Genomic DNA, 51,999 nt, shown 5'->3' on the forward strand with positions numbered 1-51,999 from the left:
CGACACCCTCAAGGCCCTGGTTTCGGTGGACACCGGTACCGGCACCGAGGCCGGCCTGACCGAGGTCGGCGCCGAGCTGGTCAAGCGCCTGAAGGCCCTTGGCGCCGATGTCACGACCCACCCGGCCACGCCCTCGGCGGGCAACAACATCGTCGGCACGTTCAAAGGCGACGGCAGCAAGGACTTCCTGCTGATGGTCCACTACGACACCGTGTTCGGCCCCGGTAGCGTGGCCAAACGCCCGTTTCGCATCGAAGGTGAGCGCGCCTACGGCCCCGGGGTAGCCGACGCCAAGGGTGGCGTGGCGATGATCCTGCACGCGGTGAAACTGCTGCAGGACCAGCAGTTCAAGGGCTACCGCACCCTGACCGTGCTGTTCAACCCGGACGAGGAAATGGGTTCGGCCGGCTCCAGGCAGATCATCGCGGAGCTGGCGCGCAAGCATGACTTCGTCTTCTCCTACGAGCCACCGGACAAGGACGCCGTGACCATCGCCACCAACGGCATCAACCGCCTCAAGCTAGAGGTCAAGGGCCGCGCCTCGCACGCAGGGTCAGCGCCCGAGGAAGGCCGCAACGCCCTCATCGAGCTGTCGCATCAACTGCTGCAGCTCAACGACCTGGGTGACAAGGGCAAGGGCACCACGGTCAACTGGACCCTGGCCAAGGCCGGCGAAAAAGCCAACATCATCCCGGCGCTGGCCACTGCCGAAGCCGACATGCGCTATAGCGACCTGAGCGAAACCGAGCGTGTGCAGGCCGATGCCCAGCGGATCATCAAAAAACAGCAAGTGGCCGATACCCAGGTCAGCCTGGTACTGGAAAAAGGCCGACCGCCACTGGCGAAGAACGCCGCCTCCGCGCAGTTGGCCCAGACGGCGCAGCAGCTGTACGCCAGGATCGAGCAGCAGCTGGAGCCGATCGCCATGCGCTTCGGTACCGACGCCGGCTACGCTTATGTGCCGGACAGTGCCAAGCCAGCGGTATTGGAGACGTTGGGCGTGGTCGGCGCCGGCTTGCACGGCGACGACGAGTACATGGAGCTGGCCAGCGTGGCGCCACGCCTGTACCTGACGGTGGCGATGATTCGCGAGCTGGCGAAGTAGCAGCGCACAGCCTGTGGGAACGGGTTTACCCGCGAAGCAAGCGACGCGGTGCCTGGCACCTGCTGCGCCGGTGTTCGCGGCTGCAGCCTCACACAGGGACCGCGCCAGATTGAGGGATCTGGGCAAGGCATTCGCACCCACGGTCACGCAACAAATCGCTCGCCAAGCGCCGCGCCCCGGTGCACCCTGACGCTCTCACGCAAACGGACCGGCACAACACATGGCGAAATGGCTAGACGGCGGCGGGCTCATGGGCGAGCGCATCCGCAATCACGATTGGACCTCCACGCCTCTCGGGCCGCTGGAGCACTGGCCCGATGTGCTCAAGACCACGGTCGCCCTGTGCCTGGCCTCGCACTTTCCCCAGGCCGTGCTCTGGGGCGATCAGCTGATCACCCTGCACAACGATGCCTTCTCGCCGATTCTTGGCGACAAGCCTCTGGCCCTGGGGCGCCCATTCAGCGAAGTGTGGGAAGAAGCCTGGAGCAACATCGCCCTTCTGGCCCAGCGCGCACTGGATGGCGAAGCGGTGTTCATCGAGGACTTCCCACTGCTGATCGAGCGCAGCGGCAGCCCGGAACGCGCCTACTTCACCTTCTGCTACAGCCCCATCCGCGACCATGACGGCAAGGTGGTGGGCATGGTCGACACGGTCACCGAGACCACCGCCAGCGTGGTCGCCAACCTGCGCCTGGGTTTTCTCGACAGCCTTGGCCGCGCGACAGCCAACGCCACCGCTCCCGAAGCCATCATGGCCACCACCACGCGCCTGCTCGGCGAACACCTGCAATTGTCGAGTTGCGCCTACGCCGTGATGGACCCCGACGAGGACGGCTTCACCATCTGCGGCGACTGGGTCGCCCCCGGTTCGCCACGGCTGGTCGGCCAGTACCGCCTGGCCGACTTCGGCAGCCTGGCCGTCAGCCAGTTGCGCACCGGCCAGCCGTTGGTGATCGACGACAATCTCACGCAACTGCCAGCGCACGAATCCGCGACGTTCCAACGCATCGGCATCACCGCTGCCCTGTGCATGCCACTGATCAAGGCCGGGCGCCTGACTGCCCTGATGGCCATCCACGACAAGCAGCCACGGATCTGGACCCACTACGAAAAGACCCTGATCCGCGAAGTCACCGAACGCTGTTGGGCGCATATCCAGCGAGTGCAATCCGACGCTGAGGTGCGCCAGGCCCTCGCGGCACTGGAAGCCTTGAACGCCACCCTCGAACAACGGGTGGAGCAGCGCACCAGCCAGTTGCTGCACACCGAGGCGGTGCTGCGCCAGACCCAGAAGCTCGAAGCCATCGGCCAGCTGACCGGTGGCGTGGCCCATGACTTCAACAACCTGCTGACCATCATCCGCTCCTCGCTCTACTTCCTGCAGCGCCCGGACCTCGACGAAGCCCGGCGCACCCGCTACTTCAAGACCGTGGTCGACACCGTCGAGCGTGGCGCCAAGCTGACCGGTCAACTGCTCGCCTTCGCCCGCCGCCAGGCACTGAGCCCACAGGTGTTCGACGCCACCGCCCGGCTCGCGGCCATGGCCGAAATGCTCGACACCGCCACCGGGGCGCGGCTGCAGGTCAGCCTGGAACTGCCAGCGCAGCCCTGCCATGTGCACGCCGACCTTGGCCAGCTGGAAACCGCGGTGATCAACCTGATGCTCAACGGCCGCGACGCCATGGCCGGCCAGGGCACCCTGTACCTGCGCCTGCAGACGCACCAGGCCATGCCCGGACTGCGGGGCCAGCCAGAACGGGCCGGGCCCTTCGCGGCGATCTCGGTGATCGACACCGGCATGGGCATCGCGCCCCATTTGCTGGAACGCATCTTCGATCCGTTCTTCACCACCAAGGCCGTTGGTCACGGTACTGGGCTGGGGCTATCGCAGGTCTTCGGTTTCGCCCAGCAGTCCGGGGGCGATGTCCAGGTGAGCAGCGTCGAAGGCCAGGGCACTACCTTCACCCTGTACCTGCCACAGGTATCGACAGCGCTGGCGCAGGCACCGGCCACCGATGCGCAGGCGGCAGCGCAGGGCGCATGCCGGCGCATCCTGGTGGTCGAGGACAATCCGGACGTTGGCGGCTTCATCGCACAGATCCTGCGTGACCACGGCTACCAGATCAGCTGGGCGGTGTGCGCCGAGGATGCCCTGGCCCAGATCGCCGTGGCGGCGACCCCGTTCGATGCGGTGTTTTCCGACGTGATGATGCCGGGAATGGGGGGCTTGGCCCTGGCCCGCGAGCTGCGCCAGAGCCAGCCACGGTTGCCGGTGATTCTCACCTCGGGCTACAGCGAAGCCATCGCCGAGCAAGGGCACCAGGGCTTTGCGTTCCTGGCCAAGCCCTACTCGGCCGAGCAGGTATGCCGGATGCTCGGCGAGGTGCTGGGCCCGGCTCGGGGGGTGGAGCCGTAGGGGCTTGCGGCAGGCGAGATCACAGCCGCCCGCCCAGCAGGCGCTCCAGGCTCCGCGCCAGTTCATCCTGGCGAAACGGCTTGCGCAGCACTTCGAAACCATGCAGTTCACGCGGGGCCAGGTTGGCATAGCCCGTGATGATCAGCACCGGCAGGGCCGGTAGCCGATCGCGCACCTGCTGGGCGAAACGCACTCCGGTCATTTCCGCCATCACATGGTCGGTCATCAATACATCCGGACGCAGCCCCTGGTCCAACAGCGCCAGCGCCTGTGTGGGATCGCCTGCCTCGCTCACCACATACCCCAGCTCGCTCAGTTGCAGTTGCGTGGCGTGACGCACCAGCGGCTCGTCATCCACCAACAGCACCCGCATCGCCCTGTCCGCCCGCGGCACGTCGACGGGCGCGCACACCGGGTCGGGGGCTTCGTCCTCGCAGACCGGCAACCACAAGGTCGCTTCGGTGCCCTGGCCGCTGAGTGAACGAATGGCAAAGCCGCCGCCCGACTGCAGCGCCAGGCCCTGCACCATCGGCAAGCCCAGCCCGGTACCACGGCCCACGCCCTTGGTCGAGTAGAACGGTTCGACGCAGTGCGCCAACACCTCGTCGCTCATGCCACAACCGGTATCGACCACCCGTAGCCAGACTTGCTGGACGACGTGCGTCCCCAACGGCCTGGGCGACGACTCGTCCCCCAGGCCCGCGGCGATGGTCAGCCGCCCACCGTCGCTCATGGCATCGCGCGCATTGACCACCAGGTTGAGCAAGGCCAGTTCCAGCTGGTGCGGATCGACCAGCACACCCGGCAAATCCGCGTCGATCTGCACCTGTATCGCAATGGTCGGCCCCAGGGAGCGGGCGATCAGCTCGCGCATCTCCTCGACCAGCAGGTCCAGCCTCACCAGCTGAGGCTTGAGGGTTTGCCGGCGGGCAAAGCTGAGCAGCCGACCGACCAGGTTGCGCGCCCGCTCCGCGGCCTGCAGGCCGCCGTCGATCAGGCGCTCGGCACGCTCGGGCTGGGGGTGGCGGCGCAACAGCTCCAGGGACGCGATGATCGGGGTCAGCATGTTGTTGAGGTCATGGGCGATGCCCCCGGTGAGCTGGCCGATCATCTCCATCTTGCGCGCTTCGTGCAGCTGCAGCAGCGAGGCCTCGCGCTGGGCGAGCATGCCGACCACACGCTCCTCCAACTGCTCGTTGAGCGCATGCAGGGCACGCTCCGCACGCGCATGGGTCACCGCCGCCCAGACCTGCTTGGCCGCCTCGTCGACCAGGTGGCACTCGCTCTCGTTGAACAGGTGCGGAGCGTGATAATGCACGGCGAGCATCGCCTCCAGCCGCCCTGCCCGGCGCACCGGCACATGCAGGGTGGCGCACAGCCCCACCAGGCGCGCCGGCACGTGCTCGCGCGCCACATAGTTGTGCTGCACCACCTGCCCCGCCTGCAACGCATGGTGAAGCCCGGAGCCGAATGCCGCGTAGCGGTTGAGCCCGGTCATCGTCGGCACGCCGCAGGTCCACTCCTGGCTGACACGATAACGCCGGCCATCACCCTGGTCCTCGCCGAAGCAGACCCGCGCCGCGCCCAGCTCCTCGCCCAGCCGGCGGATCGCATGCGCTTCTATGCGCTCGGCCTCGCCCACGCCGGGCAGCGCCTGGCGCAACTCCAGCAGGAAGTCCTGGCGGCGCTGGAAGCGCACCCGCTCGGTGGTGTCGCTGACGATGCACAGCACCCCGCCGATCGAACCATCGGCCTCACGCACGGCGGAGTAGGACACATCGAAATAGGAGGTCTCGCCCAGGCCATGGCGCTCGATGTAGAACGGCCGGTCCTTCGCCGAAAAGGTCTCGCCGGTCTCGCGTACCCCGCGCAACAGCGGCTCCAGGTCATCCCACAGCTCGCTCCAGCTTTCCTGGCAGGGTCGCCCCAGCGCCTTGGGATGCTTGTTGCCGATGGTCGGGCGGTAGGCGTCGTTGTACAGCGCGATGTATTGCGCGCCCCAGAACAGCACGATCTGCGCCTGGGCCGCGAGCAAGGTGGTCATCACCGCCTTCAGCCCCGGCGACCAATCGTCGGGCTGGCCCAGGGGCGAATCGCGCCAGTCCATGCCCTGCAGCAGGCGGCTGATATCGCCGCCGCCCTGCAGGAAGCCCAGCGGTGGTTTCAGCTTGACGGTGCTGCTCTCCTGGCGCGCTTTCATGTCTCGGTAATCCCGGGCACGTTGTCTTTCCCATGTGGGTAAGAAGCCCCGCGCGGGCAAAACGTTCCATCGGATTACCGTCGACGATCAGCGGCGTCCTTCGGCGAGCATGCGTACCGCCAGCGCGGCCAGCACCGTGCCCATCAACCAGCGCTGCAACTGCTGCCACAGCGGGCGCCCGGCGAGGAAAACGGCGATGGAGCCGGCCATCACCGCGATCAGCGCGTTGACCGTGACGCTGATGGCAATCTGCGTGCTGCCCAGCACCAGCGACTGGGCCAGCACGCTGCCGTGGCCGGGCTCGATGAACTGCGGCATCAGCGACAGGTACATCACCGCGATCTTGGGGTTCAGCAGGTTGGTGAGAAAGCCCATCATGAACAGCCGGCGCGGGCTGTCGGCAGGCAGGTCGCGGACCTGGAACGGCGAACGTCCACCCGGTTTGAGCGCCTGCCAGGCCAGGTACAGCAGGTACAGCGCGCCGCCGATGCGCAAGGCGTCATAGGCGTACGGCACCGCCATCACCAGGGCGGTGATGCCCAGCGCGGCGCACAGCATATAGAAGACGAAACCCAGGGCCACGCCGCCCAGGGAGATCAACCCGGCCGCCCGGCCCTGGCAGATCGAGCGGGAGATCAGATAGACCATGTTCGGGCCGGGCGTCAGGACCATGCCCAGGCTGATCAGGGCGAAAGCCAGGAGGTTGGAAGTCTCGGGCATCATGCACATCCTTGTGGTGGTAGGTTGGCGAAGTGTATCCGCACATGTGCCCGACTTGAAACGCTTCCCCCGGACCGTTAACCTTCACGCGCTGCTGTAAGTCCAGCAGCCGGGTTTGGTAGCCCGCGATCAATCAAGGCGCACAAGCGCCCGCTTCGCGATTCGGTTGGCGCTTTTTATGTGCCCGCTGTTTCGTTCAATGGCGGCTGTGCGTAGGGCGCCTTCGTGCGCGCCGGTTTCCTTGATTCCCGGTCTACCAACCTGCGTACAGCCGTCACCATTCGTTTGGTAGCGATTTGTGGCGGCTCCATTGAATCAAGGAGCGACACAATGACAAAAGCCTTACCCGATCCCCCGACCCGCGCCACCACGGCCCCATCCAGCTTCGGCAACTGCGAGTGCAGTCATCCCTCGTTGTTCGCGGTTCGCGAAGGCGTCGACCTCGAAGATGCCTTGGTGCATCTGTCCACGCTGCTCAAGGGCGCGTTCGCCACCAACCTCAAGGCCATGGAACTGGCAAACGGCACGTGCCGGGACCTGCTGCTGGGCAACGACCATGGGCTCGATGCCGCCAAGGCAGTGGTCGAGGCCTTGCTCGACGGCGTGGAAATGCAGCAGGCGGCGAAGCCGCGGATGCGTTCGGCCTGAACGTGCTCGCTCCCACAGGACGAGGCATGACTTGCGGCAAGCGCGGCCACTGTGGGAGCGGGTTTACCCGCGAAGAGACCAGCACAGGCTAAAGCTTGCGCGCCTCCAGAATCAGGTTGAACGGTGTCTGCGTCGCCCGCCGGAACCGCCCGAACCCAGCCTCTTCGAACACCGCCCGCAAGCGCGCCTCGCCCGCCTGGGCGCCCAACCCCAGGCCTACTTCCTGCGACAGTGAGTTGGGTGTGCAGATGAAGGTCGAGGCCGCATAGAACAGCCGCCCGACCGGATTGATATTGGCATCGAGGGTATCTTCGGCGAACGGCTCCACCAGCATCACCGTGCCATCGTCCTTGAGCGCCTGGTACGCATGGCGCGCCGCCCCCACCGGGTCACCCATGTCGTGCAGGCAGTCGAAGAAGCACACCAGGTCAAGGTCACGGCCGGGGTAGTCCTTGGCCGTGGCCTGCACGAAGCTGACCCGATCAGCCACACCGGCCTCGCGAGCACGCTCGGTGGCGGTGAGGATGGACGGTGCGTGGTAGTCGTAGCCAACGAAGCGCGAGGCGGGAAACGCCTGGGCCATGACAATCGTCGAGGCGCCGTGGCCGCACCCGACATCGGCCACCTGGGCGCCGGCCTGCAGCTTGGCCACCACCCCCTCCAGCGCCGGTAGCCAGTCAGCCACCAGGAAGGTGCGATAGCCCGGCCTGAAGAAGCGCTCGGTGCCACTGAACATGCACGGATGATGCTCGCCCCATGCCAGGCCGCCATCGCCGCGCATGGCCGCCAGCAGCTTGTCCTTGTCATGGAACAGCGCCGCCACCACCGCCGCGCCTCCGGCCATGTAGGCCGGCGACTCTTCCAGCGCCAATGTCATGGCCTGTTCCTGGGGCAAGGTGAACTGCCCCTCGTGATGCGCCAGGTAGCCCGCCGCCGCCTGGCCATTGAGCCATTCGCGTACCAGCCGGGGCTGGCAACCAGTGCGCTCGGCCAGCATCTCGGGGGTGACCGGCTGGCTGTCGGCCATGGCCCGGTAGAACCCGAGTTCATCCCCGAGGATGACATTGGCCAGCGTCGCCGCCGCCCCCATGTCACCGACCAGCTTGCCCATGAAAGCCTGAAGCCGTGCCTCGTCCATGACCTGCCCTCCTCTGCCAGAAGGCCACCGTCGACGACGTCTGGCCCGGAAGGCGGTGGTCGGGTGGATGATCGAGTCGTTGCGTGGAACCGGCCCAGGCTTTAAGTCTAGACCCGCCTGCGCTATCTTCGCCGCGCTGCCGACAGCCCCGCCAATACCGGACGGCCGCACGCGCGCAGCGAAGGAAATTGCCAGCATGCTCTCCAGCCGTACCCTCGTCCTGATTCTGGGCGCCGCCTTCATCATCCTCGACCAGTGGGTGAAACTGATCGCCCTCGTCGCCCTGAACAGCCACAGCTATGTCTTCGGCAACCAGAGCGTCTGGCTCGATCTGGCCCTGAGCCTGAACCCCGGCGCGTTTCTCAGCCTTGGCGCCGGGCTGGCACCGGGCCTCAAGCAGCTGATCTTCGTGGTCGCGGTGGGCGTGGTGTGCTGCTGGGCGGTGGTTTGGGCACTGCGACACTGGCAGCGTACGCCGGTCAGAGCCGGCGCGGCTTACTTCATTGCCATGGGTGGCCTGTCCAACCTGATCGATCGCGTGTTGCGCGATGGCCACGTGGTCGACTACCTCGTTCTCAACCTCGGGCCGCTGCATACCGGGGTGTTCAACCTCGCCGATATCGCGATCATGGCCGGGGCCCTGATACTGGCGCTGGGCGTCCTGAAGAAACCGAATGACGCCTGAACGCCTCCTCGGCAAGCAAAATCGGGCGCCAGGCCGCGCCCTCTGCCGATCAGCCTAGGAAATTTCCCTCCCTCGACACAGCCCAATCCGAAAGCAGCCCAGGTTAGCCTCAGGCCACCTCAGTTTTCCGGCATTCGAGGGCTGCACATGGACGAATGGAACCTGGCCGAGCTCGCAGGACTCAAGCAGGCCACACGCGGGCAGATCGCCCTGGACATCAAGCAGAAGAACGACACCCTGGCCCATCGGCTGGCCATCGCCGAGATCGATGAATGCGCCATCGCCGCACACGAGGCCTGGCACCCGAATCACTATGACTTCGGCTGGGAGCGCGTACTGAAGTGGAAGACGCGCCCCGCCAATGCCCGCGCACTCGACATCGCCCTGTGGCAGGGTGACCAGCTGGCCGGGATGTGCTGGGCTTCGCCCCAGGCCAGCAAAGAGAAGATCATGGTGCTCTACCTGCAACGCAACCCCGACGACAAGCTGCAGACCAAGGGCTATGTCGCGCCACTGTGCCTGAGTGGCGTGCGCTATTACGCCTGGATGCTGGGGTTGCAGTGGGTGGTGATCCGCAATCCCCTGCCCCAGGCTCGGGCCGCTTACGAACGGGACGGCTTCCGGCAGGTCAAGGGCATCGGCCTTGCTTACGATCTGGCCCGTGGCTATGCTTCGCTCACTCAGGAGGGTTCTCGAAATGATGAATGATTCCAGCACTTTCGATGCAAACGTGGCCTATTTCAAAGCCGTTGCCGAGCAGAAGCTGGCCCGTTTTCGCGCCTCGGCGCAGTACGACAGCTTCCTGAGCGACGACGCCATCGATGCCTTCGCCAAGGTCGAGGGCTCTGCCTACGCAGGTCGCCCGCGCACGTCGCGCAAACCGCCTGCCGCCTGATCGCGCAAGCCCCTGGCCCTCGTCACTGCCCCTGCAACGCTCGCCGGGCCTCCAGCCGCTCCAGCAACGCCTTGGCCAGCGCCTTGTCGGAGAACGGGTTCTGCCCGGTGATCAGCTCGCGATCGACCACCACATGGGGCTGCCAGGCCTCGGCATAGCTCATATCCCCACCCGCACCCGCCATGGCCTTGGCCGGGTAGAACTGCAGCCGTTGATCCTTGAGCGAGCCTTCGAACACCTGCTCCTCCGGGTCGGAGAATATGGTCATGCGGTAACCCTGGTAGCTCCAGTCGCTCGCCGCCGGGGTTTCGCCGCGGGCCAGCGCGGCCCGATAGGCCACAGGATCACGCTGCGCGGACAGCAGCGTGATCGGCCCATGGCAGATAGCCGCAGTGGGCTTGCCAGCCTGATGGAAGTGCCGCAACAAGGTGCCGACATCCGGGTTGTTGGCCAGATCGATCAGGGGCGCATGCCCACCGGGGATGAAGATGCCGGCAAATCGACCCAGGTCGCCCGCCAGCACCTCCTTCACCGACAGCGTGTCGCCAATGCCCGGCAGCCCTTCGACGAGCTCGCGGATACGCTGCATTTCAGTGGCATCGCCGCCGAAATACATCGGGTCGACCGAGCGCTCGTCGACACTCGGCGCGTTGCCCTTGGGCGTCACCAGCACCAGTTGGTAGCCAGCCTTGAGCAACTGGTCGGCAGGCACGCCGAACTCATTGAGGTAGTAACCCGTGGGATACGGCCTGCCATCCTTGAGCTGCAACTGGTTCTCGCTGGACAGCAGCACCAGCACTTCACCCTTGGCGGCAGCCGCGGCATGGCCGGTCAGCAGCGCGCCGGCCAGCGCCAGCGCGACGGGAGCGATCTTGTTCATGGCAATCTCCTGGTCAATTGAAGGGGGCGATGTCCAGCGGGTGGGCGAGCCGCACCTGAGTCGGCGCGGCCAGCCATTCGCCCGTGGCGGCGCGATACGCCTGGTAGTGGGGGCTATTGCGGTGGGCCTCGACGGCGGCCTCGTCGACGTAGAGCTCGAACAGCTCGAAGGCCAGGATCGTCCCCTCGCGACTGAACAGGTCATAGCGCAGGTTGCCGGGCTCGGCGCGGGTGCGTGCGACCATCTGGTGCAGCGCCCGCTCGACGGCTTCACGGTGCTCGGGGCGCGGTTGGATGGTGGCGAAAATGGCAATGGTCATGGGCGTCTCCGTAACAGGTTGGCCCATGCTAGCCATCACGCTAAGATTCGATAATTCGAAAGCACTTATTTCTACGATCCAATTTATGAATATCGGTAACAAGGACCTCAACCTGCTGCACCTGTTCCAGGTGCTCTACGAAGAGCGCAATGCCTCACGCGCCGCCGAGCGCCTGACCCTCAGCCAGCCCGCGCTGAGCCACAAGCTCAACAAGCTGCGTCACCAGTTCGGCGACCCGCTGTTCGTGCGTGCCCCTCGCGGCCTCACGCCAACGCCCAGGGCCCACGAACTGGCGCCCCAGGTGCAGAGGCTGGTCGAACAGTTGCAGGACTTCTACAGCCGCTGCGATGGCGAGGACTTTCTCGCCCGCCCGGCGCAGTTGCACCTGTACAGCACCGACTACCTGGAGCAGACCCTGTTGCCCAGGCTGCTGCCGATCCTGCGCAGTCAGGCACCGAACCTGACACTGGTCACCCACAACACCCGCGGCGAACTGCCTCGCGAGGCTCTGGAGAAAGGCACCTGCGACCTGGCCATCGCCGGCTTCTACAGCGGCCTGCCCGACACCTTCCATCAGCAGCGCCTGCTCGGCGAGGACTTCGTGGTGCTGGCCGCCGCCGACCATCCCCATCTGCGCGATGGCCTGACGCTCGAAGCCTTCCTGGCCTGCGAACACCTGCTGACCACGCTCACCGGCGACCTCGACGGTCGCGTTGACCGCGCCTTGCGCGCCCTCGGCCGGCAACGCCGGGTAATCGCCGGTCTCTCCAGCTTCATCGCCCCCACGCGCCTGATACACGGCACCGACTTGCTGCTGACCTGCCTGCGCTCGCTGGCCGAGGACGCCGTCGAACGCGACCCGGCCCTGCGCCTCCATGCCTTGCCCCTGGAGCTGCCGCGTGTCGAGGTGATGCAGATCTGGCACGAACGCACCCACGCCGACCCGCTGCGCCGCTGGTTTCGCCAGCAGGTCCGGGAAGTGGCGGCGCAGGTCACTGCACCAGCTGGTTGATCTCGATGATCGGCATCAGCACCGCCATGACGATCAGCAGCACCACGCCGCCCATGACCACGATCATCAGCGGCTCGAGCAGCGCGGTCATGCCCATGGCCCGGCGCTCGATGTCCTTGGCCAGGCTGTCGGCGGCGCGGTCGAGCATCGGCGGCAGGTTGCCGGTCTTCTCGCCGCTGGCGATCAGGTGGATGAGCAGCGGCGGAAAGACCTTCTCCACCGCCAGCGCCGACGCCAGTCCGGCGCCCTCGCGCACCCGCGCGGTGGCCTCGCTGACGCATTGGTCGAGGCGGTCGTTGCCCAGGGTCTGGCGCGCCGCTTCCAGCGCGCGCAACAGCGGCACCCCGGCGCTGCCCAGGATAGCCAGGGTCGAGGCAAAGCGCGCGGTGTTCAGGCCAAGCACGAAGCGCCCGAACAAAGGCAAGCGCAGTACCTGTGCATGCCAGGCCAGGCGCGCCGTCGGCGCGCGCAGGTAGATCCGCCAGCTCCAGAACATTCCAGCCAGCGCCGCGAAGCACAGCACGCCCCACTCGCGCACGAAGTCGCTGGCCGCGAGCATGGCCAAGGTCAGCCCCGGCAGGTCCTGGCGTGCCTGGGTGAAGGCGCTGACCACCTGTGGCACCACGTAGCTGAGCAGGAAGATGACGATGCCCACCGACACCAGGCCGACCACCCCTGGGTAGATGAATGCCGTGAGGATCTTGCCACGCAGGGTATTGCGGTCCTCGATGTAGTCGGCCAGGCGCTCCATCACCTGGGCCAGGTCACCGGACTCCTCGCCCGCCGCCACCAGCGCCCGATAGATGTCGGGAAAGTCACGCGGGCGCTCGGCCAGCGCATCGGCCAGGCGCATGCCGCTGCGCACATCGCCGCGCACCGCGCCCAGCACCTGGGCGACATGCTTGCGCTCGGCCTGCTCCAGGGTCGCGCCCAGCGCCGCCTCCAGCGGCAGACCGGCGGCCAGCAGGCTGGCCAGCTGGCGCGTGGCCCAGGCCAGGTCGCCATCGGACAGTTTCGGGCTGAACAGGCCGGCGCCCTGCCCGGCCACCTGGGCCTCGACCTCCAGCGCGGTCAGGCCCAGGGCACGCAACTGGGCCATCACCGCGCCTGGGCTGTCGGCTTCGAGCAGGCCATTGACGATGCGCCCCTGGGCGTCGGCGGCTTCATAGCGATAGCGGTTCATCAGGCGTCCCGTGTCACGCGCAGGATTTCCTCGAGGCAGGTACTGCCGTTGTCGACCCAGCGCTGGCCGTCCTCGCGCATGCTGCGCATGCCATTGCGCCGGGCGGCGGCGCGCAAGGCTTGCTCGTCGGCGCCCTGATGCACCAGGCCGCGCACCTCGTCATCCACGCAGAACAGCTCGTGGATGCCGGTGCGGCCGCTGTAGCCGCAGTGGTTGCAGTGCGCGCAACCCACCGCCCGGTACTGCCCTGGCGCGGCCGGGTCGGGTTCGCGGCAGTGCATGCACAAGCGCCGCACCAGGCGCTGGGCCAGCACCCCGAGCAGCGCCGAGGCCAGCAGGAACGGCTCGACGCCCATGTCGACCAGGCGGTTGACCGCCGACACCGCGTCGTTTGTGTGCAGGGTGGCCAGCACCAGGTGCCCGGTCAGCGAAGCCTGCACGGCAATCTGCGCGGTCTCCAGGTCGCGGATCTCGCCGATCATGATCACGTCCGGGTCCTGGCGCAGGATCGCGCGCAGCGCGACGGCGAAGCTCATGTCGATGCGCGCGTTGACCTGGATCTGGCTGATCCCCGGCAGGTCGTACTCCACCGGGTCCTCGACGGTGAGAATATTGCTCACGCTGGCGTCCAGCCGCGCCAGGGCAGCATACAGGCTGGTGGTCTTGCCCGAGCCGGTAGGCCCGGTGACCAGCACGATGCCGTGGGGTTGGCGAATCAACTGGTCGAGCCGCGCCAGCAGCGTCGCATCCATGCCCAGGGCCTCCAGGCGCAGGCGCCCGGCCTGCTTGTCGAGCAAGCGCATCACCACCCGCTCGCCATGGCCGGTGGGCACCGTCGAGACGCGAATGTCGATGGGCCGTCCGGCCACGCGCAGGGCGATACGGCCATCCTGGGGCAGGCGCTTCTCGGCGATATCCAGCTGCGCCATGATCTTGATCCGCGACACCAGCGCGCCATGCAGCGCCTTGCGTGGCGAGACCACGTCGCGCAGGGTGCCGTCCACCCGATAGCGCACCAGGCAATGGCTCTCGAACGGCTCGATGTGGATATCGCTGGCCTGGTCACGCGCGGCCTGGGTGAGCAAGGCGTTGATCATGCGGATCACCGGGGCGTCGTCCTGGGCTTCGAGCAGGTCGGTGACTTCCGGAATGTCCTGCAGCAGGCGATCGAGATCGACCTCGTTCTCGGCCGCGCCCACCACCGCCGCGGCACTGCCGGTATCGGCGTAGGCACTGACCAGCAAGGCGTCCATTCGCGCCTCGTCGAGTGCCTCGATGCGCACCTGGCCATGTCGCCGGCGCACTTCGGCCAGCGCCCAGGCCGGGCTCGACGGGCAACGCGAAAGGACCGTGCCGTCCTCGCCTGCCTCCTGCAGTACCAGGCGCTGGGCCTTGGCCCAGGCATAGGGCAGGCGACTCACCGGGCGGCCTCGTCGATCGGCACCGCGCGCATCGACGCCCGAGGCGTGCCCAGCAGCGCAGGCTGGACGCGGCCCTGACCGGGCACGCCCTGCTCGACCGGCGGCAGCAACGGCATGTCCATGTCCGGCAAGGCCCAGGAGTGCTCGGGCTTGAGGCTGCCCTGGGCACGGCGAATGAAGTCGTAGCGGTTGAGGGTGATGCTGCGCCCGACGGCCGCATCGCGCACGATGTACGGTCGCAGGAACACCATCAGGTTGGTCTTGGTGCTGGAGCGCCGCTCGCTGCGAAACAGCGCGCCGACCCCTGGCAGACCGGACAGCCATGGGATGCCTTCGTTGCTCTGGGTGTAGCCGTCCTGCAGCAGGCCGCCCAGCACCATGATCTGGCCGTCGTCGAGCAGGATGCTGGTGTCGATCGCGCGCTTGTTGGTCACCGTGCCGGCGGCGCTGGAAGCGCGCTGGTCGACGCTGCTGACCTCCTGGTAGACATCGAGCTTGACCGTGCCGCCCTCGGAAATCTGTGGGCGCACGTTCAGGCGCAGGCCCACCTCTTCGCGCTGGATGGTCTGGAACGGGTTGTTGCTGTTGCCACCGCCATCGGTGACGTACTGGCCGCTGACGAAGGGGATGGTCTGGCCGACGAAGATGCTCGCCGCCTCGTTGTCCAGTGTCAGCAGGTTGGGCGTCGACAGCACATTGCTGCCGCCCTTGCTCTTGAGCGCGCGGGCCAGCACCTTGAGATCGAGCACCTCGCCGATGCCCGGAATCTTCACCGTGCCATCGACCACCCCCACCGACAGCCCAGGCGGTAGCACGTCGATGCTGCTCGGCCCCTTGACCAGCCCGCTGCCTCCCAGGTTGGCGCCACCGAACACGCCGTTCTTGCCCAGGTTGCCGGCCTGCCACTGGATACCGAATTCGTTGGCGTCATCCTCCCCCACTTCGACGATCAGGCTCTCGACCACCACCTGGGCACGGCGCTGGTCGAGCAGGTCGATGACCTCGCGCAGGCTGCGATACAACGGCTCGGGCGCGGAGATCAGCAAGGTATTGGTGGTCTTGTCGGCCTGGATGGTCGCGCCGCCTGCGGAGAATGCCGTGCCCTGGTCGTTCTGCGACGGGTTGCTGGCGTAGCCATTGGGCGTACCGCCAGCTCCCAGGCCGTTGCTTCGGTTCGCATTGGCAGTGCTGTTGTTGCCCTGGGTGTTCGTTTGGCCGGCGGTGTTAGCGCCGGTGCCACTGCCGCTGGCGAGCATGCCACCACCGCTGAGTTTCGAGCGGGTGTCGTCGCTGCCGGCGCTGTCGCTCTCGCCGGTCAACAGCCCGCGCAGGCTCTGTGCCAGCTTGTCGGCCTGGGCGTTGCGCAGGTACACCACATGCAGGTTGCCGCCACTGTTCTGGGCGTTGTCGAGCTTGTAGATGAGGTCGCGGGCGAGCTGGGTGCGCTCGGGGCTGCCGGAGCGAATCACCACGCTGTTCGAACGCGGATCGCCAAGCACGCTGATTTTCTGCGTCGGGTCGCTACCCTGGCTGTCGAGCAGCTCGTTGACCATGCTGGCGATATCGCTGGCGATGCCGTTCTGGACCGCCACCACATCGGTGTCGATGGCGCTGGGGATATCGACCCGGTCAAGAATCTGCGCTACCCGCTCGAGGTTCTCGGCGTAGTCGGTGACGACGATCGTGTTGTTGCCCGGATAGGCATTGATCGGGTTGTCCGGCGAGACGATCGGGCGCAGCACCGGGATCAGGTTGACCGCGTTCTCGTACTGCAGGCGGAAGGTGCGGGTGACCATGCCGTTGCCGGCGTCACGGTCGCCGCTCACCAGCGCGCCGCCAAGCAGCTTGGCATCGGCCTGGGGCACCACCTGGGCCACTCCGCCGACATCGACCACGCTGAAGCCTTGCATGCGCAGCGCCGACAGCAGCATGGCGTAGGCCTTGCTCGCGGGGATTTCACCTTCGGAGACCAGGGTCAGCTGGCCCTTGACCCTGGGATCGACCAGGAACTGCCGCCCGGTGGCGCGGGACAGGCCACGCACCACCGCCTGGATGTCGGCATCGACGAAGTTCAGTTGCACCGGCTGTTCGCCCAGCGGATTGCTCGGCGCCGGGACCTGCACGCCGCGGCTGTGACGCTGCCCGACCCGCGGCGGTAGCTGGCGGGGTGCCGGGCGCGCATCAGCGCCCGCCTGGGCAGGATGCGTCGGCGCGGCCAGCATGGCCGGGGCCGGCGCCAATGGGCGGCCCAGCTCGCTGCTGGCCAGGGGGCTGGTCGAGGCTGGCGGATGGGCACAGGCGCCAAGCGCCAGGGCCAGCGCCAAAGGCGCGAACGGCAGCAGCCGTGAAGGAAGGCAGGTCATGAAGGGTCCTTAGCGCCAGGCGCCTGATCCATGCGAAGGGTTCCGGAAAACGTCACGGGGTGGTCGGCGTCGGCGTCCGGGTCCCGGCGCAGGTCGAACTGGCCGATGCTCAACCCCAGGCGGGACGGCACGTGCTGCAGCCACGCCATGGCGGCTTCAGCCGGGGCCTGGCGCCAGTCCAACCGCCACCCCTGGCCATCGCCGGCAAGCCGGGACTGAGCCTGCAGGCCGGCGTCGTCCAGGCTGCGCCGCAACGCCTCGTCGAGATCGCCGGGCCGCGTCGCCAGGCGCGCAGCCAGCAGCGTATCGAGAGCCTGCGCCTGGCTGCGCAACCTGGGGGTTTCGGCTTGCCAGTGCTCGATCCTGGCCAGGGCCGGCGCAATCAGGACCTGCCAGCCGAACAGCACCACGAGCAGGGCCGCAGCCACGCCTATCGCTCGTCGCTCACGCGCAGCCAGGGCTTGCCAACGTTGCCGGGCCGCGCCCAGGCGAGCCCTAATCGACATGAGCCAGTTCCTCGTTCGTCGCGCTGGACGCACGCAAGCTCCAGCCCTGCCCACTGGCCTTGACGTCGATGCCGCGTGCGGCAAGATCGGCCTGCCAGGCGCTGTCGGTGGAGGCCTTGCTACGTTCGCTCATTGGCGTCAGGCTCAGCACGCCATCCTCATAGGCGATCGCCGCGACATTGCCGGCCAGAAAGGGCATCGCCCGGCCGGCCCCCTCGAGCAACGCGTCCACCCCAGTCACCGCGGCGCCTGATGCGCCCTGCAACTGCTGGCGGGCCTGCTGCAATGGGTTGAGCACCACCGGCAGCTGCGGGAAGGCTTGGCGTACCTGGGCCACCATGCGCATGCGCAGCCCTTCGCCTTCACTGGCCAGGTGCGCGGCATAGAGATTCAAGCCCAGGCACCAGACCAACGCCGCCGCGCCCCAGATCGCCACCGTGCGCGTCACGTCAAGGCGCTTCGCCGGCCCTTGCAGGCCACCGCCGAGGTCTGGCGGCGACAGGGTATCGAGCGGTTGCGCGAACAACCCGCCCAGACGGATCCTGTCGGCCAGCAGCCAGGCTCGCAGCCGTGTCAGTTCATCCTGGCCGAGCCAGGCCACCGCGACCCGACCATCGCTCTGCCGGGTACCGTGGGCGACATGCACCTGCCCCGGATCCCCCAGCAGCAGCCCCTGCACCGCGCAGCGCACGGCGGCCTCCAGGCGTTTGCCGGTCAACGGCGGCAACGCGATGGCCACGACCAGGCTGTCGTCTTCGTGCAGGTGCAGGCGCCAGGTCGCCCCCCCGGCCTCGGCGGCCAGCTGCGCGCGCGTGGCCTGGCCATGGCGTGCGCCGTGACGGTAGTCGAGGACCGAGGCCGCCTGCAACGCGGCCAGCGGTGGCAGTTGGATCTCCAGCGTCGTGCTCATGCGCCCCCCCTTGTCCAGATGACATCCGCCAACTGCCCCTCGCGCAGGCGCAGCAGCGCCTGCATGGACAATAGGCGCGCGCCCTGGCGGGCCTGGCCGTGCAGGCGGAACCAGTCGCTGTTGATCCCGACCCGCACATCGCTCATGGCCAGTTGCGGCATGCGCAGGCGATTGACGAAATCACCCCGGTTGATGAACCAGCGCCCACCATCGCGCTCGCCCACCAATGCCACGGCCTGCGGCAATGACAAACCCGGTACCTGAGCGGCGAGGACCTCGGCACTGGCGGTGTTGCCATTGATCCAGGTGAGCGCTGGCAACACGGTGACGAAGCGCCGCAGGCGCCGTAGGGTCTTGGCGTCCATGCCCTCGAGCGCGGCAAAGGCGTCCAGGTCGCGCAGCATTGGGCGCTTGGCCGGTCGCGGCGCGGCAGCGCTGGCCGGCGAGGTCAGCCGCCCGCTGTCGAAACCCCGGGCGGCGCCAGCCTCGGTTACGGGTGGGCGTTGCGGATAGCTGTCGACCACCCGCCCGACAATGGCCGTGGCCAGGCGCTCTTCGATGTCGATCAGCCGGCACAGACGCTGAAACGTCGCCAGCGCCTCGGCATCGACCTGGCCATCGACCACCAGATTGCGCAGGTTGAACTTGCCCTGTTCATCCTCCAACTGACCGTCGAACCGCACGCCACCCAAGGGCACGTCCAGGATTGGCCGGGTCCAGGGCTGTCCATTGCGCACCAGTGGGTCTCGCCGGCGCTGGTCGAGCAGCAGCTGACGGCTGAGCTGCACGCCGCCCTCCAACGCCCATTGCCCTTGCAGCGCCAACTGACGGTTCTCCACCTCACGGGTAAGCACCCCCTGACGCTCGATCATGCCAGCGGCGATCACCGCCACCACCGCCGCGATTAGCAAGGCGCTGATCACCGCCATGCCCTCCTGGCGCGCCATGGCCGGTCACAACTGCCACGAGCCGATATCGCTGTTTACCCCTTCGCCACCGGCCTGGCCGTCGGCTCCCAGGGAGAACACGTCGATCTCGCCGTTGGCGCCCGGGTTCAGATACTGGTACGGGCGGCCCCAGGGGTCGTTGGGCAGGCGATCGAGATAGGCACGCCATTGACCTTCCTTGGCCTGGGCCGGTTTTTCCACCAGGACCTTGAGGCCCTGGTTCTGGCTCGGGTAGCCACCATTGTCCAGCCGGTAGAGCTTGAGCGCCTGCATCAACCCGGCAATGTCCTGGCGCGCCGCGGTGGCGCGGGCCTGGTCGGGACGATCGAGCACCTTGGGCACGACCATCGCCGCGAGGATCCCGAGGATCACCACCACCACCATGATCTCGATCAGGGTGAAGCCTTGCTGGTGGCAACGGCGACCTGTGGCGCTGCGACGGGCGATCTGCATCTCGGCATTCCTTGCTTGAGTTCGAATCGGGGGCCGATTGTTGCAAGCCGGTATGTCACGGATATTGAAAAAGCTCGGGAGTGGCCGTCGTCAAACCGTCATCGCACCGCTCTACAGTGCCGCTTTGCCCTGGGCGGAGGGAGCGCCGTGCGCGCCACCGAAGATGGCTTCACCCTGATCGAAGTGCTGGTCGCGCTGACCATCGTCGCCGTGGCCATGGCCGCCGCCGCGCGGGCCAGCGGCTTGATGACCCAGGGCAACGGGCTGTTGCGCGACAAAGGGCTGGCCTTGCTGGCGGCCCAGGGACGGCTCTGCGAGCTACGACTCGAGGGCGGCGCCAGGCCGGGCGTGCGGCAGTTCGAGTGCGACCAGGGGCACTTGCGCCTGCGCTGCGAGCAGCGGGTGACCCGCTCGCCGGGAGGGATGCTGGAGGTGTCGCTGCTGGTGTTCGATCGCCAGCACGCAGGGCCGGCGTTGGCGCGGTTGCAGACGCTGCTCGGCGCGCATCCGCCATGACCCCGCTCTGCACGTCTCTGTGGGAGCGGGCTTGCCCTGCGATGGACTCGCCAGACGCTTGCGCCGAACGCCCTGAATTCAAGATGCCAGCGAGGCCCGCTCGCCCTCCTCGCTCCGCGCGGCATAGCGCTGCGCCAGCACCGCGCACACCATCAGCTGGATCTGGTGGAACAGCATCAATGGCAGGATCATCGCGCCGATGCCGCCACCGACGAACAATACCTGTGCCATTGGCACACCGGTGGCCAGGCTTTTCTTGGAGCCGGCGAACAGGATCGTGATGCGGTCCTCGACACTGAAACCGAGCACCCGACCCAGCAGGCGGGTGCCCAGCAACACCACCGCCAGCAGGATCGCGCACACCGCGAACAGCCCGGCCAGGTGCTGCGGCGAGACCGTGTGCCACAAGCCGGTGACCACCGCCTCGCTGAACGCGGTGTACACCACCAGCAGGATCGAGCCCTGGTCCACCACCTTCAGCCAGCGCGCATTGCGCTTGACCCAGGCGCCGATCCAGCGCCGGGCAATCTGCCCGGCAACGAACGGCACCAGCAGCTGCAAGGTAATCTTGAGCACCGCATCCAGGCCGGACCCGGTGTCTGCGGACGCCCCGAGCAACATCACCACCAGCAATGGCGTGAGGAAGATCCCCAGCAGGCTCGAGGCCGCCGCGCTGCAGATGGCCGCCGGGACGTTGCCACGGGCCAGCGAGGTGAAAGCGATGGCCGATTGCACCGTGGCCGGCAAGGCGCACAGGTAAAGCACGCCCAGGTACAATTCGTTGCCGACCAGGGGCACGAACAGCGGCTTGAACGCTAGCCCCAGCAACGGGAACAGCACGAAGGTGCAGGAAAACACCAACAGATGCAGGCGCCAGTGGCCGGCGCCGGCGATGATCGCCTCGCGCGACAGCTTGGCGCCATGCAGGAAGAACAGCAGGCCGATGGCCAGGTTGGTCAACCAACCGAACAGCACCGCCCCCTCGCCGGAGCAGGGCAGCACGGTGGCGATGAACACCACCCCGAGCAAGGCCAGGGTGAAATTGTCGAACAGCATGCGCAGGTACTTCATGACAGGTCTCGTCTTGTCTTTGTGCAAGCCAGGACGATAAGGTCTCGGCCTGCGAACCGCTAACGCCGGAACCCCTGCCAGTGTCGCGCAACGGACACCAGGGTCATCGCCCGACGCCCCCTGCCTCGCCCTCCCCATTGATTCACGACAAGGAACGCCCATCATGAAACGCCCCCACCTGCTGCTGGCCACCGTGCTGACAATGGCCGCACCGCCGCTGCTGGCCGATACGCTGCAAAGCACCGTCGATGGCGTGATCCAGCCGTTGATGCGCGAACAGGGCATCGCCGGCATGGCCGTGGCGGTGTATGCCAACGGCCAGTCGCACTACTTCAGCTATGGCTTGGCCGACAAGGCCAGCAAGCAGGCCGTGAGCCGCGACACGCTGTTCGAGGTCGGCTCGGTGAGCAAGACCTACACCGCCACCCTCGCCGCCTTGGCCAGCGCCGAAGGCAAGCTCGACCTCATGGCCCCCGCCAGCCGCTACCAGCCCGCCCTGGCCAAGGCGCCGATCGGCAGCGCCAGCGTGCTGGAACTGGGGGCCTACAGCGGCGACTGCCTGCCGCTGCAGTTCCCCGACGAGGTGCAGACACCCGAGCAGACCCTGGCCTGGTTCCAGCACTGGCAGCGCCGCGCCGAACACGGTACCCAGCGCTGCTACTCGAACCCGAGCCTGGGGCTGTTCGGTGACCTGGCCGCCCGTGCGCAGCAGCGTCCGTTCAGCGAGCTGATGACCCAGAACCTGTTGCCTCGCCTGGGCCTGAAGCACACCTACCTGGAAGTACCGGCCAACGCCCGTGGCCTCTATGCCCAAGGCTACGACGCCCAGGACCGACCGATACGCGTCAGCCCCGGTCCTTACGCCGACCAGGCCTACGGCATCAAGACCAGCGCCAGCGACCTGCTGCGCTACGTGCAACTGCAACTGCAGCCCGCCGAACTCGACCCGGCCTTGCGCCAGGCCATCGCCATCACTCACACAGGCTTCTTCCAGGTTGGCGCCATGATTCAGGGCCTGGGCTGGGAGCGCTACCCCTACCCGGTCGCGCTCGACACCCTGCTGGTCAACAACGGCGCGAAGATGATCCGCGAAGCCCAGGCCACCCAGGCACTGACCCCAGCCCTGCCGGCCGAGTCCGCCGCCTGGTACAACAAGACCGGCGCCACCAGTGGTTTCGGCGCCTACGTCGCGTTCGTGCCGTCCAAAGGCATGGGCATCGTGCTTTTGGCCAACCGCAACTATCCCAACGAAGAACGCGTGCGCGCCGCGCAACGCATTCTCTCGAGCCTGGAGTGACGGCATGCTGAAGATCCTGGGCAAGGCCTCGTCGATCAACGTGCGCAAGGTGCTGTGGACCTGCGTCGAATTGAACCTGCCGTTCCAGCGTGAAGACTGGGGCAGCGGCTTTCAGCCCACCGACTCGCCGCAGTTCCTGGCGCTGAACCCCAACGCCATGGTGCCGGTGATCGTCGAGGGAGATTTCGTGCTCTGGGAGTCCAATACCATCCTGCGCTACCTGGCCAACCAGCACGGCGGCGCGCACCTCTACCCCAGCGCGCCCCGTGCCCGGGCGGCGGTGGACCAATGGCTGGACTGGCAGGCGACCGATCTGAACGACGCCTGGCGCTACCCATTCATGTCCCTGGTGCGCCGCTCGCCAGCCCATCAGGACTCGGCCCTGCTGGCCAGCACCAGCGCCCAGTGGGCGGCGAAGATGCGCCTGCTCGAACAGCGCCTGCAGGCCACCGGTGCCTATGTGGCCGGCGATACCTTCAGCCTGGCCGACGTCGCCATCGGCCTGTCGCTCAACCGTTGGTATCGCACGCCGCTGGAGCACCCGGTGCTACCGGCCCTGGCGGCCTACCATGCGCGTCTGCGCCTGCGTCCAGGCTTCCTGGAGCACGGCGACAATGGAACCGCCTGACAGTTGAAGCAGGATTGTCGGACAAGATGTAGTGCTTAAAAATTTTCACTACAAATGTATTGACGCCTTTCCCAAGCCTTGTGCATGATGAGGCCGTCTCCCTGATCGGGAGCGGTGGCAAGGGTGTTCCAGACGGTCTGCGCGGTAACGCAGGCCGTCCGTGGAGAGGGAAACTGCCCAGAAGGCAGCGTGAGAAAGCCCCTGTTGCGATGCTGCTGTAGCAGCCTTGGTTAGCGCGCTACATGTCGTGGCGCCCAATGTGAATTTCAGCCGAACTTCACCAACGAATGAGAGTAATGGGGGCTTTATGATGAACTTGAACAACAATCCAACCATCGACCAATTGGCTCAGCTGTTCGCCGCGCGCAAGGACAGCCTCGACGACCACCTGCTGTGGGTCAGCCAGTCCGGCGAAGTTCGCCTGGATCGCCTGCCACCGAACACGGTCGAGGATGAATTCGAATCGCACATGCCCAGCATGCGTGCCCGTTTCAAGGTCTACCGCCGTGGCCAGGGCTACGTCGGCAAGAAGGCCGCCGCCGACACCAGCTTTGTCGGTCGCGTGCTCCAGACCCTGCAACAAGAATGGCCTGGCGCCCGCGAGCGGCAGGCAGTCAAGGTGATCGACTCGCTGAACTGAACCAGCCAGTAACGCACCTCATCTTCAGCCCGGCCCCGCAAGGCCGGGCTTTTTCATGCTGGCATCAGAGGCGCCATGTGCCTGCCGCAAGCCTTGCGGCGCCGACGCCGAATACGCTCAAGCCTGCAGCCGCTCCGGCGCCGGCAGCGGCAAGGCACCCGTGGCCAGGGCTCGCGCCCGATCCACGCCCCACACCAGCGCGCGGGTCATGGTTTCACCAGGGCACGTGGGGTAGTACTCCTCCAGCAGGGCCTTGCCATCGCGAGCGTACAGCCCCAGAAACAGTTGCGTGGCCCCAAGCCGGGAAAGCCGCACCTGCACATCGATGCCGGTGCCGTCGCTCAGTTCCTCGTCGTGACAGCGGCTGTGCAACTGCGCATCGGCCCACCGCCAGTAGGTCTCTTCCCTGATTCGCATTGAAGTCGATACTCCGTGTCTGAAATGCCGCGCAAGAAAAGCACAGCAGCAGGCCGGCGGCGAGGGTGACTCACCGATACCATGAGCAGGATCAAGAAATGGCGGGAAAAGCACGCCGCTGGGCGGTTCAGCGCCAGCTGGCGCAGGCTGTCGCCTGGGCAGCTCCGCGCCCACAGTGCCTGTAGGAGCGGGCTTGCCCCGCGATGGCGTTCAGCGTTGTTTCACTTCTTCGACGGGACACGTGGCGTGAACCGGCCCTTCTTGGCGCGCTGCAGATGCGCCGGTTGCAACTGCTCCGAGTCGTCCAGGGTCATGTTGGCAAAGCCCAGGCGCAACGCCGATTGGCCGCAACGCACCTGGCTGTTGATCGGAAACGCATCGTTCAGGTCTTCGAAATAGGATTCGCTCATGCCCTGTGTCCCTCCAATGACGACCGTGCCGGCAAGCAATACGCCTGCCCAGAGAAGCGACGGCCCGTTGAAGTGAGACTAGCCGGTCATTTGCGGACCAGTCGGACAAATTTTACCAGCCCGACCAGTGGCAACTGGCCTTACTTCAGACGCACCGCCGTGCCGGTGGCGAACACCACGACCATGCCGCCTTGTACCGAAGGCATGCTGATCTCGAAGTCCACCCCTAGCACGGCATCGGCTTGCAACTGCCGTGCCCGTGCCTTCAGTTCCTCGGTGGCCTGCTCCCGCGCCAGCTTCAATGCGCTTTCCAAGGTCTGCGAACGGCCACCGAAGAAGTCGCGAAAACGTGCGAAGAAATCGCGCACGAAGTTGATTCCCTGCACCGATTCGGCGCTGACCACGCCAAGGTATTCGGCAACGGGACGGCCTTCGAGCTGGCTGGTGGTACTGATGATCATGGGCGGCTCCTGAGTCAAGAAAATAGGACGATCCTAGCAAATCCACGCCCGGCAAAGCGCCCGTGACGGCCCTTCATGTCCATAGCCGGACCGCACGCCAGGTCGACGCCTGCGCGGTGGCCGTATAACGCCAGCGCTTGTGGTTGCGATCAGTGGCGCCCTGCCAGAACTCCACAACCGTCGGTGCGACGGCATAGACCTGCCAGCCGGGCTCCACATGCTCGGGGTGGGTTTCAAGCAATGCCTGCGCATCGGCAAGGCGCGTCGCCAGCGCCCCTGGATCGTCCATGACCGCGCTTTGCCGAGAGGCGATGGCACTGGCGCGAGAACCGACAGGGCGATCCAGAAAGTCCTCGGCGCATTCCTGCCTCGACAGCGCCACCGCTTCGCCGCGCAGACGAACCTGCCGCCCCAGCACGGGCCAGTAGAACGTGAGCGACACCTTCGGCTGGCATTCGATTTGCCGCGCCTTCGGGCTCTCGCGTTTGACCGCGAAATGCCATCCTCGCGCATCGACATTCTTCAGGATCAACACGCGCGCATCGGGCCAGCCATGCTCATCGACGGTCGAAAGCGTCATGGCGTGGGGTTCACGCACACCCGCGGCCAACGCCGAGTCCAACCACAGCACGAAGGCTTCCTGAGGCGTGGCGGGCATGGCCGTCAGGTCAAGGTCCGGCAGCGGTCCCTTGAGCGACGGAATCTGCCTCAGCTTCTCTTTGATGGACAATGTGTCCGAGGTGGGATGAACCATGGAGCGTCTACCTCCGCTAATCAGGATGGAGCAACCAATGACTGTTTTTTGCTTTGATACTGCTGCGTTTGTACAGAACCTCGCCGATACAGGCTATCCTTCGGCCGCTTGCCTGCGCAAAGGACGGCCCAGGAAAGTGCCCGATCCGCTCATTCACACCCGGTTTCCAGCGCTTCATGACTTCGACCACCGTTGATTCGAACAGCACCACCGACCGCATCCTGTTCCTGCTCAAGACGCGCGGGCCGCTGAAGACCGCCGACCTCGCGCAATTGCTCGCCATCACCTTCGAAGCCACGCGCCAGCAAGTGCAGAAACTGCAGGCCGCCGACCTCGTCAGCGGTGTGATGGTGCCGGCCAAGGGCGCTGGACGGCCTTCGCAGAAATGGGCGCTGACCGCGACCGCCCAGCGCCGCTTCCCCGACGCGCACAGCGTGCTGACCCTGCAACTGATCGAGAGCGTCGAGGCGGTCTTCGGCAACGACGGCATCGACCGCCTGATCAGCCGCATGGAAGACAGCAACAGCCGTGAGTACCAGCAGGCCTGCGCCGATGGCCAAAGCCTGGAGGACAAGGTGCGCATCCTCGTGCAGTTGCGCGAACGCGCTGGCTACATGGCCGAGATGCAGGCCGACGGCAGCGACTGGCTGATCGTCGAGAACCACTGCCCGATCTGCATCGCCGCCACCCGCTGCCAGGGGTTCTGCCGCAGCGAGCTGCAGGTGTTCCAGGCGGCGATCGGCGACGTGGCGCAGGTCGAGCGTTGCGAGCACCTGATCTCCGGCGACCGCCGCTGCGTCTACCGCGTTTCGCCGAAGTAGGCTGCAATTTTCCGACAAATGCGCGAGCGGGCCTGCCCCGCGACATCGCCTCGTCCTGCAATCGCGGCGCCTGGCACCGGCTACGCCGGTGTTCGCGGCTAAAGCCGCTCCCACAGGGATCGACGCCATCAGGCTTGCCTACGGACCCTCGCTCCCCCACCCCAGCGCCTTGTACAACGCAATCGCATCCAGGTAGGAGGCCGTTTCCGCCTCCGCCACCTCACGCTTGATCGAGAACAGCGCACGCTGGTTCTCCAGCACCGCAAGGTAGGTCCCGGCGCCGCGACGGTAACGCTTGTTGGCGATATCGATGGCCACACTGCCATGCCCGGCGGATGCCACCAGGCGCTGCAGGCGCGATTGATTGCGCACCAATTGCGTCACCGCATTCTCCACTTCCTCGCGCGCCTGCAGCACGGTCTGTTGGTAACGCGATTGCCGGCCGTCGGCCAGCGCTTCGCGGGCGCGCAGGCGTGCCCGGGCATTGCCCAGGCGCAAGGCGGGCCAGGTGACCATCGGCGCCAGCTCGTAGGCCCGGGCGGCATTGCCCAGGTCACCGCCGCGCAGGGCGAAAAAGCCGATGAAGCCGCCCAGGTCCAGGCGCGGGTACAGTTCGGCGGTGGCGGCGCCGACGTCCTCGGTGCTGGCCGCCAGTTCACGCTCGGCGCTGACCACATCGGGCCGCTGGCCGATCAGCGCATCGACATCGCCCAACGGCAACTGGCCCGCCAGCGGCGGCAGGAACGGCGCGGCGTCCTGCTCGCGGCTGCCCGGCACCTGGCCGGTCAGCACATCGAGACGGTAGCTGGCCTGCTGGATCGCCGCCTGCAACGGCGGCACCGCCGCTTCGCTGAGCAGCAGGTTGGCGTGGGCGTTCTGCTGGTCTTCGTACTGCCCGCTGCCGGCACGCACCTGGGCCGTGGTCAGCTGCAGGGTTTCGCGCCAGGCCTCGACCTGGTCCTGGGCCACGGCGAGGCTGCGCTTGAGCCCCAGGGCGAGGTAATAGTTGCGGGCAACCTCTGCGGCGATGCTCAGCCGGACCTGACGCAGGTCCGCCGCCGCCGCGTCGGCACGAGCCTCGGCGGCGTCGGTCAGGCGCTGCAGGCGACCGAACAGGTCGATCTCCCATTGCACGTCGAAACCGGCCCGATACTGCTCGCCGCGCATGCGCCGCGGATCACCGCCATCGGCTGGTTGCTGCTGCTCCAGGTTCTGGGTGTAACCGGCGCGGGCGCTGACCCAGGGGTAGCGATCGAGGCTGCGATCGTCGAACAGCGCCCGCGCCGCCAGCAGGTTGGCACGGGCCTGACGAATGTCGTGGTTGTTGGCCAGGGCCTGGTCGACCAGGCGCACCAACTGCGGGTCGTCGAAGAACCGCCACCACTGCGCGGGCAACTCGCCACGGGCGGCAAAGGCGGCGTGCTGCGGGCTGTGCACGCCACTGGCCGGGATCTCGGGCTTGCGGTAGTCGGGACCGACGCTGCACGCAGACAGGGCCATCAGCGACGCGATCAAGAGCGGCTTCACGGCTGGCCCTCCAGGGTTTGCGCCAACGAGCGGGCCCGCGGCGAACGTGCCGTGCTGGCATGGTCGCGGGCCAGCAGGCTGTAGATGGTCGGCAGCACGAACAGGGTGAACAACGTCCCGACCAGCATCCCGGTGACGATCACCACCCCCAGCCCGAAACGGCTGGCAGCGCCTGCGCCCGAGGCGAACAGCAGCGGGATCAGCCCCACTACCATGGCCGCCGTGGTCATCAGGATAGGCCGCAGGCGGATCTGCGCGGCCTTGCCGATGGCCGTGCGCCGGTCCAGGTGCTGCTCGGCCTGCAAGGTGTTGGCGAACTCGACCATGAGGATGCCGTGCTTGCTGATCAGCCCGATCAGCGTCACCAGGCCTATCTGCGTATAGATGTTCACGGTGGCCACCCCCAGCGCCAGGGGCAGCAGCGCGCCGCTGATCGACAACGGCACGGTGATCAGGATGATCAACGGATCGACCAGGCTCTCGTACTGCGCCGCCAGCACCAGGTAGATCACCAGCACGGCGGCGAGAAAGGCCAGCATCAGGGCGTTGCCCTCCTGCTGGTACTGTCGGGCGTCGGACTGCCAGTCGATGCTGAAGCCGGCGGGCAGTTCAGCGGCGACCTGCTCGAGGAACGCCACGGTGTCGCCCAGGGTGACGCCGGCGGCCGGGATGCCCTGGAAGGTTGCCGCGTTCTGTTGGTTGAACTGGGTCAGGCGGTTGGGTTCGACCTGCTCGCTGACCTGTACCACGGTGGACAACGGCACCAGCCGGCCCTCCTCGCTGCGCACGTACTGCCGGGTCAGGGCCTGCGCGGTAAGGCGCTGGTCGCGCGGGCTCTGGGCGATGACATCGTAGGAGCGGCCATCGAGGCCGAAGCGGTTGAGGTAGTTCTCCCCCACCAGCACCGCCAGCGACTCGCCGATGTCCTGCATGCGGATGCCCATGCTGTTGGCCTTGGCCCGATCGACCCGCACCTGCACCACCGGGTTGTTGTAGTCCAGGTCGCTGTCGACCACGGCGAACAGGCCGCTTTGCCGGGCCTTGGCCTTGACCTGCTCCATGGTGTCGAACAGCACCCGGTAGTCCTGGGAGCTACGCAGCACCATCTGCACCGGCAGGCCGCCCGTTGAACCTGGCAACGCCGGCAGCTGGAAGGCGAAGATGCTGGTGCCCTCGACATCGTTCACCGCCGCCTGCAGGTCGAGCTGGATCTGCGAGGCGTTGCGCGCACGCTCGTCCCACGGCTGCAGGTTGATGCCGCCAATGCCCGAGGCGATGCCGTCACTGCCATTGATGATCCAGGTGCTGACGGTCTCCGGCAGGGTGCGGTAGACCGCATCGAGCTTGTCGGCAAAGCGTTCGACATAGGCCAGGTTGGCATGCTGCGGCGCCTTGATCGCGGTGAGCAGCCCGGCCTGGTCCTCGGTCGGCGCCAGCTCGCGCTGCGCCAGGCTGTACAGCAGCGGCAGGCTGACCAGTACCAGCAAGGCGAAGCCGACGCTGATCCAGCGGTGCTTCAGGGAGAACCCCAGCACATGGGCGTAGCGCTCGGCCAGCCAGTCGAAGAAGCGGTTGGCGGCATGGGCCATGCGCCCTTCGGACTGGCGCGCATCGAGCAGGAACGAACTCATCACCGGCGACAGGGTCAGCGCCACGATCCCGGAGACCACTACCGCGCCGGCCAGGGTCAGGGCGAATTCGCGGAACAGCGCGCCGGTCAGCCCGCCCATCATGCCGATCGGCGCGTACACCGCAGCCAGGGTGATGGTCATCGCGATCACCGGCCCGGCCACTTCGCGCGCACCGATCAAGGCCGCCGCCACCGGCGTGCGCCCTGCTTCGATATGCCGATGCACGTTCTCCACCACGACGATGGCGTCGTCCACCACCAGGCCAACCGCCAGCACCATGGCCAACAAGGTCAACAGGTTGACACTGAAGCCGAACGCCAGCATCAACGCCGCCGCCCCGAGCATCGACAGCGGAATGGTCACCACCGGAATCAGTACCGTGCGCAGCGAGCCCAGGCACAGGTAGATCACCACCACCACGATCGCCAGGGCCTCGAGCAGGGTCTTGCTGACCTCGTCGATGGAGGCCTGGATGAAGCGCGCCGTCTCGAAGGCAAGTTCGGCCTTGACGTCCGGCGGCAGGGTCTGGCGGATCTGCGGCAGCAACTGGCGTATGCCCTCGACGATCACCAGCGGGTTGCCGCCCGGCGTGGCGAACAGGCCCAGGTGGACCGCCGGCACACCGTCCATGCTGGCGCTGGTCTCGGCCGAGGCCGCGCCCAGTTCGACGGTGCCGATGTCGCGGATGCGCACCAGGCCATTGCCATCGTTGCGGATCACCAGCTCGCGAAAATCACCGACCGAGGTCAGGTCGGTGTCGACGCGGATATTGGCGATCACGTACTGGCCCTTCACCTTGCCAGGCGCCGCCTGGTAGTTGTTGCGCCGCACCGCCTCGGCCACGTCGGCCGCGGTGAGGCCGCGGGCGGCCAGGCGCGCCGGGTCGATCCACAGGCGCATGGACAGAGTCTGGCCACCGAACACCTGGACCTTGGCCACGCCTTCGATGGTGCTGAGCAACGGCTCGACCACCCGCGTGAGGTAGTCGGTCATGGCCGGGATCGGCAGGCTCGGGCTGGCGAAGCCGATATAGGCCACCGCCGTGGACTCGCCGGCCGAGCGCTCGATCACCGGGTCGTAGGCACGCTCCGGCAGGCGGTAGCGCACCTGGTTGACCTTGGCCATCACCTCGGTGAGGGCCTGGGTCGAGTCACGGTTGAGCTCCATGCGCACGGTGACCAGGCTGCGGCCCTGCACCGAGGAAGACGACAGGTAGTCGATGCCCTCCACCGACGACACTGCCTGGGCGATCGGCTGGGTGACGAAGCCCTGCATCAGCTCGGCGGGCGCGCCGGGGTACTCGGTGGTGATGGTGATCGTCGAGCTTTCCAACAGCGGATACTGACGAATCGGCAACTGCAGCAGCGACAGCAGCCCCAGCAGCAGGATCAAGGTGCTGACCACCAGCGCCAGCACGGGCCGGCGAACGAACAGGTCGGTGAATGTCATGACGGGTTCTCGCTGGGTTCAGGCGCCGCTGGCCGGGGCTTGCAGGGTGTCTTCGACGGCTTGCACGGCGGTGCCGTCGCTCAGGCGCAGTTGCCCGGACACCACGACTTGGTCGTCAGCGCGCAGGCCTTGCTCGATCACCACCCGACCGGCCTGGCGCTCGCCGGTGCGCACCGAAACCCGCTGAACCACCAGCGCCTCGGCGGCGGCGTCGTGACGGGCGACGAACACGGTGTCGCCGTAGGCGGTATAGGCCACCGCGGTTTCCGGCACCGTCAGCACCTGGCCGAGGTCCGGGCTGGCGACCCGCACACTGGCGTACATGCCGGCGGCCAGACGCGCATCGGGGTTGGCCAGGGTGGCCTGCACCTGCACCGTGCGCGAACGGCCGATCAGTGGGTCGATAGCGCTGATGCGGGCGCTGAACGGTGTCTCGGGAAAGGCGTCCAGACGCACCTCGACCGCCTGGCCGGGGCGCAGCTGGACGCTGAGTTGCTCTTCGAGGGAGAAGTTGACATAGAGGCTGCGGGTGTCGATCAGGCTGACCACCGGATCGCCTACCCGCAGGTATTGCCCCTGGCTGACCCGACGGATCCCCAGGCGGCCGTCGAAGGGTGCGCGCACGGTCTTCTGGGCGATCACCGCCTCGGTACGGGCCAGTTCGCCCAGGGCCATGTCGCGGGCCGCCAGGGCATTGTCCACCTGCTCCTGGGTGGCGGCGTTCTCGCGCAGCAGGGCCGTCACCCGTCGATGGTTGGTGCGCGCATTGTCGAGCTGGGCCTTGAGCCGCAGGCGCTCGGCCTGCTCGGGCGCGTCGTTGAGGGTGACCAGCACATCGCCTTTGCGCACCTGCTGGCCAGAGCTGAAGTTGATCGCGGTCACCCGGCCACCGATCTCGGTCGACACCAGCACCTGGTGTACCGCCTCCAGTTCGCCGACGCCGTCGAACGAGCGCTTTTCCGGCGCTTTCTGCACCGTGGCCAGGGCGACCTTGACCAGGTGGCGTGGCGGCGGCGCGACAGCCTCGGCGCGACCGCCGTGGCGCCAGGCCAGGCCAGCGGTAGTGATCAGGCCCAGCACCAGGGCACTGGCGAACATCGCTTTACCGTTCATTGCACGCCCTCGCCTCAAGCCCATGCCAGGTTGAACAGGAAGAACGCCAGGATTGCCCACAGCACCAGGATCAGATGGGTGAGCTGCAGGCCCTCCTGACGAATCCAGTAGGCGAACCACAGGCCGCCGAGCAGCATGGCGAAGGTGCAGGCGAGGAACGCGCTCAACGCCAGGTTCAGCCAGGCCCGGGCCAGCAGAGGATCCTGGGCGACGATCAACCCGTAGCAGCCGGTCCAGGCCGCCAGGCTGGCGACGATCTGCAGCAGCAGGATCACCAGCAGCGCGGCACGGGCCAGCCCGGCCGATTGACAGGCCCTGCGCAACAGCGGGAATTCGATGGCAGGTGGCTGGCGCAGCGGCGCCATGGCCAGGGTGGCGCCAATGGCGCCCATGGAACTGGCGAAGGCCTGCAGGTTGTTCAGTACCGCGATGCTCAACCAGAGCGCCAGGCCGATAGCCTGGGTGGCCTGGAACAGCCACAGGGAGGTGTGCAAATCCATATCAACGTCCGTATTGATGACCTGGGTCGAAGGGCTTCAGGCAATTACACAAGAAAACGCTTGGATATTAGTGGCAGCCTTGCCGATGCACAAGTACTCCCATTACAGGAGCGCGGCGGGAATGGAGAGTTGATGCGGATCAGTGTCGACGCTGCAGGAGCAACGGTCTTGCTCGGATTCCTCAACCTGGCGCCGATCCCTGTGGGAGCGGGTTTACCCGCGAAGCGAGCCACGCGGCGCCTGGCACCGGCTGCGCCGGTGTTCGCGAGCAAGCTCGCGCCCACAGGGATGGCGCATGGCGCGAGGTCAGTGCGCGCTGGCGGCGCGCAGGCGCTGGCCCAGGCGCGGGCCGAACACGTTGATCAGCAGCCCGAGCATCACCAGCAGCGCGCCCCAACCCTGTACCTCGGTCAAACGCTCGCCCAGCAGCAGCGCCGAGGAACTCAGGCCGATCACCGGCACCAGCAGCGAGAACGGCGCCACCTTGCCCGCCGGGTGACGCGACAGCAACGTGCTCCAAAGGCTGTAGCCGACCATGGTGGCGACGAAGGCCAGGTACGCCAGCGCCAGCACCGAGCTCCAGCCGATGTTGGCCAGGGCGTGGCCGATCCGCTCGGGACCTTCCAGCCACCAGGACAGCGCCAGGAACGGCAGCGGCGGGATCAGCCCGCCCCAGATCACCAGGGCCACCAGGTCCACCTTGCCGAAACGTCGGGTGATGATGTTGCCCATGCCCCACATGGCCCCCGCGCACAGGGTCAGCAGCAAGGCGACCAGCGGCACATGGCCGCTGTCCTCGCTGCCGATCACCGCCAGCCCGCTGGCCGCCACCAGCAGCCCCAGCACACTGGCCAGGCGCAACCGCTCACCGAGGAACAGCGCGGCGAAGCCCAGGGTGAAGAACGCCTGGGACTGCAGCACCAGCGAGGCCAGCCCGGGCGGCATGCCGCTGTACATGGCCTGGAAGAGAAAGGCGAACTGGCCCAGGGAGATGGTCGCGCCGTAGGCGATCAACCAGCGCCAGGGCAGGTTCGGCCGGCGAATCAGGAACACCGCGGGGAAAGCCACCAGCAGAAAGCGCAACGCCCCCAGCAGCATCGGCGGCAGGCCGTCGAGGCCGACCTTGATGACCACGAAATTGACGCCCCAGGCGATGATCACCACCAGGGCGATCAGCAGGTCCTTGAGTGGCATGGCACGCATTCCTTCTTCAGGCTTGTTATAGACATATTTGGTTACAGCATAAGGGCTTTGCGCCGCAGCGGACCAGCACAGTTGGACGTCACCCTTGCGCAACAGTCTGCTGTTTGGCCGCCAACGAACACTCGTCAGCGTCCGCAAGCTTCACTTGACCTGACTTGTATATACATGCTGATATCGGATTTCGGCCATCGCCCTGCGTCCCGCCGATAGCCGCCGCCCTTCACAAAAACAACGAAGCGGAGCCCTCCCCGATGTCCAGCAAACCTGTGATCGAGCGCCGCTCGATCGACTACATCCCCGAGTCCGAACGCCATGGACGGGTGTACAGCCAATTCACCCTGTGGCTGGGAGCCAACCTGCAGATCACCGCGATCGTCACCGGCGCACTGGCCGTGGTGCTCGGCGGCGACGTGTTCTGGTCGTTGATCGGCCTGTTCATCGGACAGGTGATCGGCGGCGCGGTGATGGCCCTGCACGCAGCCCAGGGGCCACGCCTCGGGCTGCCGCAGATGATCTCCAGCCGCGTGCAGTTCGGGGTCTACGGCGCGGCCATCCCCATGGTCCTGGTGTGCCTGATGTACCTGGGTTTCACCGCCACCGGCACGGTGCTCTCCGGCCAGGCCATCGGCCAGTTGCTGAGCATCAGCGACAGCGCCGGCATTCTGATCTTCGCCGGGGTGATCGTGCTGGCGACCCTGGCCGGCTATCGGGTGATCCACTGGATCGGCCGCGTGGCCAGCGTGCTGGGGATCATCGCCTTCGTCTACCTGTTCAGCCGCATCCTGATGCTCGCCGATATCGGCCAGTTGCTCGACAACCGCCACTTCAGCTGGGCCAGCTTCCTGCTGGCAGTGTCGCTGGCCGCCTCCTGGCAGATCGCCTTCGGCCCATACGTGGCTGACTACTCGCGCTACCTGCCCAGCAACACCTCGCCGCTCAAGACCTTCCTCGCCGCGGGCCTGGGCTCGGTGATCGGTGCCCAGGCCTCGATGATCCTCGGCGTGTTCGCCGCGGCCATCGCCGGTGGCCAGTTCTCCGGGCGCGAGGTCGCCTACATCGTCGGCCTGGGTGGCGCCGGCACCACCGCGGCGCTGCTGTATTTCAGCATTGCCTTCGGCAAGGTGACCATCTCCACCCTCAACAGCTACGGCAGTTTCATGTGCATCGCCACGATCATCAGCGGTTTTCGTGGCCACCTGCGGATCAGCCGCGCGCAACGCCTGGTGTTCGTGCTCGGCATCGTCGGCGCGGCGACCCTGGTCGCCCTGCTCGGCCAGCATTCGTTCCTCAGCGCCTTCAAGTCGTTCATCCTGTTCCTGCTCACCTTCTTCGTGCCGTGGAGCGCGGTGAACCTGGTGGACTACTACTTCATCACCAAGGAGCGCTACGACATCCCGGCGCTGGCCGATCCCCGGGGCCGCTATGGCCGCTGGAACTGGCCGGGCATCGGCGTGTACACCTTCGGCGTGCTGGTGCAGATGCCGTTCATCGATACCAAGCTGTATACCGGCCCCATGGTCGCGCACCTGGGCGGCGTGGATGTGTCGTGGCTGATCGGGCTGGTGGTGCCAAGCGTGCTGTACTACTGGGTCGCCCGCCACCGGGCAGCCGAGGCGCCGGCCAGCATCATCGTGCCGGGAGCACGCTGAACTCGACCGCGCCCGCAGGGGCACTGTCATCTTTCGGTCAAGCAACTGTCGTAATCTGCGGCGCAACTTCGTGCCAAAGGGCAACGGCATGCGCCGCCTGCTTCTCCTTGCGCTGTGCCTGCTGCCAGGCCCGGCCTTCGCCGAGCCTGCGCAACTGCGTATCCAGGGCTCCAATACCATCGGCGTCGCCCTGGGCCCGGCGCTGGTCCGTGGCTTGCTGCAAGCGCAAGGCGCCGGTGCCATCGAAAGCCTGCCGGGCGCGACGGCCAACGAAACGCTGCTGCGCGCTCGCGACCGCGACGGCCAGCCCGTGCGTATCGACATCGCCGCCCATGGATCAAGCACCGGCTTCGCCGCCCTGGCTCGCGGCGAGGCGGACCTGGCGGCCGCCTCGCGGCCAATCAACGACCGTGAAGTCCAGCAGCTGCAGGCCCTGGGCAACCTGCGCGCGGCCGGCGCCGAACAAGTGATCGCCCTGGACGGCGTGGCGGTGATCGTCCACCCGGACAACCCGTTGCCGCAACTGAGCACCACGCAATTGGCACAGGTGTTTTCCGGACAGATCCAGCGCTGGGAGCAACTGGGCGTGCCGGGCGGCGCGATCCACCTGTACGCCCGCGACGATCGCTCCGGCACCTTCGAGACATTCCGCGCACTGGTGCTGGAGCCGAGGCACAGCCAGTTGTCCAGCCAGGCCCGCCGCTTCGAATCGGCCGATGCGCTGGCCGCGCAGGTCAAGGCCGACCGCCATGCCATCGGTTTCAGCGGCCTGGCCACCCTGCACGGGGCCAAGGCCCTGGCGGTGGCGGAAGGCGACGCGCCGGCCCTGCCCCCAAGCCGCGCGCTGATCGCCAGCGAGGACTACCCGCTGTCACGTCGCCTGTTCTTCTACCTGCCCGCCGCCGCGACACGCCAGGCCCGGGCCCTGGCCGAATTCGCCCAGAGCCCCGCCGGGCAGGCCATCGTCGCCGAACAGGGGTTCGTCTCACAGCAGATCAAGGCCCTGCCGGTCGCGCCGCAGGCCGACATGCCGCCGCGCTACCGCGCGCTGGCCAACCAGGCCCATCGGCTGAGCGTGAACTTCCGTTTCCAGGAAGGCAGCGCCAGTCTCGACAACAAGGCCCTGCGCGATGTGCAGCGGGTCGGCGCCTATCTGCGCCAGGCCGGCAAGCTGCACGGCAAGGCGGTGCTGGTGGGCTTCGGCGACCCCAAGGAGACTCCGGGCCGCGCCGCCCTGCTCTCACGCCTGCGGGCCATGGCGGTACGCCGTGAGCTGGCGCGCGAAGGCGTGGAGTTCAAGGACGTGACCGGCATGGGCGACGAGCTGCCGGTAGCCGACAACGACCAGCAACAGGGGCGCTTGCGCAACCGCCGGGTCGAGGTCTGGGTGTACTGATCGGCTCAACGCGGCTCCGGCAGCACCACCTCGGCCACCAACCCACCCTCGCGGCGATTGCGCAGGCTCAGCTCGCCGCCCTGCTCGCGCACGCTCGCCCGCGCCGCCGAAAGCCCCAAGCCGACCCCACCGGTATCGCGGTTGCGCGAGCCCTCCAGGCGGAAGAACGGATCGAACACGCGCTCCAGCGCATCCTCGGGGATACCGGGCCCGTCGTCGCTGATTTCGATGACGATCTCACGCGAGTCGTGACGCAACGCGATGCTGGGATGGCGAGCATACTTCACGGCGTTCTCCAGCAGGTTGACGATCACCCGCTTGGTCGCCAGCGGACGACCGTGGTGCACCAGGTGCGCGGGGCCGCTGAAGCCGACGGCGATCTGCTGGTCGCGGTAGTCGTCGACGACGGTCTGCAACAGCTCCGACAGGTCGTAGGCGGTGCGCTGCTCCACCTGCGTGCCTTCGCGGAAGAACGCCAGGGCGGCGTTGATCATCGACTGCATCTCGTCGACATCACGAACCAGCTTGCGCTGGTGGTCCAGGTCTTCCATGAACTCGCTGCGCAGGCGCATGCGCGTCAGCGGGGCGCGCAGGTCATGGGAGATGGCCGCGAGCATCTGCGTGCGCTCGCGGATGAAGTGCTGGATCTGCGCCTGCATGATGTTGAACGCGGTGATCGCCTGGCGGATCTCCTCGGGGCCCTCGATGGCGATGGGCGGAGCCTGCAGGTCACCGCCGAAGCGTCGCGCCGCGCTGGCAAAACGTTGCAGGGGATTGGCCAGCTGACGCGTGGCCAGCCAGGCCACCAGCAACGTCGCCACCAGCCCCAGGCCGATGATCACCGCCAGGCGCGCCGCCGCACTCAGGCCCCAGCTGCGTTCGGGCGGCACGAACAGCAACCAGCTGTTATCGGGCAACGCCACCAGGGCTACGTAGTGCCCGTCCGTACTGCCTGCTGGCCAGGCATCCGGGCTGTATACCTCAATATACCGGGACGGCCCCAGCAGTTGCGCCATCGCTGGCACCTGCCCCGAATTGAGGGCCACGCCCTGCCCCGGCAAGCCGAATTCGTCACGTTGTGGGCTCCATGTCACCTGCAGTGTCGGCGTGCTGGCTGCCTGCGCCAGTTGCCCGCGCAACGCAGGCGGCGCGGTCTCCAGCACGCGGGTGGTCACGGCGATCTGCTCGAGCAGGCCGGTGCGCTCGATGGGCGGGCGCGCCCAGATGCCTGCCACCTGGACGAACAACGCATTGAGCGCCAGCGATGCCAGCAGCGCGGCGAAGATGGTCAGGGCGATTCGCCGTCGCAAGGTATCGCGGCGCAGCAGGCGGCGGATCATGAGCGGGTGACCTTGGCGCTGAACAGGTATCCGCCATTGCGCACGGTACGAATCAGTTCCGGCCGCTTGCTGTCCGGCTCGATCTTGCGCCGCAGCCGGCTGACCTGCACGTCGATGCTGCGATCGTAGGCATCGTGGCCCTGGCCACGGGTCAGGTCGATCAGCTGTTCACGAGTGAGGATGCGTTGGGGGTGTTCGAGAAACACCACCAGCAGGTCGAACTCGGCGCCGGACAGCGGGATCATCACGTTTTCCGGCGAGCGCAATTCTCGGCAGGTGATGTCCAGGCGCCAACCGGCAAAGCCAATCAGTGGTCGCGCCGGTTCGCCATGCCCCAGCGGCTCACCGGCGCGGCGTTGCACCGCGCGCAGGCGCGCCAGCAGCTCGCGCGGGTCGAATGGCTTGGTCAGGTAATCGTCGGCGCCCAGTTCCAGGCCAACGATGCGGTCGCTCAGCTCGGCCATGGCCGTGAGCATGATGAGCGGCACGCCAATCTGCGCGCGCACCTTCTGGCACAGGCTCAGACCGCCTTCACCCGGCAGCATCAGGTCGAGGATGATGGCGTCCGGACGCTGCCGGGCGATCGCCGCCCACATCGCCTGGCCATCGGCGGCCAGATCGACCTCGTAGCCTTGCTGGACGAAGAATTTCTTCAGCAAGGCGAGGATTTCCACGTCGTCATCGACGATCAGCAGTCTGCTCACGTTCACACGGGTCCACGAAAAAGGGCGACTCTAAAACCATTGCGGCGCCGGGTCATATATTTCAACCGTGCAACATTGCTGCGGCGACGACATCAATCGGACATTACCTGGCAAACATACGCCCCTAACCTGCCGGCCTTCCACTCTCGCAGGGCCAGCCCATGAAGATCGCGAACAACAGTTCCCGCGCCGGGGAGCACGATTGCACCTCGCCACTGATTCTCAGCCAACGCGCCTCGCAGCGCGCCGACGACACGTCGCTGGTGGTCCAGCAGGTGAGCCTGACGCTCTCCGACGACAAGAAACAGATCATGCTGCGTCGCTACTTCGAACACTACGACCCTGCCTGTGGCGAGTGGGTCGAATACGTTCACTCGGTATCCACCACCGAGCTGGTCTACTGGTTGATGGCCGAGGGCCAACTGCACATCGAGTCGTCCCAGGGTGGACGCTACCCGCAGACACAGCCATGAGCCGCCGCCACACCCTCGCCTGGCTGTTCACCAGCATGCTCGGGCTCTCGGCGTGCAGTGCCGACAAGTTGCCGCCGACAGGCTACCTGACCGACTACAGCGTACTGTCCCCGCACCAGGGCCCCTCCAGCGGGACCTTGCTGAGCTGGGTCGATCCGAAGCTGCCCCGTGGCCGCTACATCCAGGTCTACGTCGCGCCCAGCCGGTTCTATCCGGCGCCGACGCCGAGCAAGCGCATTCCACAGGACACGCTGGACCAGATCACCCGCTACTACGATGCAGCGCTGACGCAGGAGCTGGGCAAGGTGATGACCGTGGTCGATACCCCAGGCCCGAACACCCTGGTGGTCCGGCCCGCCATCACCCAGGTCAGCGCCAACACCCAAGGTCTGCACTTTTACGAGTGGCTGCCGATCACCCTGGTCGCGGCCGGGGTGAGCAGCGCCGTCGGCGTGCGCGACCGCGACAGCCGGATCGCCACCGAGCTGTCATTCGAGGCGGGCACCAGTGGCAGGGTCATCGCCGAGGCCATGCTTGCGGGTACCGGAACACCGCTGGAGAACGACCGCCAGGTAATGACCGCGGACAACGTCAAGGCCGTGCTCGACGGCTGGGCCAGCGATCTGCGCCTGCTGTACGCGGCAAACCATCGCTAGCGCAATGCCATCGACCAGCCCTGCACGGCCCGCCGAGCCAGGCAAAGAAATGTAACAGCCTGCCATTCGGCAACCCCGGCAATCACGACTAGGCTCAAGCCCATGTGATGCCGGGCCCCTCTGACGGTTTGCGCCGCCATGTCGGAATCACTGTTGCCATGCAACGTCGACATTCAAGGAGGGGCTCATGACGGCTCTGCAGACATTCCTCTTCACCCCGTTCCTCGGCACCAGCGCCTGGTTGTGGCTGGTCTTCATCGTCATCGTCATCAGCTTGCTGGTCCTCGACCTCGGAGTGCTGCACCGCCAGGACCGCGAGATCGAAATGCGCGAAAGCCTGTTGCTGTATTCCGGCTACTTCAGCGTCGGCGTGCTGTTCGGCGTATGGGTCTGGTACGAACTGGGCGCGCAGTCGGCGCTGGAGTTCTACACGGGTTTCCTGGTCGAGCAATCGCTGTCGATGGACAACGTGTTCGTCATGGCGATGATCTTCAGCTTCTTCGCCATCCCTCGCCGCTACCAGCATCGCGTGCTGTTCTGGGGCATTCTCGGGGTGGTGGTGCTGCGGGCGATCATGATTGGCGTGGGCGCCGCGCTGGTCCAGCACTTCGCCTGGGTGCTGTACATCTTCGGCGCCTTCCTGCTGTTCACCGGGGTGAAGATGGCGCTGACGAAAGACGACGGCCATCCGGACCTGGCCAACAACCCGATCCTGCGCTTCGTGCGCCGGCACATGCGGGTCACCGACCAGCTGCATGGCCGGCATTTCTTCGTCCACCTCACCCCGCCCGGAACGAGCAAGGCGGTGCGCTATGCCACGCCGCTGTTCCTGGCCCTGGTGCTGATCGAACTGGCCGACCTGGTGTTCGCCGTCGACAGCGTGCCGGCGATCTTCGCCATCACCCAGGACCCGTTCATCGTCTACACCTCGAACATTTTCGCCATCCTCGGGCTGCGCTCGCTGTACTTCGCGCTGGCGGCGCTGATGCACCGCTTCGTCTACCTCAAGTACGCACTGGCCCTGGTGCTGATTTTCATTGGCTGCAAGATCTTCTACCACGGGCTGGTGGGCAAGGTGCCGGCGGCGCTGTCGCTGGGCGTGACCTTCGGGCTGCTGTTCGGCGGGGTATTGCTATCGCTGTTGCGGACCCGCAACCAGCCGCCAGCGGCAACCGTACAGCAAGCACCAGCCGAACCACTGCCCGCCAAGGACGAGCCCGCTTGCGCGCCCCCTGCCGACGACGACCCGGAGAAGAAAGACCCGCACCTGAGGGTTTGATGGCCGTCAGGGTGCAAGGCCCTCGACGATGATCACCTGCGCCACCGCCACGCCCTGGCGGTGGCGGCAGGCCTCCTGGTAAAGGTCAGAGCGGTAGCAGGCCACGGCCTGCTCGTACGAATCGAACTCGATCACCACGCTGCGCTGCGGCGTCGCCTGCCCCTCCAGCGCCTGGCTGCGGCCGCCACGGGCCAGCAAGCGCCCGCCGAAAGCGATGAACGCCGCAGGGGCGCGCTGGGTGTACTGCTGATACTGCTCGGGGTCGGTCACGTCCACATGGGCGATCCAGTAGGCTTTCATTCGTCGCGCTCCTGTTGCAAGGTTATGTTCGTATTATGGTATACCATAAAACATTCCTGACCACCGTGAGCATGCGACATGGCCTTCAACAGCATCGAAGAACTCCTCGAGGATTACCGGCAAGGCAAGATGGTCCTGCTGGTGGACGACGAGGACCGTGAAAACGAGGGCGACCTGCTGATCGCCGCCGAGCGCTGCGACGCCCAGGCGATCAACTTCATGGCCCGCGAGGCGCGTGGCCTGATCTGCCTGACGCTCACCGACGAGCATTGCCAGCGTCTGGGCCTCGAGCAGATGGTACCGAGCAACGCCAGCGCGTTCGGCACCGCCTTCACGGTGTCGATCGAAGCGGCCAGCGGTGTCAGCACCGGTATTTCCGCCGCCGACAGGGCCCATACCATAGCCGCCGCCATGGCGTCCGATGCCCGCCCCGACGACCTGGTGCAACCCGGCCATGTCTTTCCCCTGCGCGCCCGCGAAGGTGGCGTGCTGACCCGCGCCGGCCACACCGAGGCGGGCTGCGACCTGGCACGCCTGGCGGGTTTCACGCCGGCGTCGGTCATCGTCGAGGTACTCAATGACGACGGCAGCATGGCCCGGCGCCCGGACCTGGAAGTCTTCGCCGCCCGCCACGGCATCAGGATCGGCACCATCGCCGAGCTGATCCACTATCGCCTGAGTACCGAGCAGACCATCAAGCGCATCGGCGAACGCGAGTTGCCGACCGTGCACGGTACCTTCCGCCTGGTCACCTACGAGGACCGCCTCGCAGGCGGCGTGCACATGGCCATGGTCATGGGCAGCATCCACCGCGAGCAGCCGACACTGGCGCGCGTGCATGTGATCGACCCGCTGCGCGACCTGGTCGGGGCCGAGTACGCCGGCCCCGCCAACTGGACCTTGTGGGCCGCATTGCAGAAGGTTGCCGAGGCTGGCGCCGGCGTGGTGGTGATCCTGGCCAACCACGAATCCTCCCAGGCCCTGCTCGAACGCGTGCCGCAGCTGACCCAGCCCGTACGCCCCTACCAGCGCGGGCAAACCAAGGTGTACTCGGAGGTCGGCACGGGCGCGCAGATTCTCCAGGACCTGGGCGTGGGCAAGCTGCGCCATCTGGGGCCACCGCTGAAGTACGCCGGGCTGGCGGGGTATGAACTGGAGGTGGTGCAGAACATTGCCTTCGAACCGCAGGTGACGGACTGATCCACGCCCTTTCGTCGACAGCGAGGTGATGGTCGGTCAGTGCCGACCTCTTGCGAAAAGCTTGGAATACCATAATATGACATCCCATAGGCCTTGAGTCCGCCGGCCGCACCGGCGACCACCGTCCAGCCATGCTCCACCCGTTTGACACTGCTCCCCGAATACAATTGGCGGGCGCCAGAGCCCGCCTCGAATAACAAAAGCAACGAGGGCGTAACCATGCTGTTGAGCAAACGAGTCACCGCCGTGCTGTCCGCCAGCCTGCTGGCCCTGGCCTGCCAGGCCGCCCAGGCGGCCGGCAGCCTGAATTTCGTCAGCTGGGGTGGCACCACCCAGGATGCGCAGAAAGCCGCATGGGCCGAGCCATTCGCCAAGCAGACCGGCATCAAGGTGGTACAGGACGGCCCCACCGACTACGGCAAGCTCAAGGCCATGGTCGAAAGCGGCAACGTGCAATGGGACGTGGTCGACGTCGAAGCCGACTTCGCCCTGCGCGCCGCCAGCGAAGGCTTGCTCGAGCCCCTCGACTTCACCGTCATCCAGCGCGAGCGGATCGACCCGCGCTTCGCCTCCGCGCACGGCGTTGGCTCGTTCTTCTTCTCCTTCGTGCTCGGCTACAACGAGGGCAAGCTCGGCGCCGGCAAGCCCAGCGACTGGTCGGCCCTGTTCGACACCAAGACCTACCCCGGCAAGCGTGCCCTGTACAAATGGCCCAGCCCCGGCGTACTGGAACTGGCCCTGCTGGCCGATGGCGTGCCAGCAGGCCAGCTCTACCCGCTGGACCTGGACCGTGCCTTCAAGAAACTCGACACCATCAAGAAAGACATCGTCTGGTGGGGCGGTGGCGCGCAATCGCAGCAACTGCTGGCCTCGGGCGAAGCCTCGCTCGGCCAGTTCTGGAACGGCCGCGTCTACGCCTTGCAACAAGATGGCGCGCCGGTGGGGGTGAGCTGGAAGCAGAACCTGGTCATGGCCGATTTCCTGGTCATTCCCAAGGGCGCGAAGAACAAGGACGCGGCCATGAAGTTCCTGGCCAGCGCCAGTGGCGCCCAGGGCCAGGCCGACTTCGCCAACGCCACCGCCTATGCGCCGGTCAATCTCGACAGCGTCGGCCTGCTCAAGCCGGAACTGGCCGGCAACCTGCCGACCGCCTACGCCCAGGATCAGGTGACCCTGGACTTCGCCTATTGGGCGAAGAACGGCCAGGCCATCGCCGCGCGCTGGAACGAGTGGCTGGTCAAATGAAAGTCGCCATAGACACTCTGCACGGCGCGCACGCTGCCAGCGTCACGCCCGGCGTGGCAGTGCCTCGCCCATCCCTGCGCCAGCGCTGGCGCGGCAGCCGCAACCTGCTGCCGGCCCTGCTGTTCCTCGGCGTGTTCTTCTTCGCGCCACTGATCGGCCTGCTGCTGCGCGGCCTCCTCGAGCCGGTGCCGGGCCTGGGCAACTACGAGCAGCTGTTCGCCAACTCGGCCTACGCCCGGGTGCTGTTCAACACCTTCTCGGTGGCCGGCCTGGTCACCCTGATCAGCGTGCTGCTGGGCTTCCCGCTGGCCTGGGCGATCACTCTGGTGCCCAGGGGCTGGGGTCGCTGGCTGCTGAACATCGTGCTGCTGTCGATGTGGACCAGCCTGCTGGCGCGCACCTACTCGTGGCTGGTGCTGCTGCAGGGCTCGGGCGTGATCAACAAGCTGCTGATGGCCCTGGGCATCATCGATGCGCCACTGGAGATGGTGCACAACCTCACCGGCGTGGTGATCGGCATGAGCTACATCATGATCCCGTTCATCGTCCTGCCACTGCAGGCGACCATGCAGGCCATCGACCCGATGGTGCTGCAGGCCGGCGCCATCTGCGGCGCCAGCCCGTGGCGCAACTTCTGGAAAGTGTTCATCCCGCTGTGCCGTTCCGGGCTGTTCTCCGGCGCGCTGATGGTGTTCGTCATGTCGCTCGGCTACTACGTGACCCCTGCTCTACTCGGTGGCGCGCAGAACATGATGCTGCCGGAATTCATCGTCCAGCAGGTGCAGTCGTTCCTCAACTGGGGCCTGGCCAGCGCCGCCGCCGCATTGCTGGTGGCGATCACCCTGGTGCTCTTCTACTTCTACCTGAAGCTGCAACCGGAATCCCCGGTCGGCACCGCGAGGTAAGCCTGCATGCTCCTGACTCCCAACGCCATGGGCCGACCGCTGCGCGCGGGCCTGTACCTGACCACTGGCGCGATCGCGGCGTTCCTGCTGCTGCCGATCCTGTTCATCGTGCTGCTGTCGTTCGGCTCGTCGCAGTGGCTGGTGTTTCCGCCGCCCGGCTGGACCGTCAAGTGGTACGCGCAGTTCTTCTCCAACCCCGAGTGGATGCAGGCGGCCCTGGCCAGCCTCAAGGTCGCGCTGCTGACCACCTGCGCCGCCGTGGCCCTTGGCCTGCCCAGCGCCTTCGCCCTGGTGCGCGGGCGCTTCCCGGGCCGCGATCTGCTCTACGGGCTGTTCACCCTGCCGATGATCGTGCCGCTGGTGATCATCGCCGTGGCGGTGTATGCGCTGTTTCTCAAGCTGGGCTACACCGGCACCCTGCTGGCCTTCGTGGTCAGCCATGTGATCGTCGCCCTGCCCTTCACCATCATCTCGATCATCAACTCGCTCAAGCTGTTCGACCAGTCGATCGAGGATGCCGCGGTGATCTGTGGCGCCTCGCGCCTGCAGGCGATCTTCAAGGTGACCTTCCCGGCCATCCGTCCGGGCATGATCGCCGGCGGCCTGTTCGCCTTCCTGGTGTCGTGGGACGAGGTGGTGCTCAGCGTGATGATGGCCAGCCCCGAGCTGCAGACCTTGCCCGTGAAGATGTGGACCACCCTGCGCCAGGACCTCACGCCCGTCATCGCCGTCGCCTCGACGCTGCTGATCGGCCTGTCGCTGTTGATCATGGTCATCGCCGCCGCCCTGCGTCGGCGCAACGAAATCAGCGCCTGAGCGCCCGGAGACGACAACGATGAGTGCAGTGATGAAAGACGACACGCGCGCCAATTCCCTGGTCAGCCTGCGCAGCCTGAACAAGCACTACGGCAGCTTCGCCGCGGTGGACAACATCGACCTGGAGATCCAGGACGGCGAATTTCTCACCTTCCTCGGCTCCAGCGGCTCGGGCAAGTCCACCACCCTGTCGATGCTGGCCGGTTTCGAAACCCCGAGCAGCGGCGAGATCCTGGTCCAGGGCAAGTCGCTGGTGAACGTGCCGCCGCACAAGCGCGACATCGGCATGGTGTTCCAGCGCTACTCGCTGTTCCCGCACCTGAGCGTGCGCGACAACATCGCCTTCCCGCTGACCATCCGCAAGCAGAGCGCGACCGAGGTGGCCAGGCGCGTGGACGCCATGCTCAGGCTGGTGCAGCTGGAGGCGTTCGCCGAGCGCCGTCCGGCGCAACTGTCCGGTGGCCAGCAGCAGCGCGTGGCGATCGCCCGTGCGCTGGTGTACGAACCGCGCATCCTGCTGATGGACGAGCCCCTCGGCGCGCTGGACAAGAAGCTGCGCGAGGACCTGCAGGACGAGCTGCGTCAACTGCACCGGCGCCTGGGCATCACCATCGTCTACGTGACCCACGACCAGGAAGAAGCCATGCGCCTGTCACAGCGCATCGCCATCTTCAGTCACGGCCGGATCGTCGGCCTGGGCAGCGGCTACGACCTCTATCAGAACCCACCGAACGCCTTCGTCGCCTCGTTCCTGGGCAACTCCAACTTCCTGCGTTGCAAGGCCAGCGGCAATGGCGCGGCCAGCTTCGAAGGGCAGCCGCTGGCGCTGCGCCTGACCTCGGGACTGGCCATCGGGCAGGACGCGCTGATCATGGTCAGGCCGGAGAAAGCCCTGGCCCTGACGGCGCAGCAGGCAGTGCGCGAAGCCCTGCCGCCGGGCTGGAACGAGGTCACCGCCACGGTGCGAGAAGTGCTGTTTCTCGGTGAAAGCCAGACCTGCCATGTGCTCACCCCAGGTGGCAGCGAACTGACGGTGAAGGCATTGTCGGTCGCCGGCATGCCCATGCAGCCAGGCGACAAGGTCAAGGTACGCTGGGCCGTGGCCGACGCCTGCCTCTATAGCGAATGGGCCGAGAGCGACCTGAGCAAGGCGGCGGGCGCGCATTGAGCGCGTGGCCTGGCCGATCGCCTACTGGGGCGCCAGCGCACCGATGAAGTTCGCCAGCTCCGCCGTGCGCGGCGCGGCGAACACCTCGCGCGGGTGGCCGCTCTCGTGCACCTTGCCCTGGTGCATGAACACCAGCTTGTCGCCCACCTCGCGGGCGAAGCGCATCTCGTGGGTGACCATGACCAGGGTCATGCCCTCCTTGGCCAGTTGGCGCACCACCGCGAGCACCTCGTTGACCAGCTCCGGATCCAGCGCCGAGGTGATTTCGTCGCACAGCAGTACCTTGGGTGACATGGCCAGGGCGCGGGCAATGGCCACCCGTTGCTGCTGTCCACCGGAAAGACGGTCGGGGTAGGCGTCGATCTTGTCGCCCAGGCCCACCCGCTCCAGCATGCGCTGCGCCAGCTGGCGCGCCTCGGCCTTGCCGAGCTGCTTCACCACCTGTGGCGCGAGCATCACGTTTTCACCCACGGTCAGGTGCGGGAACAGGTTGAACTGCTGGAACACCATGCCGACCTTCTGGCGCAACGCACGCAGGTCGGCGCGGCCGGCATCGAGGTACTCGCCATCGACCTCGATCACCCCGTCGCTGATCGACTCCAGGCCGTTGAGCGTGCGCAGGAACGTGCTCTTGCCCGAACCGCTGCGGCCGATGATGGCCACCACCTCGCCTTGCTCGATGCTCAGGTCGACGCCCTTGAGCACATGGTTGTCGCCGTAGTACTTGTGCAGCGCGGACACTCTAAGCAGGGGCATGCAGCCTCCTTTCCAGGTAACGGGCGCTCAGCGAGAGCGGATAGCAGAGGATGAAGTAACCCACGGCCACCAGGCCGTAGATCAGGAACGGTTCGAAGGTGGCGTTGGCCAGCATGCCGCCGGTCTTGGTCAGCTCGGTGAAGCCGATGATCGAGGTGACCGCCGTGCCTTTGACCACCTGCACCGAGAAGCCCACGGTCGGGGCGATGGCAATGCGCAGGGCCTGGGGCAGGATCACATGACGCAGCTGCTCCAGCCGGCCCATGGCCAGACTGCCAGCGGCCTCCCACTGACCACGGGGAATCGCCTCCACGCAGCCGCGCCAGATTTCGGCGAGAAAGGCACTGGTGAACAGGGTCAGGGCGATGGCCGCCGCCATCCACGCCGACACGTCGATGCCGAACAAAGCGATGCCGAAGAACACCATGAACAGCTGCATCAGCAGTGGCGTGCCCTGGAACAGCTCGATGAACGCGCGGGCGGCGCCGCGCAGCAGCGGCCTGTCGCTGATCCTGGCCACCAGCAGCAGCAACCCGGCGATACTGCCGCAGGCGAACGCCACCAGCGACAACAGCAATGTCCACTGCAACCCGACCAGCAGGTTGCGCACGATATCCCACAGGGTGAAGTCCATTCAGCGCCTCCCCATCAGCAGGCGCTGGCCGATCCAGGCCAGCAACTGGCGCACCACGATCGCCATCAGCAGGTACAGCAACGTGGTCAGTAGATAGGTCTCGAAGGCGCGGAAGTTGCGCGACTGGATGAAGTTGGCGGCGAACGACAACTCTTCGGTGGCGATCTGCGAACAGACCGCCGAGCCGAGCATGACGATCACGATCTGGCTGCAAAGCGCGGGCCACACCTTGGCCAGGGCCGGTCGCAGGACCACATGACGAAACGCCTCGAAACGGCTCATGGCCAGTGCGGCGGCAGCCTCCAGCTGGCCCCTGGGGATCGCCTGGATGCCGGCGCGAATGATCTCGGTCGAATAGGCGCCCAGGTTGATCACCATCGCCAGCACCGCCGCCTGCCATTCGCTCAGGCGCACGCCCAGGGCCGGCAGGCCGAAGAAGATGAAGAACAGCTGGACGATGAACGGGGTATTGCGGATCAGTTCCACATACAGCCCGAACAGCGCATCGAACGGCCGCAGGCGCCAGGCCCGGGTCACCGCGCCAAGCACGCCGATGGCGACCCCGAGCACGGTGCCGACCAGGGTCAGCTCCAGGGTGAACAGCATGCCCCGCAGCAACAGGTCACCCTGCGCCAACACCGGGGCGAAGTCGAATTGATAGGCCATCGTTCAGACGCTCAGAGGTCGGCCGGCAGCGGCTGCTTGAGCCACTTCTCGGCGTTCTGGTTCAAGCTGCCGTCGGTCTTGGCGGCCTCCAGCGTGGCATTGACCTTCTCCAACAGTGCCGGCTCGTTCTTGGCCAGGCCCACGTACACCGGCGAATCCTTGAGCTTGACCTTGAGCACCGGCACTTTGGCCGGGTTCTTCGCGGCGATGGCGGCCATCACCACGCTGCCGCTGGCGATCAGCTCGACCTGGCCGGACAGGTAGGCGGCGATGGTCGAGTTGTTGTCCTCGAAGCGCTTGATGATCGCGCCCTTGGGCGCCACGGCGCTGAGTTCCATGTCCTCGATGGCGCCGCGGGTGACGCTGATGGTCTTGCCGGCGAGGGCCTGGACACCGTCGACTTGTGCCTCGGCCGGGCCGAACACCGCCAGGTAGAACGGCGCATAGGGGCGCGAGAAATCGATCACCGCGGCGCGCTCGGGGTTCTTGCCCAGGCTGGAGATCACCAGGTCGACCTTGCCGGTGGTGAGGAACGGGATACGGTTGGTGCTGTTGACCGGGGTCAGGGCCAGCTTGACCCCGAGCTTGTCGGCCAGCAGCTGCGCGGTGTCGATATCCAGGCCGCGAGGCTTGAGATCCGGGCCGACCGAACCGAACGGCGGGAAGTCCTGGGGCACCGCGACCTTGAGCACGCCTCGGGCGGTGATATCGGCCAGCGCGTCGGCGTGAGCCAGGGGGGCGGCGCAGAACAGGCTGGCCAGAAGCAGGGAGCGGAACATGTTCATCGAAAGGCCTCGCAGGAGTCCGGAAAGGGGCTGCGCTGCCAGTGCACGGGGCATGCCAGACTTGCAAAAAGCTTCTGAAAGCGGCTTCGCGCAAGACTTTCACGAGGTCTTACTGGTCTGAACAGTCGAGACTGTCGCGCCCCGCTTTCGCGCAAGCGTCACGAGGCTGCGCCAGGACGAGGCAAGACTTGCCAGCGCGGGGCGATTGCCCGTAAAAGAGAGCCCATCGTCCAATGTCGGTTCGTCAGGCACGCTGGGGTCGCTTTGCAGCCCCAGATCAGGTGATGAACGTCAACTGACAGGCATTGACTCACTCCCCCAACCCGGTCTGAACAGCATGCTCGCCACCGCCACGCGCCCCGTCCCGGAAATTGCCCTGCAGGCGATCCGCCAACTGATCGAGCAAGACGGCTACCAGCCCGGCGACGCCCTGCCCTCGCAGCGCGACCTGGCCGAACGCCTGGGGGTGAGCCGGGCCTCGTTGCGCGAGGCGTTGTCGTCACTCAGTGCCTTGGGGCTGGTCAGCGTGCAACCGGGCAAGGGGGTGTTCGTCCAGGCCCCGGCCACCGGCCAGCCATTGCCGGGTGGCTTCGCCTGGCCCTATGCCGAACAGGTCTCGGCCGCCGACACCTTCCAGCTGCGCTACGCCCTGGAAGGCTTCGCCGCCGGCCAGGCGGCGCTGGCGCTGACCGCCGACGACCTGGACGAACTACAGGCCAACGTCGAGGCAATGGCCGTGGAACTGCGCGCCGGGCGCTTCGAGGCCGCCGCGCGCCTGGATTTCGCCTTCCACCAGCGACTGCTGCAGGCCAGCGGCAACCGCGCGATGCTGCAGGTGATCACCGCCAGCCAGGACATTTTCCTGGAAAGCCAGAAGCTGCCCTTCATCCGCCCGGAACGGGCCATGGAAACCTGGCAGGAGCACCGCAAGATCCTGCGCGCCCTTGCCCGCCGCTCCCAGGCCGGCGCGCAACGGGCGATGCAGGAACATATCCGCAACGCCGCGGCGCGCACCGGGGTGGTGTTCGCCGGCTGAGCGGCCTCAGGCCTTGATGTAGCGCATCACTGCCTCGCAGATCACCTGCTTGTGGCGCTGCTTGATCTGCTCGTCGGACAGGTCGATCTGGAAGATGTCGCCGAAGGTATGGCGGTTCGATACTCGGTAGAAGCAGAACGAGCTCATCAGCATGTGCAGGTCGATCACTTCGATCCCCGCGCGGAACACGCCCTGCTCCACCCCGCGGGCGAGGATCTTGCCCAGCGCGTCGAGCACCATGCTGCTCATTTCGCGAATCACCGGCGACTGCTTGACGTATTCGCCGTAGTGAATGTTCTCGGTGCAGACGATGCGCACGAAGTCGACGTTGTTGGCGTGATGGTCGAAGGTGAACTCCACCAGCCGCTGGATCGCCTGCTCAGGCGACAGCGAGTCGAGGTCCAGGCTGTGCTCGGTCTTGCGGATGTCGCCGTAGAGCTTGACCAGGCATTCGACGTAGAGCTGCTCCTTGCTGCCGAAGTAGTAGTAGATCATGCGCTTGGAGGTGGCGGTGCGCTCGGCGATGGCATCGACCCTGGCGCCGGCCAGCCCCTGCTGGACGAACTCGGTGATGGCGGCCTGGAGGATGTTCTCGCGGGTCTTTTCCGGGTTGTTCTTGCGCGACTTGCGCAGCCCTTCGACTTCAGGCTTGGCTACCGAATCACTCATACCGACTCACAGGCTCGTTATAGGAATCCGCAGGATTATCCGTGAGCCGGGCGGTGCAGGGAAGCGTGGTGTTGGTCGAAAGG

53 protein-coding genes are annotated in these 51,999 nt (G+C 66.6%); 23 read left to right on the forward strand and 30 right to left on the reverse strand.

All coding sequences use genetic code 11. From position 1 onward, the window contains the following. Together N5D48_RS10255 and N5D48_RS10260 are read left to right on the forward strand one after the other, a co-directional pair. Positions 1-1,105 (forward strand): M20/M25/M40 family metallo-hydrolase (locus N5D48_RS10255; RefSeq protein ID WP_279883752.1); only part of this gene is annotated, 1,105 nt, incomplete at its 5' end. A gap of 220 nt (positions 1,106-1,325) precedes the next feature. Continuing rightward, positions 1,326-3,521: an ATP-binding protein gene (locus N5D48_RS10260; protein ID WP_279883754.1), complete on the forward strand. Its 2,196-nt coding sequence runs from the start codon at positions 1,326-1,328 to the stop codon at positions 3,519-3,521. Positions 3,522-3,540: 19 nt separating this feature from the next. Here the strand turns inward: N5D48_RS10260 and N5D48_RS10265 are convergent, their stop codons facing one another. Then, a complete protein-coding gene (locus N5D48_RS10265; protein ID WP_279883756.1) occupies positions 3,541-5,721 on the reverse strand; it encodes a response regulator in 2,181 nt (726 codons plus the stop codon). Positions 5,722-5,808: 87 nt separating this feature from the next. Continuing rightward, complete coding sequence (locus tag N5D48_RS10270; protein ID WP_279883758.1) at positions 5,809-6,441, reverse strand: LysE family translocator; 633 nt, start codon at positions 6,439-6,441, stop codon at positions 5,809-5,811. A 414-nt stretch (positions 6,442-6,855) separates the two neighbouring features. On the opposite strand from N5D48_RS10270, the gene N5D48_RS10275 reads away from it, so the two are divergent. Then, on the forward strand, positions 6,856-7,089 hold the full coding sequence (locus tag N5D48_RS10275) for a hypothetical protein (RefSeq protein ID WP_347881615.1): 234 nt from the start codon (positions 6,856-6,858) through the stop codon (positions 7,087-7,089). An 88-nt stretch (positions 7,090-7,177) separates the two neighbouring features. Here the strand turns inward: N5D48_RS10275 and N5D48_RS10280 are convergent, their stop codons facing one another. Then, positions 7,178-8,227 (reverse strand): class I SAM-dependent methyltransferase, encoded by a 1,050-nt coding sequence (locus tag N5D48_RS10280; protein WP_279883762.1) that lies wholly within the window; start codon positions 8,225-8,227, stop codon positions 7,178-7,180. A 196-nt stretch (positions 8,228-8,423) separates the two neighbouring features. Between N5D48_RS10280 and N5D48_RS10285 the strand changes: the two genes are divergently transcribed. From N5D48_RS10285 to N5D48_RS10295, 3 genes are all read left to right on the forward strand, one after another. Beyond that, positions 8,424-8,912, forward strand: coding sequence for a signal peptidase II (locus tag N5D48_RS10285; protein WP_279883764.1), 489 nt, complete (start codon positions 8,424-8,426; stop codon positions 8,910-8,912). A gap of 147 nt (positions 8,913-9,059) precedes the next feature. Further along, positions 9,060-9,620, forward strand: coding sequence for a hypothetical protein (locus N5D48_RS10290; protein ID WP_279883766.1), 561 nt, complete (start codon positions 9,060-9,062; stop codon positions 9,618-9,620). Continuing rightward, positions 9,610-9,807 (forward strand): hypothetical protein, encoded by a 198-nt coding sequence (locus N5D48_RS10295; RefSeq protein ID WP_279883768.1) that lies wholly within the window; start codon positions 9,610-9,612, stop codon positions 9,805-9,807. The genes N5D48_RS10290 and N5D48_RS10295 overlap by 11 nt, the downstream gene beginning before the upstream one ends. A 22-nt stretch (positions 9,808-9,829) precedes the next feature. Here N5D48_RS10295 and N5D48_RS10300 read toward each other — a convergent pair whose 3' ends face one another. Beyond that, positions 9,830-10,687, reverse strand: coding sequence for a type 1 glutamine amidotransferase domain-containing protein (locus N5D48_RS10300; protein WP_279883770.1), 858 nt, complete (start codon positions 10,685-10,687; stop codon positions 9,830-9,832). Positions 10,688-10,700: 13 nt separating this feature from the next. Next, positions 10,701-11,006: a putative quinol monooxygenase gene (locus tag N5D48_RS10305; protein ID WP_279883772.1), complete on the reverse strand. Its 306-nt coding sequence runs from the start codon at positions 11,004-11,006 to the stop codon at positions 10,701-10,703. Positions 11,007-11,091: 85 nt separating this feature from the next. Here N5D48_RS10305 and N5D48_RS10310 point away from each other — a divergent pair, with 85 nt between their 5' ends. Further along, positions 11,092-12,018, forward strand: coding sequence for a LysR family transcriptional regulator (locus tag N5D48_RS10310; protein ID WP_279883774.1), 927 nt, complete (start codon positions 11,092-11,094; stop codon positions 12,016-12,018). On the opposite strand, the gene gspF is transcribed toward N5D48_RS10310, so the two are convergent. Genes gspF through gspG form a run of 7 tightly spaced genes read right to left on the reverse strand, consistent with a single transcriptional unit; the run spans position 11,999 to position 19,801 of the window. Further along, on the reverse strand, positions 11,999-13,201 hold the full coding sequence (gene gspF, locus N5D48_RS10315; protein ID WP_279883776.1) for a type II secretion system inner membrane protein GspF: 1,203 nt from the start codon (positions 13,199-13,201) through the stop codon (positions 11,999-12,001). The two genes, N5D48_RS10310 and gspF, sit on opposite strands and share 20 nt — an antisense overlap. Then, on the reverse strand, positions 13,201-14,622 hold the full coding sequence (gene gspE, locus N5D48_RS10320) for a type II secretion system ATPase GspE (protein ID WP_279883777.1): 1,422 nt from the start codon (positions 14,620-14,622) through the stop codon (positions 13,201-13,203). The genes gspF and gspE overlap by 1 nt, the downstream gene beginning before the upstream one ends. Then, complete coding sequence (gene gspD / locus N5D48_RS10325; protein ID WP_279883779.1) at positions 14,619-16,985, reverse strand: type II secretion system secretin GspD; 2,367 nt, start codon at positions 16,983-16,985, stop codon at positions 14,619-14,621. The genes gspE and gspD overlap by 4 nt, the downstream gene beginning before the upstream one ends. Beyond that, positions 16,982-17,491 carry a type II secretion system protein GspM gene (gene gspM / locus N5D48_RS10330; protein ID WP_279883781.1) on the reverse strand — a complete coding sequence of 170 codons (510 nt, stop codon included), beginning with the start codon at positions 17,489-17,491 and terminating at the stop codon, positions 16,982-16,984. The genes gspD and gspM overlap by 4 nt, the downstream gene beginning before the upstream one ends. Next, the gene (locus tag N5D48_RS10335; RefSeq protein WP_279883783.1) at positions 17,481-18,401 is read right to left on the reverse strand and encodes a GspL/Epsl periplasmic domain-containing protein; all 921 of its coding nucleotides are present in this window, start codon (positions 18,399-18,401) and stop codon (positions 17,481-17,483) included. Before N5D48_RS10335 ends, gspM begins: the two co-directional genes overlap by 11 nt. Further along, positions 18,398-19,348 (reverse strand): type II secretion system minor pseudopilin GspK, encoded by a 951-nt coding sequence (gspK, locus tag N5D48_RS10340; RefSeq protein WP_279883785.1) that lies wholly within the window; start codon positions 19,346-19,348, stop codon positions 18,398-18,400. Before gspK ends, N5D48_RS10335 begins: the two co-directional genes overlap by 4 nt. Before the next feature lie 6 nt (positions 19,349-19,354). Continuing rightward, a complete protein-coding gene (gene gspG / locus N5D48_RS10345) occupies positions 19,355-19,801 on the reverse strand; it encodes a type II secretion system major pseudopilin GspG (protein WP_279883787.1) in 447 nt (148 codons plus the stop codon). 147 nt (positions 19,802-19,948) lie between these two features. Here gspG and gspI point away from each other — a divergent pair, with 147 nt between their 5' ends. Beyond that, the gene (gspI, locus tag N5D48_RS10350; RefSeq protein WP_279883789.1) at positions 19,949-20,317 is read left to right on the forward strand and encodes a type II secretion system minor pseudopilin GspI; all 369 of its coding nucleotides are present in this window, start codon (positions 19,949-19,951) and stop codon (positions 20,315-20,317) included. 78 nt (positions 20,318-20,395) lie between these two features. On the opposite strand, the gene N5D48_RS10355 is transcribed toward gspI, so the two are convergent. Then, the gene (locus N5D48_RS10355) at positions 20,396-21,388 is read right to left on the reverse strand and encodes a bile acid:sodium symporter (protein ID WP_279883791.1); all 993 of its coding nucleotides are present in this window, start codon (positions 21,386-21,388) and stop codon (positions 20,396-20,398) included. A gap of 163 nt (positions 21,389-21,551) precedes the next feature. Between N5D48_RS10355 and ampC the strand changes: the two genes are divergently transcribed. The 3 genes from ampC (at position 21,552) to N5D48_RS10370 (ending at position 23,953) form a co-directional block, all read left to right on the forward strand. Further along, a complete protein-coding gene (ampC, locus tag N5D48_RS10360; RefSeq protein ID WP_279883793.1) occupies positions 21,552-22,685 on the forward strand; it encodes a class C beta-lactamase in 1,134 nt (377 codons plus the stop codon). Positions 22,686-22,689: 4 nt separating this feature from the next. Continuing rightward, on the forward strand, positions 22,690-23,313 hold the full coding sequence (locus tag N5D48_RS10365) for a glutathione S-transferase (RefSeq protein ID WP_279883795.1): 624 nt from the start codon (positions 22,690-22,692) through the stop codon (positions 23,311-23,313). Between the two features lie 307 nt (positions 23,314-23,620). Continuing rightward, a complete protein-coding gene (locus tag N5D48_RS10370) occupies positions 23,621-23,953 on the forward strand; it encodes a hypothetical protein (RefSeq protein ID WP_279883797.1) in 333 nt (110 codons plus the stop codon). Positions 23,954-24,070: 117 nt separating this feature from the next. Here the strand turns inward: N5D48_RS10370 and N5D48_RS10375 are convergent, their stop codons facing one another. The 4 genes from N5D48_RS10375 to N5D48_RS10390 form a co-directional block, all read right to left on the reverse strand. After that, positions 24,071-24,370 carry a hypothetical protein gene (locus N5D48_RS10375; protein WP_279883799.1) on the reverse strand — a complete coding sequence of 100 codons (300 nt, stop codon included), beginning with the start codon at positions 24,368-24,370 and terminating at the stop codon, positions 24,071-24,073. 221 nt (positions 24,371-24,591) lie between these two features. Beyond that, on the reverse strand, positions 24,592-24,780 hold the full coding sequence (locus tag N5D48_RS10380; protein ID WP_279883801.1) for a hypothetical protein: 189 nt from the start codon (positions 24,778-24,780) through the stop codon (positions 24,592-24,594). Positions 24,781-24,920: 140 nt separating this feature from the next. After that, on the reverse strand, positions 24,921-25,241 hold the full coding sequence (locus N5D48_RS10385; RefSeq protein ID WP_279883803.1) for a YbjQ family protein: 321 nt from the start codon (positions 25,239-25,241) through the stop codon (positions 24,921-24,923). A gap of 73 nt (positions 25,242-25,314) precedes the next feature. Continuing rightward, positions 25,315-25,995 carry a pyridoxal 5'-phosphate synthase gene (locus tag N5D48_RS10390; RefSeq protein ID WP_279883805.1) on the reverse strand — a complete coding sequence of 227 codons (681 nt, stop codon included), beginning with the start codon at positions 25,993-25,995 and terminating at the stop codon, positions 25,315-25,317. Positions 25,996-26,171: 176 nt separating this feature from the next. Between N5D48_RS10390 and N5D48_RS10395 the strand changes: the two genes are divergently transcribed. Then, positions 26,172-26,816: a transcriptional regulator gene (locus N5D48_RS10395; protein WP_279883807.1), complete on the forward strand. Its 645-nt coding sequence runs from the start codon at positions 26,172-26,174 to the stop codon at positions 26,814-26,816. 138 nt (positions 26,817-26,954) lie between these two features. Here N5D48_RS10395 and N5D48_RS10400 read toward each other — a convergent pair whose 3' ends face one another. The 5 genes from N5D48_RS10400 to N5D48_RS10420 form a co-directional block, all read right to left on the reverse strand. Further along, positions 26,955-28,316, reverse strand: coding sequence for a TolC family protein (locus N5D48_RS10400; RefSeq protein WP_279883853.1), 1,362 nt, complete (start codon positions 28,314-28,316; stop codon positions 26,955-26,957). Between the two features lie 23 nt (positions 28,317-28,339). Beyond that, positions 28,340-31,423, reverse strand: coding sequence for a MexW/MexI family multidrug efflux RND transporter permease subunit (locus tag N5D48_RS10405; protein WP_279883809.1), 3,084 nt, complete (start codon positions 31,421-31,423; stop codon positions 28,340-28,342). An 18-nt stretch (positions 31,424-31,441) separates the two neighbouring features. Beyond that, positions 31,442-32,536, reverse strand: a complete 1,095-nt coding sequence (locus tag N5D48_RS10410) for an efflux RND transporter periplasmic adaptor subunit (protein WP_279883811.1) — start codon at positions 32,534-32,536, stop codon at positions 31,442-31,444. Between the two features lie 14 nt (positions 32,537-32,550). Beyond that, complete coding sequence (locus N5D48_RS10415; RefSeq protein WP_279883812.1) at positions 32,551-33,036, reverse strand: DUF2165 family protein; 486 nt, start codon at positions 33,034-33,036, stop codon at positions 32,551-32,553. Between the two features lie 306 nt (positions 33,037-33,342). Beyond that, complete coding sequence (locus N5D48_RS10420; RefSeq protein WP_279883815.1) at positions 33,343-34,230, reverse strand: EamA family transporter; 888 nt, start codon at positions 34,228-34,230, stop codon at positions 33,343-33,345. Positions 34,231-34,490: 260 nt separating this feature from the next. Here N5D48_RS10420 and N5D48_RS10425 point away from each other — a divergent pair, with 260 nt between their 5' ends. Further along, positions 34,491-35,888, forward strand: a complete 1,398-nt coding sequence (locus N5D48_RS10425; protein ID WP_279883817.1) for a cytosine permease — start codon at positions 34,491-34,493, stop codon at positions 35,886-35,888. A gap of 88 nt (positions 35,889-35,976) precedes the next feature. Next, positions 35,977-37,284: a phosphate ABC transporter substrate-binding/OmpA family protein gene (locus N5D48_RS10430; RefSeq protein WP_279883819.1), complete on the forward strand. Its 1,308-nt coding sequence runs from the start codon at positions 35,977-35,979 to the stop codon at positions 37,282-37,284. A gap of 5 nt (positions 37,285-37,289) precedes the next feature. Here the strand turns inward: N5D48_RS10430 and N5D48_RS10435 are convergent, their stop codons facing one another. Then, positions 37,290-38,624 (reverse strand): ATP-binding protein, encoded by a 1,335-nt coding sequence (locus N5D48_RS10435; protein WP_279883820.1) that lies wholly within the window; start codon positions 38,622-38,624, stop codon positions 37,290-37,292. Further along, entirely contained in the window at positions 38,621-39,334 is a 714-nt protein-coding gene (locus tag N5D48_RS10440; RefSeq protein ID WP_279883822.1) for a response regulator, read from the reverse strand. The genes N5D48_RS10435 and N5D48_RS10440 overlap by 4 nt, the downstream gene beginning before the upstream one ends. Before the next feature lie 155 nt (positions 39,335-39,489). On the opposite strand from N5D48_RS10440, the gene N5D48_RS10445 reads away from it, so the two are divergent. The 3 genes from N5D48_RS10445 to N5D48_RS10455 all read left to right on the forward strand — a co-directional run bounded on the left by N5D48_RS10445 (position 39,490) and on the right by N5D48_RS10455 (position 41,736). Then, positions 39,490-39,801, forward strand: coding sequence for a hypothetical protein (locus tag N5D48_RS10445; protein WP_279883824.1), 312 nt, complete (start codon positions 39,490-39,492; stop codon positions 39,799-39,801). Further along, positions 39,798-40,457, forward strand: a complete 660-nt coding sequence (locus tag N5D48_RS10450; protein WP_279883826.1) for a DUF3313 domain-containing protein — start codon at positions 39,798-39,800, stop codon at positions 40,455-40,457. Before N5D48_RS10445 ends, N5D48_RS10450 begins: the two co-directional genes overlap by 4 nt. Before the next feature lie 187 nt (positions 40,458-40,644). Continuing rightward, on the forward strand, positions 40,645-41,736 hold the full coding sequence (locus N5D48_RS10455; protein ID WP_279883828.1) for a TerC family protein: 1,092 nt from the start codon (positions 40,645-40,647) through the stop codon (positions 41,734-41,736). Between the two features lie 6 nt (positions 41,737-41,742). Here N5D48_RS10455 and N5D48_RS10460 read toward each other — a convergent pair whose 3' ends face one another. After that, complete coding sequence (locus N5D48_RS10460; protein WP_279883830.1) at positions 41,743-42,036, reverse strand: DUF1330 domain-containing protein; 294 nt, start codon at positions 42,034-42,036, stop codon at positions 41,743-41,745. Between the two features lie 78 nt (positions 42,037-42,114). Between N5D48_RS10460 and ribBA the strand changes: the two genes are divergently transcribed. The 5 genes from ribBA (at position 42,115) to N5D48_RS10485 (ending at position 47,370) form a co-directional block, all read left to right on the forward strand. Continuing rightward, on the forward strand, positions 42,115-43,236 hold the full coding sequence (gene ribBA, locus N5D48_RS10465) for a bifunctional 3,4-dihydroxy-2-butanone-4-phosphate synthase/GTP cyclohydrolase II (RefSeq protein WP_279883831.1): 1,122 nt from the start codon (positions 42,115-42,117) through the stop codon (positions 43,234-43,236). A gap of 219 nt (positions 43,237-43,455) precedes the next feature. Continuing rightward, entirely contained in the window at positions 43,456-44,481 is a 1,026-nt protein-coding gene (locus N5D48_RS10470) for a polyamine ABC transporter substrate-binding protein (protein ID WP_279883833.1), read from the forward strand. Continuing rightward, positions 44,478-45,386, forward strand: a complete 909-nt coding sequence (locus tag N5D48_RS10475; RefSeq protein WP_279883835.1) for an ABC transporter permease — start codon at positions 44,478-44,480, stop codon at positions 45,384-45,386. The genes N5D48_RS10470 and N5D48_RS10475 overlap by 4 nt, the downstream gene beginning before the upstream one ends. A 6-nt stretch (positions 45,387-45,392) precedes the next feature. Continuing rightward, the gene (locus N5D48_RS10480) at positions 45,393-46,202 is read left to right on the forward strand and encodes an ABC transporter permease (protein ID WP_279883838.1); all 810 of its coding nucleotides are present in this window, start codon (positions 45,393-45,395) and stop codon (positions 46,200-46,202) included. A gap of 19 nt (positions 46,203-46,221) precedes the next feature. Further along, positions 46,222-47,370 (forward strand): ABC transporter ATP-binding protein, encoded by a 1,149-nt coding sequence (locus N5D48_RS10485; protein ID WP_279883840.1) that lies wholly within the window; start codon positions 46,222-46,224, stop codon positions 47,368-47,370. A 21-nt stretch (positions 47,371-47,391) separates the two neighbouring features. Here N5D48_RS10485 and N5D48_RS10490 read toward each other — a convergent pair whose 3' ends face one another. The 4 genes from N5D48_RS10490 to N5D48_RS10505 are packed head-to-tail and all read right to left on the reverse strand — an operon-like array spanning position 47,392 to position 50,211. Continuing rightward, positions 47,392-48,126: an amino acid ABC transporter ATP-binding protein gene (locus N5D48_RS10490; RefSeq protein ID WP_279883842.1), complete on the reverse strand. Its 735-nt coding sequence runs from the start codon at positions 48,124-48,126 to the stop codon at positions 47,392-47,394. Next, positions 48,113-48,760, reverse strand: a complete 648-nt coding sequence (locus N5D48_RS10495) for an amino acid ABC transporter permease (protein WP_279883844.1) — start codon at positions 48,758-48,760, stop codon at positions 48,113-48,115. The genes N5D48_RS10490 and N5D48_RS10495 overlap by 14 nt, the downstream gene beginning before the upstream one ends. After that, positions 48,761-49,426, reverse strand: a complete 666-nt coding sequence (locus N5D48_RS10500; RefSeq protein ID WP_279883846.1) for an amino acid ABC transporter permease — start codon at positions 49,424-49,426, stop codon at positions 48,761-48,763. Between the two features lie 11 nt (positions 49,427-49,437). Next, positions 49,438-50,211 carry a transporter substrate-binding domain-containing protein gene (locus N5D48_RS10505; protein ID WP_279883847.1) on the reverse strand — a complete coding sequence of 258 codons (774 nt, stop codon included), beginning with the start codon at positions 50,209-50,211 and terminating at the stop codon, positions 49,438-49,440. A 337-nt stretch (positions 50,212-50,548) separates the two neighbouring features. On the opposite strand from N5D48_RS10505, the gene N5D48_RS10510 reads away from it, so the two are divergent. Beyond that, positions 50,549-51,247 carry a FadR/GntR family transcriptional regulator gene (locus tag N5D48_RS10510; RefSeq protein ID WP_279883849.1) on the forward strand — a complete coding sequence of 233 codons (699 nt, stop codon included), beginning with the start codon at positions 50,549-50,551 and terminating at the stop codon, positions 51,245-51,247. 6 nt (positions 51,248-51,253) lie between these two features. On the opposite strand, the gene N5D48_RS10515 is transcribed toward N5D48_RS10510, so the two are convergent. Further along, positions 51,254-51,916, reverse strand: coding sequence for a TetR/AcrR family transcriptional regulator (locus N5D48_RS10515; RefSeq protein WP_279883851.1), 663 nt, complete (start codon positions 51,914-51,916; stop codon positions 51,254-51,256). Between the last annotated feature and the right edge of the window lie 83 nt (positions 51,917-51,999).

Origin of the sequence: Pseudomonas sp. GD03858, assembly GCF_029840925.1 — a bacterium.
Classification (GTDB): Bacteria; Pseudomonadota; Gammaproteobacteria; order Pseudomonadales; family Pseudomonadaceae; genus Aquipseudomonas.

Bases quoted from the DNA above. Each gene is read 5' to 3' on its own strand.
- N5D48_RS10295 (WP_279883768.1), top strand. From the start codon at position 9,610: ATGATGAATGATTCCAGCACTTTCGATGCAAACGTGGCCTATTTCAAA.
- N5D48_RS10455 (WP_279883828.1), top strand. From the start codon at position 40,645: ATGACGGCTCTGCAGACATTCCTCTTCACCCCGTTCCTCGGCACCAGC.
- N5D48_RS10405 (WP_279883809.1), bottom strand. From the start codon at position 31,423: ATGACATTCACCGACCTGTTCGTTCGCCGGCCCGTGCTGGCGCTGGTG.
- N5D48_RS10500 (WP_279883846.1), bottom strand. From the start codon at position 49,426: ATGGCCTATCAATTCGACTTCGCCCCGGTGTTGGCGCAGGGTGACCTG.
- gspF (WP_279883776.1), bottom strand. From the start codon at position 13,201: ATGAACCGCTATCGCTATGAAGCCGCCGACGCCCAGGGGCGCATCGTC.
- gspK (WP_279883785.1), bottom strand. From the start codon at position 19,348: ATGGCGCGCCAGGAGGGCATGGCGGTGATCAGCGCCTTGCTAATCGCG.
- N5D48_RS10485 (WP_279883840.1), top strand. From the start codon at position 46,222: ATGAGTGCAGTGATGAAAGACGACACGCGCGCCAATTCCCTGGTCAGC.
- N5D48_RS10280 (WP_279883762.1), bottom strand. From the start codon at position 8,227: ATGGACGAGGCACGGCTTCAGGCTTTCATGGGCAAGCTGGTCGGTGAC.
- N5D48_RS10495 (WP_279883844.1), bottom strand. From the start codon at position 48,760: ATGGACTTCACCCTGTGGGATATCGTGCGCAACCTGCTGGTCGGGTTG.
- N5D48_RS10435 (WP_279883820.1), bottom strand. From the start codon at position 38,624: ATGATCCGCCGCCTGCTGCGCCGCGATACCTTGCGACGGCGAATCGCC.
- N5D48_RS10445 (WP_279883824.1), top strand. From the start codon at position 39,490: ATGAAGATCGCGAACAACAGTTCCCGCGCCGGGGAGCACGATTGCACC.
- N5D48_RS10510 (WP_279883849.1), top strand. From the start codon at position 50,549: ATGCTCGCCACCGCCACGCGCCCCGTCCCGGAAATTGCCCTGCAGGCG.
- N5D48_RS10260 (WP_279883754.1), top strand. From the start codon at position 1,326: ATGGCGAAATGGCTAGACGGCGGCGGGCTCATGGGCGAGCGCATCCGC.
- N5D48_RS10310 (WP_279883774.1), top strand. From the start codon at position 11,092: ATGAATATCGGTAACAAGGACCTCAACCTGCTGCACCTGTTCCAGGTG.
- N5D48_RS10410 (WP_279883811.1), bottom strand. From the start codon at position 32,536: ATGAACGGTAAAGCGATGTTCGCCAGTGCCCTGGTGCTGGGCCTGATC.
- N5D48_RS10420 (WP_279883815.1), bottom strand. From the start codon at position 34,230: ATGCCACTCAAGGACCTGCTGATCGCCCTGGTGGTGATCATCGCCTGG.
- N5D48_RS10375 (WP_279883799.1), bottom strand. From the start codon at position 24,370: ATGCGAATCAGGGAAGAGACCTACTGGCGGTGGGCCGATGCGCAGTTG.
- N5D48_RS10365 (WP_279883795.1), top strand. From the start codon at position 22,690: ATGCTGAAGATCCTGGGCAAGGCCTCGTCGATCAACGTGCGCAAGGTG.
- N5D48_RS10425 (WP_279883817.1), top strand. From the start codon at position 34,491: ATGTCCAGCAAACCTGTGATCGAGCGCCGCTCGATCGACTACATCCCC.
- N5D48_RS10370 (WP_279883797.1), top strand. From the start codon at position 23,621: ATGATGAACTTGAACAACAATCCAACCATCGACCAATTGGCTCAGCTG.
- N5D48_RS10480 (WP_279883838.1), top strand. From the start codon at position 45,393: ATGCTCCTGACTCCCAACGCCATGGGCCGACCGCTGCGCGCGGGCCTG.
- gspG (WP_279883787.1), bottom strand. From the start codon at position 19,801: ATGCAGATCGCCCGTCGCAGCGCCACAGGTCGCCGTTGCCACCAGCAA.
- N5D48_RS10335 (WP_279883783.1), bottom strand. From the start codon at position 18,401: ATGAGCACGACGCTGGAGATCCAACTGCCACCGCTGGCCGCGTTGCAG.
- N5D48_RS10290 (WP_279883766.1), top strand. From the start codon at position 9,060: ATGGACGAATGGAACCTGGCCGAGCTCGCAGGACTCAAGCAGGCCACA.
- N5D48_RS10270 (WP_279883758.1), bottom strand. From the start codon at position 6,441: ATGCCCGAGACTTCCAACCTCCTGGCTTTCGCCCTGATCAGCCTGGGC.
- N5D48_RS10380 (WP_279883801.1), bottom strand. From the start codon at position 24,780: ATGAGCGAATCCTATTTCGAAGACCTGAACGATGCGTTTCCGATCAAC.
- N5D48_RS10395 (WP_279883807.1), top strand. From the start codon at position 26,172: ATGACTTCGACCACCGTTGATTCGAACAGCACCACCGACCGCATCCTG.
- N5D48_RS10300 (WP_279883770.1), bottom strand. From the start codon at position 10,687: ATGAACAAGATCGCTCCCGTCGCGCTGGCGCTGGCCGGCGCGCTGCTG.
- N5D48_RS10490 (WP_279883842.1), bottom strand. From the start codon at position 48,126: ATGCCCCTGCTTAGAGTGTCCGCGCTGCACAAGTACTACGGCGACAAC.
- ampC (WP_279883793.1), top strand. From the start codon at position 21,552: ATGAAACGCCCCCACCTGCTGCTGGCCACCGTGCTGACAATGGCCGCA.
- N5D48_RS10515 (WP_279883851.1), bottom strand. From the start codon at position 51,916: ATGAGTGATTCGGTAGCCAAGCCTGAAGTCGAAGGGCTGCGCAAGTCG.
- N5D48_RS10265 (WP_279883756.1), bottom strand. From the start codon at position 5,721: ATGAAAGCGCGCCAGGAGAGCAGCACCGTCAAGCTGAAACCACCGCTG.
- N5D48_RS10505 (WP_279883847.1), bottom strand. From the start codon at position 50,211: ATGAACATGTTCCGCTCCCTGCTTCTGGCCAGCCTGTTCTGCGCCGCC.
- N5D48_RS10355 (WP_279883791.1), bottom strand. From the start codon at position 21,388: ATGAAGTACCTGCGCATGCTGTTCGACAATTTCACCCTGGCCTTGCTC.
- ribBA (WP_279883831.1), top strand. From the start codon at position 42,115: ATGGCCTTCAACAGCATCGAAGAACTCCTCGAGGATTACCGGCAAGGC.
- N5D48_RS10390 (WP_279883805.1), bottom strand. From the start codon at position 25,995: ATGGTTCATCCCACCTCGGACACATTGTCCATCAAAGAGAAGCTGAGG.
- N5D48_RS10430 (WP_279883819.1), top strand. From the start codon at position 35,977: ATGCGCCGCCTGCTTCTCCTTGCGCTGTGCCTGCTGCCAGGCCCGGCC.
- gspD (WP_279883779.1), bottom strand. From the start codon at position 16,985: ATGACCTGCCTTCCTTCACGGCTGCTGCCGTTCGCGCCTTTGGCGCTG.
- N5D48_RS10415 (WP_279883812.1), bottom strand. From the start codon at position 33,036: ATGGATTTGCACACCTCCCTGTGGCTGTTCCAGGCCACCCAGGCTATC.
- N5D48_RS10400 (WP_279883853.1), bottom strand. From the start codon at position 28,316: ATGGCCCTGTCTGCGTGCAGCGTCGGTCCCGACTACCGCAAGCCCGAG.
- N5D48_RS10385 (WP_279883803.1), bottom strand. From the start codon at position 25,241: ATGATCATCAGTACCACCAGCCAGCTCGAAGGCCGTCCCGTTGCCGAA.
- N5D48_RS10475 (WP_279883835.1), top strand. From the start codon at position 44,478: ATGAAAGTCGCCATAGACACTCTGCACGGCGCGCACGCTGCCAGCGTC.
- N5D48_RS10305 (WP_279883772.1), bottom strand. From the start codon at position 11,006: ATGACCATTGCCATTTTCGCCACCATCCAACCGCGCCCCGAGCACCGT.
- N5D48_RS10460 (WP_279883830.1), bottom strand. From the start codon at position 42,036: ATGAAAGCCTACTGGATCGCCCATGTGGACGTGACCGACCCCGAGCAG.
- gspM (WP_279883781.1), bottom strand. From the start codon at position 17,491: ATGTCGATTAGGGCTCGCCTGGGCGCGGCCCGGCAACGTTGGCAAGCC.
- N5D48_RS10450 (WP_279883826.1), top strand. From the start codon at position 39,798: ATGAGCCGCCGCCACACCCTCGCCTGGCTGTTCACCAGCATGCTCGGG.
- N5D48_RS10285 (WP_279883764.1), top strand. From the start codon at position 8,424: ATGCTCTCCAGCCGTACCCTCGTCCTGATTCTGGGCGCCGCCTTCATC.
- N5D48_RS10470 (WP_279883833.1), top strand. From the start codon at position 43,456: ATGCTGTTGAGCAAACGAGTCACCGCCGTGCTGTCCGCCAGCCTGCTG.